This is a genomic window from Enterobacter cloacae complex sp. P15RS (assembly GCF_014895905.1).
Lineage (GTDB): Bacteria > Pseudomonadota > Gammaproteobacteria > Enterobacterales > Enterobacteriaceae > Enterobacter > Enterobacter quasihormaechei.
In genome coordinates this window covers 223,932-279,882 of sequence record NZ_JADBQL010000013.1, presented here as the reverse complement: position 1 = coordinate 279,882, position 55,951 = coordinate 223,932, and the positions used below count along the sequence as shown (strand labels likewise).

The following is a 55,951-nucleotide window of genomic DNA, read 5'->3' as shown; positions in this document are numbered from 1 at the left end:
GCAAGAATTCGCACGGCCCGATCCAGCAAGCGCGCGTAAGCTGGTCGGCGTGATGTCGGTTCACTCATAAAAAAACCTGTCGATTCAGAAATGCAAAAAGGGCCGCATCAGCAGCCCTTCATTTTTATCCGAGAGGATTAAAAGTCTTCGTTGGTTTCTTCAGCATCCGCTCCATCGACCACGAAATCAGGTTTGGAGTCCTGGTTGCTCAGCAGGAGTTCACGCACCTTCTTCTCAATCTCTTTCGCCGCCGCCGGGTTCTCCTTCAGCCAGGAGATCGCATTCGCTTTACCCTGACCAATCTTGTCACCGTTGTAGCTGTACCATGCACCCGCTTTTTCAATCAGCTTCTCTTTCACGCCCAGGTCAACCAGCTCGCCGAGGAAGTTGATACCTTCGCCGTAGAGGATCTGGAACTCAGCCTGTTTGAACGGTGCCGCGATTTTGTTCTTCACAACCTTCACGCGGGTTTCGCTACCGACTACGTTATCCCCCTCTTTCACCGCGCCGATACGGCGGATATCCAGACGGACAGAAGCGTAGAATTTCAGTGCGTTACCACCGGTGGTGGTTTCCGGGTTACCGAACATCACACCAATTTTCATACGGATCTGGTTGATGAAGATCAGCAGCGTGTTGGACTGCTTCAGGTTACCCGCCAGCTTACGCATCGCCTGGCTCATCATACGTGCCGCGAGGCCCATGTGAGAGTCACCGATTTCACCTTCAATTTCCGCTTTTGGCGTCAGCGCCGCAACGGAGTCGACGATGATCACGTCAACCGCACCTGAGCGCGCCAGCGCATCACAAATTTCCAGTGCCTGCTCGCCGGTATCCGGCTGGGAGCACAGCAGGTTGTCGATATCAACGCCCAGCTTACGGGCATAGACTGGGTCCAGCGCGTGCTCGGCATCGATAAACGCACAGGTTTTACCTTCGCGCTGTGCCGCCGCAACAACCTGCAACGTCAGGGTGGTTTTACCCGAGGATTCCGGACCGTAGATTTCTACGATACGGCCCATCGGCAAACCGCCAGCGCCCAGTGCGATATCAAGAGAAAGCGAACCGGTGGAGATAGTTTCCACGTCCATGGAACGGTCTTCACCCAGGCGCATGATGGAGCCTTTACCGAATTGCTTTTCGATCTGGCCCAGTGCTGCCGCCAACGCTTTCTGTTTGTTTTCGTCGATAGCCATTATTACTCCTGTCATGCCGGGAGAAGCAACTGCGCTTCACCATGGACTTCTGTTCTGTTGAGGCAATTATACTGTATAGTCATACAGTATCAAGTATTTTGTAGAAATTGTTGCCAGAGCGTTTTTAACGCGTATTCCGTTGCCTGACGACGCACGCTTTCGCGATCGCCGCTGAAGCATTCCCGGCGGGTGATCCCTTCACCTTTTGAGGTGGCAAAGCCAAACCAGACGGTGCCGACAGGCTTCACGTCGCTGCCGCCGTCCGGCCCCGCGATGCCGCTGATTGAGATAGCGTAATCTGCGCGCGCCTCTTTCAGCGCGCCAATCGCCATCTCGATCACCACCGGCTCGCTGACCGCGCCATGCTGTTCGAGCGTGGCTTCACGCACGCCAATCATCTGCGCTTTAGCCTCGTTACTGTAGGTCACAAAGCCGCGTTCAAACCAGGCGGAACTGCCGGCAATATCGGTAATCACTTTTGCCACCCAGCCGCCGGTGCAGGATTCTGCGGTCGTGATAGTCGCGCCGCGCTGCTTCAGCGCCAGCCCTACCACTTCGCTAAGCTGCATCAATTCATGGTCAGTCATTCTCGCTCCAGGCCTTAGAAAAACATGCAGCACAAGATAGCACTTTCTCGAAAGATATGGGGATGCGCGTCGGGTTTTACGAGGGGGCTTCAGAAAATAGCCGGTGCGGGCGCACCGGCTGTGGAGAAGGCAATTACTGGCTGAACGGTGACGCCGCCGGCACGCGCGCCTGGGACACCGCCAGGCCCAGCTGCCACACCGCCATCGCATAGTGCGTGCTGTGGTTGTAGCGGGTAATGGTGTAGAAGTTCGGCAGTCCGAACCAGTACTGGTAGCCCGTTCCGACATCCAGGCGCAGCAGGCTCACCTGGTCAACGTTACCCAGCGGCTGCGACGGCGTTAAGCCTGCCGCTGCCAGCTGTGCAACGCTGTATTTGGTCTTAAATCCGTTTTCCAGGCCGAACGCCTCGCCGTTCGCCTGCACCGCCACCTGGCCGCCCGGCGTCCAGCCGTGCGCTTTAAAGTAGTTGGCCACGCTGCCGATGGCGTCTTCGGGATCCCACAGGTTGATGTGACCGTCCCCGTTGAAATCTACCGCGTACTGCTTATAGGAAGACGGCATAAACTGGCCGTAGCCCATGGCTCCGGCAAACGACCCTTTCAGATCCAACGGATCGTCCTGTTCGTCTCGCGCCATCAGCAGGAAGGTTTCCAGCTCGGAGGAGAAATACTGCGCGCGGCGCGGGTAGTTGAAGGAAAGCGTCGCCAGCGCGTCGAGGATGCGGGTTTTGCCCATAATGCGGCCCCAGCGGGTCTCTACCCCAATAATCCCAACGATAATTTCCGGCGGCACGCCGTAGACCTGCCAGGCGCGGTTCAGGGCGCCTTCATACTGATTCCAGAACGCCACGCCGTTCTGCACGTTGTCCGGGGTAATAAACTGTTTGCGGTAGCGCAGCCACGCGCCGTTTGGCCCGGTCGGCACCTGGGCCGACGGTGCCTGCCTGTCCATCAGGCGCAGCACGTAGTCCAGACGCTTCGCCTGAGACAAAATGGCATGCAGCTGCTGGCGGTCAAAACCGTGCTTGCTCACCATTTTATCGATGAACTGTTCGGCCGCAGGGTTATTCGCGAAGTCGCCGCCCATCTGCATCATATTATGCTGTGGTTCCAGCAGGAACCCGCCGGAAGGCGCGCCAGCCGTTGGCTGAACGGCTTCAGTTTTGGGTTTGCTACTACAGGCGGACAGAAGAATAAGCGCAGGTAACAGCGCTGCATAACGACGCTTGAACATGTGGCATCCATTTAACGAATTCGGTAAGAACCCAGTATGGTAAAGCATCCCCGACTCCTCAAGGAAGCGGTTATATGACCGTAAGCAAAATCTTTATCATTGACCACGGTCTGCGCAGGGAGAATGCATTATGATAAGCGCCCCTTCTGTCAGAGGGGGGGATGGGAACGATCGTAACCGGAGAGAAAAATGAGTGATTTTCTGTTAAACGCAGGCCGTCAGACCCTGCTGCTGGAACTCCAGGAAGCCAGCCGCCTGCCGGAGCGTCTGGGTGAGGATTTTGTTCGTGCAGCCAACGCTATTATCCACTGCGAAGGCAAGGTCATCGTGGCGGGTATCGGTAAATCCGGCCATATCGGCAAGAAGATTGCCGCGACGCTTGCCAGCACCGGCACTCCGGCGTTTTTCGTTCACCCTGCCGAAGCGCTGCACGGCGATCTGGGGATGATCGAAAGCCGCGACGTGATGCTGTTTATCTCCTACTCCGGTTCAGCCAAAGAGCTGGATCTCATCATCCCTCGCCTGCAAGAAAAATCGGTAGCCCTGTTAGCGATGACCGGAAAACCCCGCTCGCCGCTGGCGCTGGCCGCGAAAGCAACGCTGGATATTTCCGTTGAGCGCGAAGCCTGCCCGATGCACCTGGCCCCCACCTCCAGCACCGTCAACACGCTGATGATGGGCGACGCGCTAGCCATGGCGGTGATGCAGGCGCGCGGTTTTAGTGAAGAAGATTTTGCCCGCTCTCACCCTGCGGGCGCGCTCGGCGCACGTCTGCTCAACAAGGTTCACCACCTGATGCGCACGGAAGATGCCATTCCGCAGGTCAAGCTCGACACCAGCGTGATGGACGCCATGCTGGAGCTGAGCCGCACCGGGCTGGGGCTGGTTGCGGTGTGCGACAACGACCGCCAGGTGAAGGGCGTCTTCACCGACGGCGACCTGCGTCGCTGGCTGGTGGGCGGCGGCAAACTGGAGGCGCGGGTATCCGAAGCAATGACCCGGGGCGGGCTGACGCTGAATGCCGAGAGCCGCGCCATTGAAGCCAAAGAGGTGCTGATGAAGCGTAAAATCACCGCCGCACCGGTGGTGGACGAGCACGGCAGGCTTTGCGGCGCAATCAACCTGCAAGACTTCTACCAGGCGGGAATACTTTAACCCTTAAGCCCCAGACGTTTCGCCAGCCTGTGGAGGTTGGCGACGTCCATCTCCAGCGCCCGCGCGCACGCCGCCCAGCTGCGGTTATTCTGCTCCAGCGCGCGGGTAATCATCTGGCGCTGGAACGCGTCCGTCGCCTCGCGCAGGTTTTCGTTCATGCTCTCCGGTAAAACTGGCTTAACGGACGGCGTCGTTTCCTCATGCAGCGCAAAATGGCGCGCATGAATAACCACTTCATCCCCCGAACGCGTTGCCCGCGCCAGCACCACCGCACGGTGGATCGCATGTTCCAGCTCACGCACGTTACCCGGCCAGCCGTAGCTCAGAAGGTGTGTCCTCGCGCCGGGGCTTAGCACCACGCGGGAGAGCCCCATTCTGAGCCGACACTGCTCGCAGAAAAAGCCCGCCAGCAGCACCACGTCATCGCCCCGCTCGCGCAGCGGCGGCACCGTGAGCGGGAACACGCTCAGGCGGTGGAACAGATCGGCGCGGAAATTCCCCGCCAGCACCTCTTCGCGCAGATCGCGGTTCGTCGCCGCCAGCACGCGCACATCCACGCGTAAGCTGCGATCGTCACCCACGCGTTGAATATCGCCATACTGCAATACGCGCAGCAGCTTGGCCTGGAGCGAAAGGGAGAGCTCGCCAATTTCATCCAGGAACAGCGTGCCGTTGTCGGCCATTTCGAACTTGCCGCTGCGGTTGCTGATCGCCCCGGTAAACGCCCCTTTGACGTGACCAAACAGCTCGCTTTCCGCCACGCTTTCCGGCAGCGCCGCGCAGTTGAGGTACACCAGCGGGTTCACCGCGCGCGGCGAGGCTTCGTGGATCGCTTTCGCCACCAGCTCTTTACCGGTGCCGGTTTCCCCGAAGATCAGCACGTTCAAATCAGATGCGGCGACAATCTCAATCTCTTTTTTGAGCTGCTCCATGCCCGGCGAAAGGCCGATCATCTCCGTATGCGCCACCTGCTCAAACGCCGCCGGGCTGCCGGGAAGAATATTCTGGCTCTCCAGCTGCTCTATCAGCAGTGCATTGTTCAGCGCCCCGGCGGCCAGCGCGGCAATCAGCCGTAGCTCTTCGTCGCTGAAGGTGTCGAACTGATCCGGCGACATCCCGTCGAGGGTTAATGCGCCAATCAGATTCTGCCCGGCGAACAGCGGCAGGCCAATACAGGCGTGCACCTTCAAGCTCTCCTGCCCCGGAATCAGGCCGTCGTACGGATCGGGCAGATCGCTGTCTGCCGGGAAACGCACCACGTCGCCCGCGCGGGCAATGGTTTCCAGACGCGGGTGGCCCTCCAGCGTAAAGCGCCGCCCGAGTACGTCCTTCGCCAGGCCGTCGATAGCCAGCGGAATAAACTGCCGCCCTTCGTAACGCAGCAGCGCCGACGCATCGCAATCCAGCACGTGGCGCAACGTGGAGATCAGCCGTTGAAAGCGGTCCTGATGACCAATACCGGTTTGCAGTTCTATGGCGATTTTCGCCAGGACGTCTACGGAAAAGCTCATGTCTGCCTCACTGTCATTTTGACAATACATAATGTCATATTGACAATTTTTAAGATAGTCATATTGACTATCCATTATGGGCCATAAAATAATAAACACTTCAAATTCAATAATATAAAAAGTTGGCACGCAACTTGATATAAGCAAACCATCTTATTTGAAAACGCTGTATTAAGTTGAGGTTGCTATGTCTATTCTGGTTAAAAATAACATCCATTGGGTGGGTCAACGTGACTGGGAAGTACGTGATTTTCACGGCACGGAATACAAAACGCTGCGCGGCAGCAGCTACAACAGCTATCTCATCCGTGAAGGTAAAAACGTCCTGATCGATACCGTCGATCACAAATTCAGCCGTGAGTTCGTGCAGAACCTGCGCGGTGAAATCGACCTGAACGACATCGATTACATCATCATCAACCATGCGGAAGAGGATCACGCCGGGGCCCTGACCGAGCTGATGTCTTATATTCCGGATACTCCGATCTACTGCACCACCAACGCCATTGACTCCATCAACGGTCACCACCATCATCCGGAGTGGAACTTCCACACCGTGAAAACCGGCGATTCGCTGGATATCGGCAACGGCAAGCAGCTGATCTTCGTGGAAACTCCGATGCTGCACTGGCCGGACAGCATGATGACCTACATGACCGGTGACGCGGTGCTGTTCAGTAACGACGCCTTCGGCCAGCACTACTGCGACGAACGTCTGTTTAATGATGAAGTGGATCAGACTGAGCTGTTCGAACAGTGCCAGCGCTACTACGCCAATATCCTGACCCCGTTCAGCCGTCTGGTCACGCCAAAAATTACCGAGATCCTCGGCTTCAACCTGCCGGTGGATATGATTGCGACCTCCCACGGCGTGGTATGGCGTGAAAACCCCACCCAGATCGTCGAGCTGTACCTGAAATGGGCGGCGGATTACCAGGAAGACCGCATCACCATCTTCTACGACACCATGTCCAACAACACCCGCATGATGGCGGACGCGATTGCCCAGGGCATCAACGAAGTTGACCCGAACGTGGCGGTGAAAATCTTCAACGTGGCGCGTAGCGATAAAAACGAAATCCTGACCAACGTCTTCCGCTCCAAGGGCGTGCTGGTGGGTACCTCCACCATGAACAACGTGATGATGCCGAAGATTGCCGGACTGGTGGAAGAGATGACCGGCCTGCGCTTTCGTAACAAACGCGCCAGCGCCTTTGGCTCTCACGGCTGGAGCGGCGGCGCGGTAGACCGTCTCTCCACGCGTTTACAGGATGCCGGCTTTGAGATGTCCATGAGCCTGAAGGCGAAATGGCGCCCGGACCTCGACGCGCTGGAAATCTGTCGCCAGCACGGCCGCGACATTGCACGCCAGTGGGCGCTTGCGCCGCTGCCGGAAACCGCCCCCGCCGCGGCGGTTGCGCCGGAAGCCGTAGCAGAAGCCGCCCCTGCCGCTGCCGACCTCGGCCCTTGCATGCAGTGCAGCGTCTGCCAGTGGATTTACGATCCTGAACTGGGCGAGCCGTTGCAGGATGTCGCGCCGGGTACGCCGTGGAGCGAGGTGCCGGACAACTTCCTCTGCCCTGAATGTTCCCTCGGCAAAGACGTCTTTGATGAACTGGCAACGGAGGCAAAATGAGCCACGGCATCGTCATTATCGGCTCGGGCTTTGCCGCCCGCCAGCTGGTGAAAAATATCCGCAAACAGGATGCTAACGTGCCGTTGACGGTGATTGCCGCCGACAGCATGGACGAGTATAACAAGCCTGATTTAAGCCACGTCATTAGCCAGAATCAGCGCGCCGAAGATCTCACCCGCCAGACGGCGGGGGAGTTCGCAGAGCAGTTTAACCTGCGTCTGTTTCCGTACACCTGGGTTACGGATATTGACGCCGACGCCCATGTGGTGAAAGCGAAAGAGCATACCTGGCAGTACGACAAGCTGGTGCTGGCGACGGGCGCCTCTGCGTTTGTGCCGCCGGTTGAAGGCCGCGAGCTGATGGTCACGCTTAACAGCCAGCAGGAGTATCAGGCCAGCGAAACCCGGCTACGCGATGCCGCCAGAGTGATGATTGTCGGCGGCGGGCTGATTGGCACCGAGCTGGCGATGGACTTCTGTCGGGCGGGTAAATCCGTCACCCTGGTTGACCACGCGGCCAGCATTCTGTCGGCGCTGATGCCGGCAGAAGTAAGCAGTCGCTTACAGCATCGTCTGACCGACATGGGCGTGCATCTGCTGCTGAAATCGCAGTTGCAGAGCCTGAGCAAAACCGAAACCGGCGTTCTTGCAACGCTCGACCGCAACCGCAGCGTGGAAGTGGATGTGGTTATCGCGGCGACGGGTTTGCGCCCGGAAACCGCGCTGGCGCACCGCGCAGGGGCCGAAATAAACCGCGGCGTGAAGGTAGACAGCTACCTGCAAACCACCCAGCCGGACATTTATGCCCTGGGCGACTGCGCGGAAATTAACGGAAAGGTGCTGCCGTTCCTGCAACCAATTCAGTTAAGCGCCATGTTCCTGGCGAAAAACCTGCTCGGCGGCAGCGCACCGGTGAAGTTACCCGCCATGCTGGTGAAAGTAAAAACGCCGGAATTACCGCTGCATCTCGCCGGTGAAACGCAGCGTCAGGATCTGAACTGGCAAATAGCCATAGAGCCTCAGGGCATGGTGGCGCGCGGTACGGATGCTGAGGGTCAGACGCGCGCCTTTGTCGTCAGCGAAGACAGAATGAAAGAGGCCTTCGCGCTGCTGAAATCGCTTCCTGCTTAACTCTCGTAATGCCGGGTGGCGCTCCGCTTACCCGGCCTACTCAACACCAAAACGGCAAACCTTGTAGGCCCGCGCAAGCGCAGCGCCGCCGGGCAAAAACAGGGCTAAGTGGTTCAGGACCGCACCACCAGCCCGTCATAGCCGCGCCAGCGGTAGTTCACCATAGAAATCAGCCAGCAGGCGACAAACAGCCCGACCACCACAAACCCGGCGTCACCCAGGTTGTCGTTCACCGCGCCAATCAGATCCCACACGCCGCCGCTGAGGGCGAACTTGTCCATCAGCAGACCCAGCGCTTCCAGCCCGCCGATGAACAGCGCCACCACCACCGAGGTGCCGGTGATGGTCATGTTGTAGTACAGCTTGCGCTGCGGCTTGTTGAACGCCCAGCCGTATGCGCCCACCATCAGCAGGTTATCGAGCGTATCCACCAGCGCCATGCCGCTGGCGAAGAGCGCTGGGAAGATCATGATCGACCACACCGACATCCCGCTGGAGGCGCTGGCGGCGGAGATCCCCAGCACGCCAATTTCGGTGGCCGTGTCGAAGCCCAGGCCAAACAGGAAACCCACCAGATACATCTGCCAGCTTTTATTGACGAGGCGGAAGGTTTTGCCGAACAGCCAGTTCATGACGCCACCCTGCGCAGGCAGCGTAATGTCACCCTGCACGGGCCTGCCGTTTTTCAGCGACTGGAAACTGCGCCAGACGCCGCGCAGGATCACCATATTCACCAGCGCCATCGCCAGCAGGAAGGTGGCGGAGACGGCGGTGCCAATCAGGCTGCCGGTCTCGTGGAACCACGCCATATTTTTTTGAAACGCCGTGGCGGTCGCCGCAATGGCGATGGACGCCAGCACCACGATGGTGGAGTGTCCGAGGGAAAACCATGCGCCCACGCCGGACGGGCGTTTGCCCTGCTGCATCATCTTACGCGTGACGGTATCAATCGCCGCGATATGGTCGGCATCCACCGCGTGGCGCAGCCCGTAACACCAGGCCAGCAGGCTGGCCGCCATCAGCGCCGTACTGCCGCTAAAGGTTTGCCACGCCAGCCCCCAGGCCAGCAGATTAGCCATCACCAGAGCCAGCAGCAGGCACGCTGCACGAGGTTCATTGCGTAAAAGTCGTAACATTTTAAATCCTTTGTGAACATGACCGGGCGGCAGCAACCACCGCCTGCCCGAAGGAGATCGCTCCGTCACCTGCGGGCAGGCGCGAAGGAAACAGAAGCGTGAAATCAGAAAGATAATGACGAAGCCGCGCGCGCAGCAGGCGGTTGTGAAGGACACCTCCGCTGAAGCACACCGTAGAGAGCGACAGTCGGCGCGCATGCGTTGCCGCCAGTTCACTCAGCCCCTTCGCCAGCGCATCGTGAAATGCCCAGGCGCGCTCGCCGGGTTCCGCCCGCCAGGCCAGCCACTGCTGCCAGAACAGCGTGAGGTTATCCGCCTGTAGCGTCACCGGATGCTCGACTCCCGCGCACCGTTCGGCCAGCGCCTCCAGCCGGCACGCGGCTTCGCCCTCATAGCGCTGCGTTTCAATGCCCAGCGCACAGGCCACGGCGTCGAACAGACGACCACAGGAAGAGGCCAGCGGCGCATTGACACCGCGTGACACCGCCGTTGCCAGCAGCGGCCAGTTTTGACGCTGCACCGCCTCTGTTTCCGGGTACTGCTGCCAGTCGGGTACGAACGCCAGACAGTGGGCGAGCAAATTGCGCCACGGCTGTTTCGCTGCCAGATCGCCCCCGGGCAGCGCCACGGCAGGCAGACCGCCCAGCCGTTCGCAGTGGAGATAGTTCACCCGCAGACACTCGCCGCCCCACAGCGCGCCATTCTCGCCCATGCCGATCCCGTCCAGCGTCAGGGCAATAGCATCCCCGCCGTCCAGCGGCCAGCCGTTCTCCGCCAGACACGCTGCCGCATGCGCGTGATGATGCAGCACGGTTGCAACGGGCAGCCCCTGCGCCTGCGCCCACCGTTGGGCGTGATATCCGGGATGGGCATCGCACACCACGCGTTCCGGCTGAAAAGCGTAAATCTGCTGCATCAGCGCCAGCGCCGCGCGCCACTGGGCGTCAACGCCCTCGTCGCGAAGGTTGCCAAAATGCTGGCTCAGCACCGCCTGGCCGCCGCGCACCAGGCAGAAGGTATTTTTCATGTCCGCGCCGGTGCACAGCATGGGAGGGATATCGCGAAATCCGGCGGGTAATGTGATGGCATCCGGCACAAAACCCCGCGCGCGACGCAGCATTGCGCCCTCCTGATCCATCACCGAATCATCCATCCGTTGCAGAATGTCGCGGTTGTGCAGCAGGAAACCGTCAGCCACGTCGCGGAGCGCTTCCAGCGCCTGCGGGTTGGTGATGGCGGGCGGCCGACCGCTCAGGTTACCGGAGGTCATCACCAGCGGGCGCCGGCACGCCATCACTAACAAATGCTGGATCGGGTTCGCGGGCAGCATCACGCCGACCGTATTCAGCCCCGGGGCAATCTCCTCAGGAAACGCGGGAAGAGAGGCTTTTGGCGCCAGCACAATCGGCGCAGCGGAAGAGCGTAACCGCGTCTGAATGGCCTGCGGCAGATCATCCGCATGGGGGATCATCACCGCCAGCGGCTTCGTCGGGCGCTGCTTGCGTGCCCGCAACGTCTGTACCGCCCGGGGGTTAAGCGCGTCGCAAACCAGATGAAATCCCCCCAGCCCTTTAACCGCCACGATCCCGCCGTTTTTCAGCCTCTCCACCGCCGCGTTTAAGGCCGATTCGCGAGTGGCAATAGTGTCTCCGGCTCGCCACTCCAGCTGCGGTCCACAGTCCGGGCAGGCCACCGGCTGGGCGTGAAAACGGCGATCGGCAGGATTGCGGTATTCCGTTTCGCACGGCGGACAGAGGGGAAATGGGGCCATCGACGTGGCCGGTCGGTCATACGGCATGGCGCGGATGATGGTGAAACGCGGGCCGCAGTGGGTGCAGTTAATAAACGGGTAGCGATAGCGACGTTCGCGGGGATCGCGCATTTCCGCCAGGCAAGCGGGGCAGGTGGCGGCATCCGGGACGATTTGCGTGTCCATCGCCCCGCTCTCGCTGTGGCGGATGACAAACGCGTCCGGCAGCGTCGTCCAGCTGAACGGCTGCGTTTCAACGTGATCGATACGCGCCAGCGGTGGGCAATCCTGGCGCAGTCTCGCGGTAAAGTCACCCCCACTGCCCGCGAGACGCACCAGGACCCCCTCTCCGTCGTTGCACACGTCGCCTGTCAGCTTGAGCCGATGCGCCAGCTGCCAGACGAAGGGCCGAAACCCTACGCCCTGTACTTTGCCACGCACCCGAAGCTGTACGCCGTTCACGCGCATTGCAGCTTAAAACAGCAGCGATGACGAGGTGTCGAACGCCGCGCGGCGGCGTTTTTCGGCACTCATCTGTTCGAGCTTGTCGCGATCGACGCAGACCAGCGCATGCGTCGGACAGGCTTCCATACACGCCGGACCGGCGTCCCGGTGGTAGCAGAGGTCACATTTATTGGCTTCGGCTTTCTCCGCGCGCACGCTCAGCCCGATACCGCTGTTGCGCACCACCGGGCGAACCACCACCTCCATCGCGCCATACGGACACGCCACCACGCAGGTTTTGCACCCAATGCAGCGCTCCTGCATCACGTGCACAAAACCTTTCTCGCGCTTAATCGCGCCGTTCGGACAGACGTTGGCGCACGGCGCATCTTCGCACTGGCGACAGATAGCGGCGGTGGAAATATTCACGCCTTTAATGACGTGAATGCGCGGCAGGAAGGTGTCGGGAGTCAGAGCGGCGCAATCCTGCTCTGCCTGATGGGACACCACGCACGCGACCTCACAGGTACGGCAACCAATGCATTTACTGGCATCGGCCATAATAAAACGGTTCATCTGCTTCTCCGGCATAACTGTTATGCGCGAAGCTATTCATAAACCGTGCCAGTTTTTAATTTATTGATTTAAAAGAAGATAAATAACTTTGGTCGCTGTCATCGTCATTAGTGACGATGACAGATGTCGACGTCAGCGATGCGGGCCGTCAGTAACGGAGTCGCGCAGGACAAGCTCGCCGGAGAAGGTTTGCTGGTATTTAAACTCACCGCCGTCGAGCATGAAAATCAGGCGGCTGATGGTCTCCTGGATCATCGCCGTCACCGGAATGCGCACGCTGGAGAGAGACGGCACGATGTAGGGCGCAATCGCCACGTCGTCAAAGCCGATGACGGACACCGCGTCCGGCATGGCGACGCCGCTCTCGTGCAGTTGCTTGATGGCACCGATCGCCATATCGTCATTGCTCGCCACCAGCGCGGTAAACGCTTCGCCACGGCTGAGCAGCTGTGTGACCGCCGCCGCGCCGCTGGCCGGGCTCCACTTCCCTTCGGCGATCAGCGCGTCGCGCAGGGCAATGCCGTGCTGCGCCAGGGCGTCCCGGTAGCCGGAGAGACGCTCCACGCCGGTCGGTGAATCCAGCGAGCCGGTGATAAACGCAATGTCCCGGTGGCCTTTCGCGATCAGCTGCGAAACCGCGTCCTGACACGACGCTTTATGATCGGACCAGACGCTGTGGCTGCTGTTTTTCCGCAAACGGCGGTTGAGCACCACGATCGGCTGCTCGCATTTGTCGATAATCTCGTCCAGCTCTTCCACGCTCAGAAAACGCGGGTAGATGATCACCGCATCACAGCGCATATCCAGCAGGTACTGGATCGCCTCGCGCTCTTCTTCGGCGCTGTGTTTACCATCCGCCAGGATCAGCTGACGGCCCTTCTCTTCCGTCATCCGCGCGGCGTTAAACAGCAGCTCGCTAAAGTAGACGCCGTGGTAAAGGGTGTTCGTCACCACCAGCCCAAGCGTCTGGGTGCGTTTGGTCGCCAGGTTACGCGCCAGCAAATTGGGGCGATACCCGCTCTCTTCAATGGCCTGAAAAACCCGGTCTTTGGTCTCCTGGCTAACGTAGCCGTTTCCCGACAGCACACGGGAAACCGTCGCTTTCGACACGCCCGCCCGCTTCGCCACTTCCAGCATCGTGGTCATAGTGTTATTCCCTTCAAAACCGATGAGCCGCAGTGTACTTCACCGCAGAAAAATTGTCGCAGCAGCGTTGTCACGCTTTTTACGGTCACGAGTGATCGTCATCACGAAACGAAAAAATGCATAAAAAGCGATCTTGTGCGATCAAAAGAAACTCATGATGATTATGTGAAACCGGTTTCCTACATTTCACACAACGATAACAGGAACATTTCCGATGGCCAAAAACTACGCCGCGCTGGCAAACGACGTTGTCAGCGCGCTGGGCGGCAAAGACAACATCGTCGCCGTCACCCACTGCATGACGCGCCTGCGCTTCGTTCTGAAAGACGAAAGCCTTACCGACGCCGCGCGCCTGAAAAGCATCAGCGGCGTGCTCGGCGTGGTGCGCAACGACAACCAGTGCCAGGTGATTATTGGCAATACCGTGTCCCAGGCGTACCGTGAAGTGGTGAACCTGCTGCCAGCCAACCTGCAACCTGCCGTACCGGAAGGTCCACAGAAACTCACGCTGCGCCGGATTGGCGCGGGGATCCTCGACGCGCTGATCGGCACCATGTCGCCGCTGATCCCGGCGATCATCGGTGGCTCAATGGTCAAGCTGCTGGCGATGATCCTCGAAATGACCGGCGTGCTGGAAAAAGGCGCGCCGACGCTCACCATTTTGACGGTCATCGGCGACGGAGCCTTCTTCTTCCTGCCGCTGATGGTGGCGGCTTCCGCAGCGGTGAAGTTCAAAACCAACATGTCGCTGGCGATTGCCATTGCGGGCGTGCTGGTTCACCCGAGCTTTATCGAGCTAATGGCGAAAGCCGCGCAGGGCGAGCACGTTGAGTTCGCGCTGATCCCGGTGACGGCGGTGAAATACACCTACACGGTGATCCCGGCTCTGGTCATGACCTGGTGCCTGTCGTATATCGAACGCTGGGTGGACAGAATTACCCCGGCGGTAACGAAAAACTTCCTGAAGCCGATGCTGATCGTGCTGATTGCCGCCCCGCTCGCCATCGTGCTGATTGGCCCGCTGGGGATCTGGATCGGTAGCGCCATTTCCGCGCTGGTCTACACCATCCACGGCTATCTGGGCTGGCTGTCCGTTGCCATCATGGGCGCGCTGTGGCCGCTGCTGGTGATGACCGGGATGCACCGCGTCTTTACGCCAACCATCATCCAGACCATTGCCGAAACGGGCAAAGAAGGGATGGTGATGCCGTCGGAAATCGGCGCTAACCTGTCGCTCGGCGGCTCGTCGCTGGCGGTGGCGTGGAAAACGAAAAACCCGGAGCTGCGCCAGACGGCGCTGGCGGCAGCGGCCTCCGCCATCATGGCGGGGATCTCTGAACCGGCCCTGTACGGCGTGGCGGTACGTCTGAAGCGCCCGCTGATTGCGAGCCTGATCAGCGGCTTTATCTGCGGCGCGGTCGCGGGCATGGCAGGCCTTGCCAGCCACTCAATGGCGGCGCCGGGGCTGTTCACCAGCGTGCAGTTCTTCGATCCGACCAACCCGATGACCATCGTCTGGGTGTTTGGCGTGATGGGGCTGGCGGTCGTGCTGTCGTTTGTCCTGACCCTGCTGTTAGGGTTCGAGGATATTCCGGTTGAAGACGAAGCCGAAAAAGCACGCGCCCTGCAAACCGCACCGGTCCAGAACAAAGCAGCAGAAGCATAAACTGAAAGCGAGGTAAGAATGTCTGTTTTTCCACAAGGATTTTTATGGGGCGGCGCGCTTGCCGCCAACCAGAGTGAAGGTGCTTACCGTGAAGGCGGCAAAGGACTGACGACGGTCGATATGATCCCCCATGGCGCACACCGTCTGGCGGTAAAGGTCGGTAAGGAAAAACGGTTTTCGTTGCGTGACGACGAATTTTACCCGAGCCACGAGGCGATTGATTTTTACCATCGCTACAAAGAAGACATCGCCCTGATGGCGGAGATGGGCTTTACGGTGTTCCGCACCTCGATTGCCTGGAGCCGCCTCTATCCGAACGGCGACGAGCCGCTGCCAAATAAAGAGGGCATCGCCTTCTACCGCGCGGTGTTTGAGGAGTGCAAAAAGTACAACATCGAGCCGCTGGTGACCCTGTGCCATTTCGACGTGCCGATGCACCTGGTGACGGAGTACGGCTCGTGGCGCAACCGCAAAATGGTGGATTTCTTCGCCCGCTACGCCCGCACCTGCTTCGAGGCGTTTAACGGGCTGGTAAAATACTGGCTGACCTTCAACGAAATCAACATCATGCTGCACAGCCCGTTCTCCGGCGCGGGGCTGGTGTTTGAGGAAGGTGAAAACGAGGATCAGGTGAAATACCAGGCCGCGCACCACGAGCTGGTGGCGAGCGCGCTGGCGACCAAAATCGCCCACGAGGTCAACCCGGAAAACCAGGTCGGCTGCATGCTGGCGGGCGGCAATTTTTACCCGTACTCCTGCAAGCCGGAAGACGTGTGGACGGCGCTGGAGAAAGATCGCGAGAACCTGTTCTTCATCGACGTGCAGGCGCGCGGCAGCTATCCGGCCTACTCTGCCCGCGTGTTCCGCGAAAAAGGCGTCGTGATTGTGAAAGATCCCGGCGACGACGAACTGCTGAAAAACACCGTCGATTTTGTCTCGTTCAGCTATTACGCCTCGCGCTGCGCGTCGGCGGACATGAACGCGGGCAACACCAGCGCGGCGAACATCGTGAAGTCTCTGCGTAACCCGCACGTTCAGGTAAGCGAGTGGGGCTGGGGTATTGATCCTCTCGGCCTGCGCATCACCATGAACATGATGTACGACCGCTACCAGAAGCCGCTGTTCCTGGTGGAAAACGGCCTCGGCGCGAAGGACGTTATTGATGAAAATGGCGAGATCCACGACGACTACCGCATCAGCTACCTGCGCGAGCATATCCGCGCGATGGGCGATGCAATTGCGGACGGCGTGCCGCTGATGGGCTACACCACCTGGGGCTGCATTGACCTGGTGTCTGCCTCAACGGGGGAGATGAGCAAGCGCTACGGGTTTGTGTACGTTGATCGCGACGACGTCGGCAACGGGACGCTGGAGAGAAAGCGTAAGAAATCGTTCTGGTGGTATAAGAAGGTGATTGCGAGTAACGGGGCGGATCTGGCGTAGCCTGTTGCCCGGTGGCGCTGCGCTTACCGGGCCTACGGTTTTGTAGGCCGGGTAAGGCGTAGCCGTCACCCGGCACTGCTCAGAGCGGAGAAAACCCGCCGTCCCCAACCCATCCCGCCAGCCGCGAATACACCTCCTCCACCGCCGCCTTCACCGGCGGCGTCATCGGGTAATAAAACCCGACAATGTCCGGCTGGATACCCAAAAACAGCACCTCGCCCACGTCGTCCCTGATCTGATCGACAAGGTAGTTCAGCGGCATATTGTGGGTAGTCATCATAAACATCTCGGCGATATCGTCCGGGTCAATCAGGCGGATTTCGCCCGGGTTCAGCCCCATATCGGTGGCATCGACAATCAACAGCCTTTCCGGGCGCAGCTCGCGAATGGCCACCACGTCGTTTTCCGGCGCGCTGCCGCCGTCGATTACCACCCAGTCGCCCTGCGGTTTTGCGCCACACATCTCCGCCAGCAGCGGGCCCGCGCCGTCGTCGCCCATCATGCTGTTGCCGACACAGAGTAAAACGTCAGTCACGTAATCTCCTCACCATCAGGTAGATGGCGCTCTCCTGATGAATATCGTGCAGCATGCCGAGCAGCGTTTTGCTCCACGCCTGCTGCGCCGGGGTTTGCCTGCCGAGCGCCGCGTCAAAGGCGTTGGCGAGCATCGTGATATGGTTGGCGTCAATAACGATCTCGCCGTACTTCGGTACGCCCTCCATCTTGCGCCGCGCCGGGCTGCCCTCCTCCAGCGTGGCGATCCACGCCAGATATTCCGGCCACGGGCAGCTGAGCGCCGCCTCAAGGCAGTCGATCACCCCGAGGTGGTGCCCAATCGCCAGGCTGTAATAGACCACCTGCTGCGCCGCATCCGGCGTGGCATCGTTCTCATCAATAAATTTACGGCTCAGCTGGCTGAACACCACCGTTTCACTCATCGGATACGCGCCTCATCCACAATGCTGTTCAGGTTCGCCACGATCTCATTGAGACGCGGATCGTTTTCCGCCTCCAGCCAGCGCGCCACCTGATGGTCGCCCTGGCTCAGCAGGCGCAGGTAATCGTCGGCAATCTGACGCCCGTAACGGTAGCCTGCCAGCCTGCGCGCCGTGCGGTCCACCTTCACGCGCAGCGGCTGCACCATGTCCGGATGCAGAATGGCCGCGGGCTGGTTGTCGATCTCGCCAGGGGCGCGGGCGTGGATCTTCTGCTCCAGCAGGCCGAGCGCCATCGCAAAGCCGTACAGCGTGGCGGCGGGCGTCGGCGGGCAGCCCGGAATATAGACATCCACCGGCACGATTTTGTCGGTGCCGCCCCAGACGCAGTAAAGATCGTGGAAGATGCCGCCGCTGTTGCCGCAGGCGCCGTAGGAGATGCAGATTTTCGGGTCCGGCGCAGACTGCCAGGCGCGCAGCGCGGGCGATCGCATGGCGCGGGTCACCGCCCCGGTAAACAGCAGAATGTCCGCATGACGCGGGGACGGCACCACTTTGATGCCGAAGCGCTCGGCGTCAAACAGCGGCGACAGGGTGGCGAAGATCTCGATCTCACAGCCGTTGCAGCCGCCGCAGTCCACGCGGTAAACGTAGGCCGAGCGTTTGATTTTTTTCAGCAGCGACGCCTTCATGCTGGCGATGGACTCCTCCACCGTCAGCGGCACCGGAATGCCGTTATCATCGCGCGGGCCGAGTAAGTTTTCCATCAGCTGGCCTCTCTCATATGGCGGGTTAAATCGATGCGGTCAGACGGCAGCAGGCACTTCTGACGCTTACACTCCGGGCAGGTTTCGAAACTTTCACGGTGCTGCTCCGCGCGGGCGTCGCCGTTGTGCTTCAGCAGCGCGATAGCGTAGTCGATCTCTTTTTGCACGGCGAACGGACGCTTGCAGACGCGGCAGGTGCACAGCGCAAAACGCGACTGCTGGAGAAAATCCTCTTTTTTCCACACCGCCAGCTCGTACTCCTGGGAAAGTCGAATGGCGACCGTCGGGCAAACCTCCTCGCAGCGGCCGCAGAAGATGCAGCGCCCGAGGTTAAACTGCCAGGCCAGCTCGCCGGTTTTGAGGTCCGTTTCCACCGTTAAGGCGTTCGACGGGCAGGCGTTGACGCAGGCTGCGCAGCCGATGCACTGCTGCGGGTTATGCTCCGGCTTGCCGCGAAAGTTTTTATCCACCGGGATCGGCTCCAGCGGATAGCTGCTGGTCTGCGCGCCGGTTTTGATCGCTTTTTTGATAAAGGTAAACATGGCGAGTCCTTATTTCAGCGGCGAGTTCTTGCGCTCAATGCTGTAACGCTCAAGCTCTTTGTACGGCACCACCTGGCTTTTCTTCTTGCGCACATCCACCACCGTCATGCGGTCGGTGCAGGAGTAGCACGGATCGAGGCTGCCGATAATCAGCGGCGCGTCAGAGACCGTGTTGCCGCGCAGCATATAGCGCAGGGTAGGCCAGTTGGCGTAGGTCGCCGCACGACAGCGCCAGCGGTAGAGCTTCTGGTTGTCGCCGGTCATGCTCCAGTGGATATCATCCCCGCGCGGCGCTTCGGCAAAGCCGAGGGCAAAGCGGTTTGGAATATAGGTGAAACCTTCCACCATCAGCGGACCGCCCGGCAGGTTGTCCAGGCCGAAGTCGATCATGTTCAGGGCGGTGTAGACCTCGTTGATCCGCACCTTGAGGCGAGAAATCACGTCGCAGCCCTGTTCGCTGTGCACGGTCATCGGCAGCAGGCCGTAGCCGACGAACGGGTGATCGGCGCGGGTGTCGCGGGCGTGGCCGCTGGCGCGCACCATCGGGCCGACGTTGCTGAAGTCGCGGGCAATTTCAGGATCAAGACGACCAATCCCGACGGTGCGCTGCTCGATGTTTGGTGTGCTGAGCAGCATGTCCACCAGCTCCTGCACGTCGCGACGCATCTGCTGCGCCAGCTGGCGGGTCTTGATCATGTCGTCTTTCAGCAGGTCGCGTCGGATCCCGCCGATCAGGTTCAGGCCGTAGGTTTTACGCGCCCCGGTGAGAATTTCCGCCATTTTCATCGACGCTTCGCGCACGCGGAAAAACTGCATAAACCCGGAGTCAAAGCCGACGAAGTGGCAGGCCAGGCCGAGGTTCAGCAGGTGCGAGTGCAGGCGCTCCACCTCCAGCAAAATAGCGCGGATCATCTGCGCGCGCTCCGGCACCACGATCCCCATGCCGTTTTCCACCGAGGTGGTGTAGGCGGTGCTGTGGGCGAAGCCGCAGATGCCGCACACGCGGTCTGAGAGGAACGTGACCTCGTTGTAGCCCATGCGGGTTTCCGCCAGCTTCTCCATGCCGCGGTGAACGTAAAACAGGCGGTAGTCGGCGTCGATGATGTTTTCGCCATCAACGAACAGGCGGAAGTGGCCCGGTTCGTCAGAGGTGACGTGCAACGGGCCGATCGGCACCACGTTGTTCTTCTTGCTGCCCAGCTCGTTGATGAACTCGTAGGTTTCGCTGTCGGTGGTCGGGGCCGGACGCTGGCGGTAGTCCATGCTGTCCTTGCGCAGCGGATAGAGTTCATCCGGCCAGTCGTCCGGCAGCACCAGACGACGCTCGTCCGGCAGGCCGACCGGCACCAGGCCGTACATGTCGCGCACTTCACGTTCGCCCCAGACGGCGGCAGGTACGCGCGGCGTCACGGACGGGTATTCCGGCTTATTCGGGTCGACCTCGACGCGCACGGTGAGCCAGCACTTCTCGCCCTGCTCCATCGACATCACGTAATACACCGCATAGTTGCCGCAGAGCTGGCGCTCGTCGTTGCCGAACAGCACCGACAGCCACCCGCCCTGCCGGTAGTAAAGAAACTCCACTACCTCCGGCAGATAGTTCACCTTTACGGTAATGGTTACCTGGTCTTTGGTTTGCCAGGATTCCTCCAGCACCACGCCGGGGAAGGCCTGATGCAACGCGGCGAGATACTGCTGACCTTTCTTTTCTTCAGACATAAATACTCTCTTTAATCACGCCACCAGCAAGGAGACGAACGCTAAAAATGCAAAACCAAAACCGGCCCAGGTGATGCGCGAGGTTGCTGCAAAACGCAGGCGCGCCATGCTGTTCTCAAACAGGGCGATGACCAGCACGCCGATAATCAGCTTGAGCGCGGCCACCACCACGGCCAGCAGCAGGCCGCCCGCAGAGAAGTGCGTCATCTGCCCCCACGGGAAGAAAACGCCCACGAACATCTGCAACACGACGAGCTGCTTCAGGCTGATGCCCCACTTCAGCACCGCAAAGCTGTAGCCGCTGTACTCGGTAAGCGGCCCTTCCTGTAGCTCCTGCTCCGCTTCCGCGAGATCGAATGGCAGCTTGCCCATCTCAATAAACGTGGCAAACGCGCAGGCGCAGAGTGCCAGCACCAGCGGGATGGAGCGGGCCACCGGCCAGTGGTAAACGGTGTCGGTGATTAAGCTGATATGGGTCGAACCTGCAACCTGCGCGGCCACCCACAGCCCCAGCAGCAGGATTGGCTCCACCAGTACCCCGAGCATCGCCTCGCGGCTGGCGCCGATCCCGGTAAACGGGCTGCCGGTGTCCAGGCCCGCAATCGCAAAGAAGAAGCGCGCGATAGCGAAGAGGTAGATAAGCGTGATCAGATCGCCGAGCACCGGCAGCGGCGAGCCTACCGTGATCACCGGCAGCGCAGTGGCGATGGTCAGCATCACGCCGACCATCACGAACGGCGTCAGGCGGAACACCCAGCCTGCGGCATCCGGCGCGACGCTCTGGCGGGAGAGCAGCTTGAAGAGATCGCGGTACTCCTGGAGCACGCCAGGCCCGCGACGGTTATGCATTCGGGCGCGCGCCACGCGCGTGATGCCCGACAGCAGCGGCGCGGCGGCGAACAGCACCAGCGCCTGAAGAATTGCCAGTAACAGACTCATGTCAGGCTCCTCGTGAAATCACAATCACCACCAGCACCGCCAGCTCGATCAGCGCCAGTCGGCGGAACAGCACGGGCACGGCAGCGCTCTGCCAGCCCGGCACCCAGCCCTGCGGGTTAAGCCACTGGCGCAGCTTCAGCACGGCGGCGAAGTTCTCCTTCACCGGCATGGCAAAACCGTGGGCGGTGATAACCATCGACGGCTCGTGTTCGTAACCGCAGGCCCACGCCGCGCCGCGCGAGCGGGAGGCGAGACGGTCACGTCTGAAGAACAGCATCAGCACGAACGGCAGCAGCGGTGCGGCAATCAGCAGCAGCGCCATCATCGGCTGGGAAACAACGGTATGCGCCGTCGCCAGCGGCAGCGGAACGGCGTGGCCCAGCAGCGGCAGCAGCCACGGCGCGGCAACCCCGCCCACGATGCAGCACAGCGCCAGCGCGACCACGCTGGTGGTCATCAGTACCGGGGCGCAACAGGCGTTTTCCGCTTCGCGGGTGCGCGGCGCGCCGAGGAAGGTGACGCCGTAGACCTTCGCCATGCACATCACCGCCAGCGCGCCGGTGATCGCCAGGCCCACCGCCAGCAGCGGGCCAAGTAAACGCCCGATAAACGCGTCGCTCTGACCGAGCGCGAAGAAGGACTGGTAAATTACCCACTCTCCGGCAAAGCCGTTCAGCGGCGGCAGCGCGGCCATCGCCATCAGCCCCACCAGCATTGCCAGCGAAATGACGGGCATCTTTTTACCGATGCCGCCGAGCTTTTCGATATTGCGGTGCCCGGTGCGGAACCAGACGCTGCCCGCGCCGAGGAACAGGGTGCTTTTGAACAGGCTATGGTTGACGAGGTGATACAGACCGCCGATAAACCCGGCGGCAATCAGCGCCGGCTGGTTGAGCGCCAGCCCGGTGACGCCCGCGCCCATGCCGAGCAGGATAATCCCGATGTTCTCCAGAGTGTGGTACGCCAGCAGACGCTGGATGTTGTGCTCCATCAGGGCGTACAGCCCGCCGACAAAGGCGGTGATCATCCCCGCAATCAGCAGCGCCACGCCCCACCACAGCGGCGGCTGACCGCCCGTCAGGGTTATCATAAGAACGCCGAACAGACCGACCTTCATTACCACCGTCGAAAACAGCGCAGCGGCGGGCGCAGAGGCGTTCGCATGCGCCTGCGGAACCCAGCCGTGCAGCGGGATAATCCCGGCCAGCAGGCCAAAGCCGACGACGCCCAATAGCCAGACGTCGTTGCCCAGCGTCTGGCCGTTAAGCGCGGCAAAGTCCAGGGTGCCGAAACGCAGCCACACCAGCCAGCAGGCCAGCGCCAGCAGCAGCGTGCCGAGGCGTCCGAGTGCAAACCACAGCTTGCCGGAGGCGCTGCATCCGGTCAGGAACACGCCGCACAGCGCCATGATTTCGGCCATCACCACCAGCGCGCCAAGGTTGCTGGCGATAACCGTGCAGACCGCGGCGGCCATCAGCAGGTTAACCAGCAGGCCGTTCGCTTTGGTCTGCTGATGGCGGTGCCAGTCGATATTAAACAGGCTGATAAACAGCCCGCACAGGCCAAAGGTCACCAGCCAGATGGCGTTCAGCGGCGTGAGTTCAACTGCGTGGTGAATCAGCGGAAGGGTTGTGTCGACGGGTTGGCCGTCGATCAGGACAACGCCGCCCGCCGCCAGCGTCATCAGGCTGCCGATCGCCCCGCCGATGCCGGCGATCCAGCCGCTCAGCGTTTTATGGAAGGAGACGATCGGCGCCAGGACAGCGGCGGCGGCAAACCAGGCCACGCCGCTGGTCATCATTACTATCGCGTTCATTTCGCCCCCTCGTTTAGCGCCCGCAGCAGCGAAAGATCGCCGACGTCGGTATTAATGGTCAGCTCGCGCTTACGCTTGCTGGTGCGGGCAATATCGCGAATGTTAACCAGGACCAGCGCCCGTGTCGGGCAGGTCCGCACGCAGGCCGGGCCCTGCTCATCAAAGCTACACAGGTCGCACTTCACCGCGACGGCGCGCACGCCCGGCACCCAGTCCAGCAGCGTGCTCACGCGTGCCGGAGCCGGTGGCGCAGGCGGCGCTTTCGGGGTGTTGGCATTCGCCGGAATATGCAGCGGACGGCTGCCGGAAAATTCAATGGCACCGAACGGACAGGCGATGGCGCACAGCTTGCAGCTCACGCACAGGCTTTCGTTCAGCTGCACTGCGCCATCGACGCGGGTGATGGCGTTGACGGGACAGACGCCCGCGCACGGGGCATCTTCACAGTGGTGACAGAGCTGCGGGGCAGACTCTTTCTCATTACGCATGACGCGCAGGCGCGGCATGGACTGGAGCCCGTGCAGGCGGTGCGTTTCCGAGCACGCCGCCTCACAGGTCCGACAGCCAATACAGACCGTCGAGTCAGCAATTACAAAACGGTTCACCGGGCAATCCTCTGGTGATGGTCATTTTTGACGAAAAAAACTGTCTTATCGACACTTCTCGACACGCGTTTTTCAGGCCACGTTCGCTGAGGATTTTCCGTCGATCAGCTGTTTCAGGTTAATTGGCCGATCATGCTCAACGGCGGCGTAGAGGCCGTTGTAAACCGGCGCGATTTTCTCCAGATAGTGCTCCAGCACCTGCTGGCGATCGCGGTTGCTGACGTGACCGTCCACCATGCCGTCGGCCATCAGCTGCGCCCGGGCGATGCAGTGCCTGTCGCCCTCTTTCGTCTCGACGTAGTACTCAATCGTGTGGCTGTTGAAGGTCTCCGCCAGGGTGACGTAAATCGTAAAGTGACCGAACAGCACAAAGCGCATGTCCCCCTGCGCTGCACAGCTCATGGCGTGATGCAGGTGGGCCTTCGACAGCGTAATCCCCTGGATCAATGAATTGCAGTACAGGTGCCATTGCTCCTGGAGCTGCTGATGACGTTGCGCGATGTAATCCGCTTTTTCGCTAATTTCCCAAATAGTCATAAAAGGTATCCGGTTAATGGAGTTAGCGGCTGTTAAGCAGATTTCGTGCCAGTTTTTAATTGATTGATTTAAATGAATTTTACTGGAAAGCATACTGTCACCGCCGCGGTGTCGACGTGTCATTTCGACAGCGTTGACATCGTCACGCCGTAGCCAAAACCAAGCTGGCACCGTTATTGCATTGAAGGGGCAATTCATTAAGGAGGCGTCATGCACGAAATCACCCTCTGCCAGCGAGCCCTGGAACTTATCGAACAGCAGGCTGTGCAGAACCACGCAAAACGCGTGACCGGCGTCTGGCTGAAGGTCGGCGCCTTTTCCTGCGTCGAGACCAGCGCCCTCACCTTCTGTTTTGAACTGGTGTGCCGCGGCACGCTGGCGGAAGGCTGCGCGCTGCATATCGAGGAGCAGCAGGCAGAGTGCTGGTGCGAGCAGTGTCAGCAGTACGTCACGCTGCTTTCATCGAAGGTGCAGCGTTGTCCACAGTGCCAGAGCAGCGGGCTGCGCATCGTGGCGGATGACGGCATGCAGATCCAGCGCCTCGAAATCGAGAAGGAGTAAGTTATGTGTAGTACCTGCGGTTGCGCCGAAGGCAACCTGTATATAGAAGGGGATGAACACCGTCCTCACTCCGCGTTTCGCTCCGCGCCCTTTTCCCCTGCCCCGCGTCCCGCGGCGACACTGACCGGCATCACCTTTGCGCCGCAGCGTTCCGACGCGGGCGACCTGCATTACGGCCACGGCGAAGCGGGTACCCACGCGCCGGGCATGAGCCAGCGCCAGATGCTGGAGGTGGAGATCGACGTGCTGGATAAAAATAACCAGCTCGCCGCCCGCAACCGCGCCCGCTTTGCGGCCCGTCAACAGGTGGTGCTCAACCTGGTCTCCAGCCCCGGCTCTGGTAAAACCACCCTGCTGACCGAAACCCTCAAACGGCTGAACCAACGCATCTCCTGCGCGGTGATCGAAGGCGATCAGCAAACCGTTAACGACGCGGCGCGCATCCGCGAAACCGGCACGCCCGCCATTCAGGTTAACACCGGCAAGGGCTGTCACCTGGATGCGCAGATGATTGCCGACGCCGCCCCGCGCCTGCCGCTGGAAGCGCACGGCATTCTGTTTATCGAAAACGTCGGCAACCTGGTGTGTCCGGCAAGCTTCGACCTTGGCGAACGGCATAAAGTGGCGGTGCTCTCCGTTACGGAAGGAGAGGACAAGCCGCTGAAGTATCCGCATATGTTTGCCGCCGCCTCCCTCATGCTGCTGAACAAAGTCGACCTGCTGCCGTACCTCAACTTCGACGTGGATAAGTGCGTGGCTTACGCCCGGGAAGTGAACCCGGACATTGAGATCCTGCTGGTTTCCGCCACGCGCGGTGACGGGATGGACGCCTGGCTGAACTGGCTGGAGAGCGAACGATGTGCATAGGCGTTCCCGGACAAATTCATTCCATTGACGGCAATCAGGCCAGGGTGGAGGTCTGCGGCATCCTTCGTGATGTCGACCTGACGCTGGTGGGCAGCCACGACGAAACCGGCGCATCGCGTCTCGGTCAGTGGGTGCTGGTCCACGTGGGGTTTGCCATGAGCGTGATTAATGAGGAGGAAGCCCGCGACACGCTGGACGCGCTACAGAATATGTTCGACGTTGAGCCGGACGTGGGCGCCCTGCTGTATGGGGAGGAACGATAACACATGCGTTACGTTGATGAATATCGCGCGCCTGAGCGGGTGTTGCAGCTTATCGATCGCCTGAAATCCCGCGCGTCGCTGCTGGAGTACACGGCAGACCGGCCGCTGCGGATCATGGAGGTCTGCGGCGGCCACACCCACGCCATCTTCAAATTTGGTCTCGACCAGCTGCTGCCGGAGAACATCGAGTTTATCCACGGCCCCGGCTGTCCGGTGTGCGTGCTGCCGATGGGGCGCATCGACAGCTGTCTCGACATTGCCAGCCGGCCCGGCGTGATTTTTTGCACCTTTGGCGACGCGATGCGCGTGCCGGGGAAAAATGGCTCGCTGCTCCAGGCAAAGGCGCGGGGCGCGGACGTGCGGATTGTCTACTCCCCGATGGATGCCCTGACGCTGGCAGAGGCTAACCCTGACCGCAAGGTCGTCTTTTTCGGGCTGGGTTTTGAAACCACCATGCCCGCCACCGCCATCACCCTCCAGCAGGCGAAAGTCCGCAACGTCACTAACTTTTTCTTTTTCTGCCAGCACATCACGCTGATCCCCACGCTGCGCAGCCTGCTTGACGCGCCGGATAACGGCATCGACGCGTTTCTGGCGCCGGGCCACGTCAGCATGATCATCGGCACAGACGCCTACGGTTTTATTGCTGAACAGTACAATCGTCCGTTAGTGGTAGCTGGATTCGAGCCACTTGATCTACTGCAAGGCGTGACCATGCTGGTTGAGCAGAAAATAGCGGCCCTGAGTGCGGTGGAAAATCAGTATCGCCGCGTGGTGCCCGATGCCGGAAATAGACGGGCACAGCAGGCGATAGCCGACGTGTTTAGCGTGGAAGGCGACGGCGAATGGCGCGGGCTGGGGCTGATTGCGGAATCCGGCGTGCACCTGACGCCTGCGTATCGCGCCTTCGACGCCGAAGCGCATTTCCGCCCGCAGCCGCAGCAGGCGTGCGACGATCCCCGCGCCCGCTGTGGCGACGTGCTCACCGGCAAATGTAAACCTCATCACTGCCCGTTATTTGGCAACGCCTGTAACCCGCAAACCGCGTTTGGCGCGCTGATGGTCTCCTCCGAAGGGGCATGCGCCGCGTGGTATCACTATCGCAACCAGGAGTGTGAAGCATGAACACGGTGGAAATGGCGCACGGAAGCGGTGGACAGGCGATGCAGCAGCTGATTAACCGGCTGTTCATGGAAGCCTTTAATAACCCCTGGCTCGCCGAGCAGGAGGATCAGGCGCGCATCGCGCTCTCAACCCTCACCGCACACGGCGACCGGCTGGCGTTCTCCACCGACAGCTACGTGATTGACCCGCTGTTCTTCCCGGGCGGCGATATCGGCAAGCTCGCCGTCTGCGGCACGGCAAACGATGTGGCCGTCAGCGGCGCCATTCCGCGCTACCTCTCGTGCGGGTTTATCCTCGAAGAAGGATTACCGATGGAGACGCTCGCGGCAGTGGTCAACAGCATGGCGCACACCGCCCGCGAGGCGGGGATCGCTATCGTGACCGGGGATACCAAGGTGGTACAGCGCGGCGCGGCGGATAAGCTCTTCATCAACACTGCCGGCATGGGCGCTATCCCTGCCGACATTCACTGGGGCGCGCAGCGGCTTTCCGTGGGCGACGTGCTGATCGTCAGCGGAACGCTGGGCTGCCACGGGGCAACCATCCTGAACCTGCGCGAAGGCCTGGGGCTGGACGGCGATCTGCGCAGTGACTGCGCGGTCCTCACGCCGCTGATCCAGACGCTGCGAACGGTGCCCGGCGTAAAAGCGCTGCGCGACGCCACCCGAGGCGGTGTCAATGCCGTGGTGCATGAGTTTGCCGCCAGCAGTGGCTGTGGTGTTGAGCTTAACGAGCGCAGCCTGCCCGTCAGGCCTGCCGTTCGCGGCCTGTGCGAACTGCTGGGACTCGACCCGCTTAACTTTGCCAACGAGGGCAAGCTGGTGATTGGCGTGGAACGCCAGTCTGCCGGGGCGGTGCTGGAGCAGCTACGTGCCCATCCTTCAGGGAAAGAGGCCGCCATTATAGGTGAAGTGGTTGAGCGCAAAGGGGTGCGCCTGACCGGGTTATACGGCGTGAAGCGCACGCTGGATCTGCCGCACGCTGAACCGTTACCCCGAATTTGCTAGACCGCGCCAAAAGCGGTCAGCGCTGACGTTTTTTTTGCCAGTTTCTATTGGAAAGCAATAATGCCGTATACACCGATGAGCGATCTTGGACAGCAGGGCCTGTTTGACATCACGCGCATACTTTTACAACAGCCCGACCTTGGCGCATTGAGCGATGCCCTGACCCGGCTGGTCAGGCAGTCAGCGCTGGCGGACAGCGCCGCCATTGTGCTCTGGCATAGCGCAACCCACCGCGCGAGCTATTTCTCAACGCGTGATAACGGCAAAATCTTCGAATATGAAGATGAAACGTTTCTGGCCCACGGCCCGGTGCGGCGTATTCTCTCCCGCCCGGAAGCCCTGCACTGCAATTTTGACCAGTTTCGCCAGGCCTGGCCGAAGCTGGCAGAGAGCAACCTTTATCATCCGTTCGGCCACTACAGCATGCTGCCGCTGGCGGTGGAGGGGCAAATTTTTGGCGGCTGCGAGTTTATCCGCACTACCGACCAGCCCTGGACCGAGGCGGAGTACGAGCGGTTGCATACCTTCACGCAGATTGTGTCCGTCGTGGCAGAGCAGATCCAAAGCCGCGTCACCAATAACGTGGATTACGACCTGCTGAGCCGCGAGCGCGATAACTTCCGTATTCTGGTCGCCATCACCAATGCCGTACTCTCGCGTCTCGATATGGACGAGCTGGTGAGCGAAGTCGCCAAAGAGATCCATCACTATTTCAGGATCGATGCCATCAGCATCGCGCTGCGCGGGAACCGGAAAGGCAAGCTGAACATCTACTCCACCCACTATCTTGATGAAGCTAACCCGGCGCACGAGCAGAGCGAGGTGGACGAAGCGGGAACCTTGTCTGAACGGGTATTTAAAAGCAAAGAGATCCTGCTGCTGAACCTCAGCGAGCAGGATCCGGTAGCGCCCTACGAGCGGATGCTGTTTAACACCTGGGGCAACAAGATCCAGACCCTGTGCCTGCTGCCGCTGATGTCCGGCAACACCATGCTCGGCGTGCTCAAACTGGCGCAGTGCGATGAAGCCGTATTCACCACCGCCAACCTGAAGCTGCTGCGCCAGATCGCCGAGCGCATCTCCATCGCGCTGGATAACGCCCTCGCCTATCAGGAGATCCACCGCCTGAAAGAGCGGCTGGTGGACGAAAACCTGGCGCTGACCGAGCAGCTCAACAACGTGGACAGCGAGTTTGGCGAAATCATCGGGCGCAGCGATGCCATGTACAGCGTGCTTAAGCAGGTGGAGATGGTGGCCCAGAGCGACAGCACGGTGCTGATCCTCGGTGAAACCGGCACCGGGAAAGAGCTGATTGCCCGGGCGATCCACAACCTGAGTAACCGCAACAGCCGCCGGATGGTGAAGATGAACTGCGCGGCGATGCCAGCTGGCTTGCTGGAAAGCGATCTGTTCGGCCACGAGCGCGGCGCCTTTACCGGCGCCAGCAGCCAGCGGCTGGGCCGTTTTGAGCTGGCGGATAAAAGCTCTTTGTTCCTCGACGAAGTGGGCGATATGCCGCTGGAGCTTCAGCCTAAGCTGCTGCGCGTTTTGCAGGAGCAGGAGTTTGAGCGTCTCGGTAGCAATAAGCTGATCCAGACCGACGTGCGTCTGATTGCCGCCACCAACCGCGATCTGAAAAAGATGGTCGCCGACCGCGAGTTTCGCAGCGATCTTTACTATCGCCTGAACGTCTTCCCGATTTGCCTGCCGCCGCTGCGCGAGCGCCCGGAAGATATCCCCCTGCTGGTGAAGGCCTTTACCGCGAAGATTGCCCGCCGGATGGGACGGAATATCGACAGTATTCCTGCTGAAACGCTACGTACCCTTTCGGCGATGGAGTGGCCGGGGAACGTGCGCGAGCTGGAAAACGTCATTGAGCGCGCGGTACTGCTGACGCGCGGGAACGTCCTTCAGCTCTCTTTGCCTGAGGTCACCCATCAGGAAGCCCCCACGCTTTCGGCAGAAGTCGCGCAGGAAGGCGAAGATGAATATCAGCTGATTTTGCGCGTACTGAAAGAGACCAACGGCGTGGTGGCCGGACCGAAAGGCGCGGCGCAACGGCTGGGGCTGAAGCGCACCACCCTGCTCTCGCGCATGAAGCGTCTGGGAATTGATAAAGAGAGCCTGATTTAACCCGTCATTCCGGCGCCTTTCATGGCGCCGCTTTTCATTACTCTGCGTAATTGTTCCACGTTGACACAATATATTTTCCTCTGTATAAAATTCCGCCTTAATAATGCGTTTCATTTGCATCAACATAATTTTAATGAAGGGTAGCGTTTAATGAAAAAGGTTCTCTGTGCGTTAGGCCTGGCGGTTGCATCAATGAGTACAGCTCTGGCTACCACGTACCCGCTCACGATAGAAAACTGCGGGTATAAAGAGACATTCACCAAAGCGCCCGAGCGCGTCGTTGCCCTGGGTCAGAATACCGTTGAGATTTTGTTGCTGCTGGGTCTGGAAGATAAGGTGAAAGCCAGCGCGTTCTGGCCGACCAAAGTCTTGCCGCAGCTGGCGGAGCAGAATGCAAAAATCAACACCCTGACGGTAGAAATCCCGACCCTTGAATCCATCCTTTCGCAAAACCCCGACTTCGTACCTGCTCAGCTGCCGCTGCTGCTCGGACCGGAAAGCAAGGTTGCCAAACGAGAAGATCTGGCGACCGTGGGGGTAAACAGCTACCTGTCGCCGGGCATGTGCGCCACCAAAAAAGCAGCGGGCGACATGTACGGCAGCCGTCAGAAGCTGTGGGACATGACCTACCTTTATAAAGAGATCGAAGATTTCGCTAAAATTTTCAACGTCGAAGCGCGCGGCCAGGCCGTTATCGCCGATTTCAAAAAACGTGAAGCAGACCTGCGCCAGGAATTTGGCAAAAACAAAAAAGACCTCTCCTTTGTTTTCTGGTTCTCAAGCTCCTCGCCTTCGGCTGACGCCTATGTAGGCGGTAAAAACAGTGCTTCCGGCTTTATTGCCAACGTGCTGGGCGGGCATAACGCCATTACTTCTGAAACCGAATGGCCGACCGTGGGCTGGGAAAGCATTATTGCCGCCAATCCGGACGTGATTGTGGTTTCAAGCCTGGATCGTAACCGCTGGGCACTGGATAACGCCGAAGAAAAAATCAAATTCCTGAAAAGCGATCCTGCCGTCAGCCAGCTCGACGCGGTGAAGAAAGGTCATATCGTGATAATGGATGGTCAGGCCATGAACCCGACGATCCGCACGCTTTACGGTGCTGAACAGGTCGGCGAACAGCTCAGAAAACTGGGACTAAACTGATGACCACCGCCGTACTTCAGATGCGTCAGGGCGTATTCCTGACCGCATCGTGCCTGCTCGCGTTCGTGCTGCTGTTTCTGGCGATCGCCTTTGGCGTGAGCCTCGGCGAGCTGTCTATCCCGCTGAACAACGTGTTCTACGCCATCAGCAATAAGCTGGGGCTGACCGACGTTCCGCTCAACCGCATCTATGAGAGCGTGATCTGGGACTTTCGCCTCAGCCGGGCGCTGGTGGCAGCGTGCTGCGGCGCCGGGTTAGCCATTTGCGGCGCCGTGCTGCAAAGCCTGTTAAAGAATGCGCTGGCGGAACCTTACGTGCTCGGCGTGTCGGCGGGGGCGTCAACGGGCGCAGTCTCGGTCGTCGTGTTGGGTCTCGGCACCGGCGCGGTGTCCCTTTCTGCGGGTGCGTTTGCCGGGGCGTTCGCCGCCTTTGCGTTTGTCGCCTTTCTGACGAACGGCGCGCGCGGCGGCAATGAACGTACCATTCTGGCGGGCGTGGCGGCCTCTCAGCTGTTTAACGCCATTACCGCCTATACCATCAGCACCTCTGCCAGCGCACAGCAGGCGCGCGACGTGATGTTCTGGCTGCTGGGCAGCTTTAGCGGCGTACGCTGGCCTGAGTTTCAGCTGGCGCTGGTGGTCGTGCTGGCGGGGCTTGCCGTCTGTCTTTACTACTCCCGCGCGCTGGACGCCTTTACCTTTGGTGATGATGCCGCCGCCTCGCTGGGCATTGCCGTGCCCTGGGTGCGCCTGGCCTTGTTCACCACCACGGCCCTGATCACCGCGACCATCGTCAGTATGGCGGGCTCGATTGGTTTTGTGGGGCTGGTCGTGCCGCACGTTATGCGTTTCCTGTTCGGGCCGCTGCACCGCACGCTGCTGATAGCCAGCGCGCTGGCGGGGGCGATCCTGATGGTGCTGGCCGACATCGCCTCGCGGATGCTGATTGCCCCGCAAAGCCTGCCGGTTGGCGTCGTTACCGCGCTGGTGGGCGTACCGTTCTTCGCCGTGATTATCTACCGCTCAAGGAATAAATGATGAGCATCTGCGCCGACAATATCACCTGGAAGGTAGGTAAAAAGGTTATCGTGAATAATGTTTCGCTGAAGGTTTCCCAGGGCGAAACGGTGGGTCTGCTTGGCCCTAACGGCTGCGGTAAATCCTCGCTGTTGCGCATTCTGGCGGGCCTGCGTCGCCCGGATGCCGGATGCGTGACGCTCGACGGACAGGACATTGCCCGCATCGCCAAAAAGCAGCTGGCGCGCCGCGTGGCGTTTGTTGAACAGCACGGAATGACCGACGCCAATATGCGCGTGCGTGACGTGGTCAAACTGGGGCGTATTCCGCACCACTCCCCCTTCTCGAACTGGAGCGCGCAGGATGACGAAACCGTCACCGCCGCCCTGCAACGCGTGGATATGCTGGATCGCAGCGAACAGGGCTGGCTGAGCTTGTCCGGCGGCGAGCGTCAGCGGGTACATATCGCCCGCGCCCTGGCGCAAACGCCTACCGAGATCCTGCTGGATGAACCGACCAATCACCTGGACATTCATCACCAGATGCAGCTCATGCAGCTCATCAGCGAGCTGCCGGTGACCAGCATCGTCGCCATTCACGATCTTAATCACGCGTCCATGTTTTGTGATTCGCTGATCGTGATGCAGCAAGGGCAGATTGTAGCGACCGGAACCCCGAAGGCCATTTTATCCGAGGAACTCCTCTGGGACGTATTCAGAGTGAAAACCAGAATCGAGATCTCGCCGTACCACGGCAAAAAGCACATTCATTTTATCGTGTAGGGACAAGTTAACAAGATGCCTCTTCGCCCTGCCACCACCCTCTGGCCGCCCGTTCTGCTGGGCAGCCAGTTTGTGTTTAATATCGGCTTTTACGCGGTCGTTCCCTTCCTGGCGATCTTCTTACGTGACGATATGCTGCTCTCCGGCGGGCTGATCGGACTGGTGCTGGGGCTGCGCACCTTCTCCCAGCAAGGAATGTTTATTGTCGGCGGCGCGCTTTCAGACCGGTTTGGCGCGAAGAGCGTGATCCTCAGCGGCTGCATTGTCCGCGTGGCGGGTTATCTGCTGCTGGCCTTTGGGCAATCGCTGTGGCCCATCATTCTGGGGGCCTGTCTGACGGGCATTGGCGGCGCGCTGTTCTCACCGTCAATAGAAGCCCTGCTGGCAAAAGCGGGAACGCAAAGTGAGGCAACGGGTAAACGCAGCCGTGCGGAGTGGTTTGCGCTGTTTGCGGTGTGCGGTGAACTCGGCGCCGTACTCGGCCCGGTGATGGGTGCCCTGCTGACGGGGCTGGGTTTTCGCCAGGTTGCGCTCGCTGGCGCAGGGATATTTATCGTTGCGCTGGTGGTGCTCTTTTTCTGCCTGCCTGCGGCGCCCCACAGCACGAAGCCGCTGAAAATTCTGCCCTGGTGGACGACGTTCCGTCAGCCGCGTTTCGTCGCCTTTATCATTGCATACAGCTCATGGCTGTTAAGCTATAACCAGCTTTATCTGGCGCTGCCGGTGGAGATCCAGCGCGCCGGTGGCAGCGAGAAAGATCTGGGACCGCTGTTTATGCTGGCCTCAGTGCTGATTATTGTTCTGCAATTGCCCCTCGCCCGCTTCGCCCGAAAAGTGGGCGCGGTGAGGATTTTACCGGTGGGCTTTTTGCTGCTCTCCGCCTCGTTTGCCAGCGTGGCGCTCTTTGCGGCGACTGAGCCACCGGAAGGCTGGCTGCGCCTGCTGCCCTCCGCAAGCCTCGTCACGCTGTTAACGCTCGGACAGATGTTGCTGGTGCCGTCGGCAAAAGATTTGATCCCATATTTTGCCGAGGAGTCGACGCTTGGGGCGCACTATGGTGCGCTCTCCACCGCCGGCGGCGTTGCGGTGCTGGCGGGGAATTTAGGGTTAGGCAGCCTGCTGGACAAGGCGCTGGTGCCCTCAACGCAAGCCATTTACCCCTGGCTGCTGCTGGCGGTATTTCCGCTGTGCAGCGCCGTCGCCCTGAGCGTGATTTGTCGCCCAATGCAGCGCTGAGTCGATTATTTTTTAGGCCGATACTTTTCCGGTAATTCCGGCACCGGCCGACGATCGTCGATCAGATGACGGATAGTCAGAATCGGATGACGCCATAACATCCGTGGCCCTGCCCAGCGCATCACCTGCTTCATCTCTTCCCGTCTGGCGGGCTGATAGCAGTGTACCGGGCACTGTTTGCAGGCGGGCTTTTCCTCACCGAACACGCATTTATCCAGCCGCTTATCGGCATACGCCTTCAGCGCCTGATAATGTCCTTCTTCCCTTGAGGCCTCAGGACACTGGCGTTCATACAGCGCGATCATTCTGGCGATCGTCTTTTTTTCGCGTGAAATACGTTTACCGGACATGACGTCGTCCTCACCAATAAAGTGCATTTATAATACCTTTTTATCTGCGCATTTTCAGTCATTGCATTCCAATTTCTGAAGCGTCCTTCCAGAATTACCCGTCCCCCCGCTGCTTTTTACTGGTATTTTATACAGGCATGAAGTACTACCTTTGCCCTGTTCACCGGAGAGCCTATGCAGCAGATCGCGATCGCCAAACCCTATCGTCACTTAAAAGTGGGTTACTTCAGAAAACGTCATGAAGATCGTAAAACGAAAATCCCAAAACGCTACAGCGTACACGCCGCGCTGAGCCTGAAGGGCGACTGGCTTGAAAAGGCGGGGTTTACCACCAACTCTCAGGTTCGGGTGGGCGTCGAGCACGGGAAAATCGTCATTGAATTGATGGCGGAAGAAGCCTCGTAAAGTCGTGACTTTTTTCTGCGCCGCACCTTTTTTTCATGCGACAATAGAAGGAACAATCGGCCATTGAGCCGCTCAAAGCGTAATATTTTCAAAGAAATGGATATCATAACTCCATGAGCACAATCGACAATTTCGACGCACATACGCCGATGATGCAGCAGTATCTGAAGCTGAAAGCACAGCATCCAGAAATTCTGCTGTTTTACCGTATGGGCGATTTTTACGAGCTTTTTTATGACGATGCGAAACGTGCGTCTCAGCTGCTCGACATTTCCCTGACGAAACGTGGCGCGTCGGCAGGTGAGCCGATCCCGATGGCGGGCATCCCGCATCACGCGGTTGAAAACTATCTGGCGAAACTGGTGAACCAGGGCGAGTCTGTCGCCATCTGCGAACAAATTGGCGACCCGGCAACGTCGAAAGGCCCCGTTGAGCGCAAGGTCGTGCGCATCGTCACGCCGGGAACCATCAGCGATGAAGCCCTGCTTCAGGAGCGTCAGGATAACCTGCTGGCGGCCATCTGGCAGGACGGTAAAGGGTTTGGCTACGCCACGCTGGACATCAGCTCCGGTCGTTTTCGCCTGAGTGAACCGGCTGACCGTGAAACCATAGCGGCCGAGCTACAGCGCACCAATCCGGCAGAACTGCTCTACGCAGAGGATTTCGCCGAGATGGCGCTGATCGAAGGCCGCCGCGGCCTGCGTCGTCGTCCACTGTGGGAGTTCGAAATTGATACCGCGCGCCAGCAGCTGAACCTGCAATTTGGCACGCGCGATTTGATTGGCTTTGGCGTGGAAAATGCACCGCGCGGGCTGTGTGCAGCAGGCTGCCTGTTGCAGTACGTGAAGGATACGCAACGTACCGCCCTGCCCCATATCCGTTCCATTACCATGGAGCGTCAGCAGGACAGCATCATCATGGATGCCGCCACGCGCCGCAACCTGGAGATCACACAGAACCTCGCTGGTGGCATTGAAAACACGCTGGCGTCGGTGCTCGACAGCACGGTTACCCCAATGGGCAGCCGTATGCTTAAACGCTGGCTGCATATGCCGATTCGCAATACCGAAACGCTCATCGGCCGCCAGCAAACCATTGCCGCATTGCAGGATCGTTACACCGAGTTGCAGCCGGTGCTGCGTCAGGTGGGTGATCTTGAGCGAATCCTTGCACGTCTGGCATTGCGCACCGCGCGTCCACGCGATCTTGCCCGTATGCGTCACGCTTTCCAGCAGTTGCCGGAACTGCGCGCTCAGCTGGAAGAAGTCGACAGCGCGCCGGTGCAAAAGCTCCGCGAAACAATGGGCGAATTTAACGAGCTTCGCGAGCTGCTGGAACGCGCCATCATTGATGCGCCACCTGTTCTGGTGCGCGATGGCGGCGTCATTGCCCCGGGTTACAACGAAGAGCTGGACGAATGGCGCGCGCTGGCCGATGGCGCGACGGATTATCTGGATAAGCTGGAAATCCGCGAGCGTGAACGTCTGGGGCTCGATACCCTTAAAGTCGGCTACAACGCCGTACACGGTTACTATATCCAGATCAGTCGTGGCCAGAGCCACCTGGCACCGATTCACTACGTTCGCCGCCAGACGCTGAAAAACGCCGAGCGCTATATTATCCCCGAGTTGAAAGAGTACGAGGACAAAGTTCTCACGTCGAAAGGTAAAGCGCTGGCGCTGGAAAAACAGCTTTATGACGAGCTGTTCGATATCCTGATGCCGCACCTGGCTGACCTGCAACAGAGCGCCGCCGCGCTGGCCGAGCTGGATGTGCTGGTAAACCTGGCCGAGCGCGCCGAGACGCTGAATTACACCTGTCCAGCCTTCACTGACAAACCCGGCATTCGCATTACCGAAGGCCGACACCCGGTGGTTGAGCAGGTGCTGAACGAGCCATTTATTGCCAACCCGTTGAACCTGTCACCGCAGCGAAGAATGCTGATCATTACCGGCCCTAACATGGGCGGTAAAAGTACCTATATGCGCCAGACAGCCCTTATCGCGCTGCTCGCCTATATTGGCAGCTACGTTCCTGCGCAGAAGGTTGAGATTGGTCCTGTCGACCGAATCTTCACACGCGTGGGTGCGGCGGACGATCTGGCGAGCGGTCGCTCTACCTTTATGGTCGAGATGACCGAAACCGCCAACATTCTGCATAACGCAACAGAGAACAGTCTGGTGTTAATGGATGAAGTGGGACGCGGTACGTCCACCTATGACGGTCTGTCTCTGGCCTGGGCGTGTGCGGAAAGTCTGGCAAATAAAATCAAGGCGCTGACGCTGTTCGCGACTCACTATTTCGAACTGACACAGCTGCCAGAGAAAATGGAAGGCGTGGCTAACGTCCATCTTGATGCGCTTGAGCACGGCGATACCATCGCCTTTATGCACACGGTGCAGGACGGCGCGGCAAGCAAGAGTTATGGCCTGGCCGTCGCCGCGCTGGCGGGCGTGCCGAAAGAGGTGATTAAGCGCGCGCGTCAGAAATTGCGTGAGCTGGAAAGTTTGTCACCGAATGCGGCAGCCACGCAGATAGATGGCACGCAGATGTCGCTGCTGGCGGCCCCGGAAGAGACGTCTCCGGCCGTGGAAGCGCTGGAAAACCTCGACCCGGACTCGCTGACGCCGCGTCAGGCGCTGGAGTGGATTTATCGGCTGAAGAGTCTGGTTTAGTGTTCTGCGGTCTTTTGCCCGGTGGCGCTACGCTTACCGGGCCTACGGGTTTTGTAGGTCGGGTAAGGCGAAGCCGCCACCCGGCAAAAAAGACCGCACAATATTATCGCCCGGTAAGCCTGGCGCCACCGGGCTTTTCCTTTACAGCAGAGGCGGGATCGTCGGCACCTGCGGTGCCTCGTCAATATCCTTCTGCGTCATACGAAATGCTTCAGGATAGTGTTCACGGCTGGTCCGGCGCAGCGGTTCGGTATTGCGCCAGGTATACAGACAGTGCTGACACTGGTATACCGTCCAGACACCTTTCACCGGTGATGTTGCCATTACTTCAATATGTTCATCGGCACAACGTGGACAAATCATTTTTTCCTCCTTATTGACGTGCCGCCAGCATCGCGGTCAGTTTTTCGACCCAGGCTTTGGTTTCGGGGAGATCCTGTACCGGCTGGCTGTAGTGGCCACGGTTGTCCGGGGCGACAGGCGTGGTGGCATCAATGATCAGCTTGTCAGTGATCCCCGCCGGGCTGGAGCCGGGGTCAAGCTCCAGCACAGACATATTCGGTAGCTGTACCAGATCGCCCGCCGGATTGACCTTCGATGACAGCGCCCACATCACCTGCGGCAGGTTAAACGGATCGACGTCCTCATCCACCATAATCACCATCTTCACGTAGCCCAGACCGTGCGGCGTGGTCATGGCGCGGAGCCCGACCGCACGAGCAAAACCGCCGTACCGTTTTTTGGTGGAGATAATCGCCAGCAGGCCGTGTGTGTACATGGCGTTAACCGCCTGCACTTCCGGGAATTCTGCCTTCAGCTGCTGATAAAGCGGCACGCAGGTGGCGGGCCCCATCAGATAATCAATTTCGGTCCACGGCATCCCCAGGTAGAGAGATTCGAAAATGGGTTTAGTACGGTAAGACACTTTATCGATGCGCACGACCGTCATGTTGCGTCCACCGGAGTAGTGCCCGGTAAACTCGCCGAATGGCCCTTCAATCTCGCGTTTCCGGCCTTCAATCACCCCTTCCAGGATCACTTCTGACCCCCACGGCACATCGAAACCGGTCAGCGGGGCCGTCGCAATCGGATATGGGCTTTCGCGTAGCGCGCCGGCCATCTCATATTCGGACTGATCGTATTTCAGCGGCGTGGCGCCCATCAGGGTGATGATCGGATCGTTACCCAACGTAATCGCAATGGGCAGATCTTCGCCGCGCTCTTCGGCCTTATGCAGATGCAGCGCGATATCATGCATCGGTACCGGTTGCAGGCCGAGCTTACGCTTGCCCTTCACTTCCATCCGATAAATACCGACGTTCTGCTTGCCGAAGTGATCGGGGTCGAGCGGATCGCGCGAGACAACGCACGCCTTATCAAGATAAAAACCCCCATCGCCGTCGTTCAGGCGGAACAGCGGCAGAATGTCGAACAGGTTGATGTCTTCTCCGTCAACCGTATTCTCCTCCCAGGCCGGGTTTGCACGACGCTCTGGCGCGACGGGGAATGTGTCCCAGCGACGAATAAACTCGTCGATCTGTTTTTTCACCGGGGTATTCGCCGGCAGCCCCATCGAAATGGCGTGGTTTTGCCACGAGCCGATGGTGTTCATCACCACGCGGGCATCGGTGAAGCCGCGGATATTATCGAACCACAGCGCAGGCGCGCCATCGCCAATGCGCCCGGTAGCGTTGGCGGCCGCCGCCAGATCCGGCTCCGCGTTAACCTCTTCGTCAATTTTCAGCAGCTGCCCTTGCTCATCGAGCGCCTGCAAGAAGCTTCTCAAATCATCAAATGCCATCGTTATTCTCCTGTGAAAAATGTTTCGCTGCCTGCAAACCCTTCCAGCGTCGGGCTTTTTTATGCTCCAGACCAAACTGGTCGAGCACCCGGGTCACGATATGCTGGGTGATGTCATCGGCGGTTTGCGGGTGGTTGTAGTACGCAGGCATAGGCGGCACCATCGCCACGCCCATGCGTGAAAGGGCAAGCATGTTCTCAAGATGAATGGTGCTGAGCGGCGTTTCACGAGGAACGAGCACCAGCTTGCGCCCCTCTTTCAGCACCACGTCTGCCGCACGCCCCACCAGCCCTTCGGCGTAGCCCGCGCGGATACCCGCCAGCGTTTTCATGCTGCACGGGATGACGATCATGCCGTCGGTGCGAAACGAGCCGGAGGAGATGGTGGCAGCCTGATCGGCAGGGCTATGAACGACATCCGCCAGTGCGGCAACGTCATGCGCGGTGAAGGGGGTTTCCAGCTCAATCGTGGTTTTTGCCCACTTCGACATCACCAGATGCGTTTCCACTTCCGGCATTTCCCGCAGCGCCTGCAACAACGCCACGCCTAATGGCGCACCCGTCGCGCCCGTCATTCCTACAATCAGTCTCATTCAGCACCTCAATAAATTCGTTCGTATACGAACATATTAAGTAAACTACTCCTGGATCCTGCGCCTGACAAGATCGTTCGTACACGACCACACTTATCGCTAAAAACTCTCGCGTTAAAATTCAGGCCGAGAGCGGCTATCATAGAAGGAGTATTTTTCCGTCGGAGTGTTCATGGAGTTAAGACAAGAAGCTTTTCACCTGCTACGCCAGCTTTTTCAACAGCATACCGCCCAGTGGCAGCATGCTTTACCCGAGCTGACCAAGCCACAATATGCGGTGATGCGGTCGATAGCTGAAAATCCTGGCATTGAGCAGGTTGCACTGACTGACGTCGCGGTGAGCACCAAAGCGACGCTGGCGGAAATGCTGAGCCGTATGGAATCACGCGGTCTGGTCAGGCGCGAGCACGATCCTGCGGACAAGCGCCGTCGCTTTGTCTTCCTGACGGCTGAAGGTGAGGCCCTGCTGGGAAGCAGTAAACCGATTGGAAATAAGGTGGATGAGGCGTTTTTGGGGCGCCTTAACGACGCGGAACGAGAGCAATTTGTAGCGCTCATCATAAAGATGATGCACGATTAACCAGCCCTGACGCGCATGAAATCAATAAACGTGCGCACTTTTGCCGGCACATGCTGGGCATCGGGATAGACGGCATAAATGCCCTGCTGAGCAAACGTATACGCCGGTAACAGCGAGACCAGATCCCCCGCCTCCAGTGCGTTTCGCACCAGCCACGCCGGCAACAGTGCCACCCCACATCCGGCGAGGGCAAAAGCCATCAGCGCCTGGGCACTGTCTGCATACAGGCGCGGTGCTTTTTTGATCTCAAAGGACACCGGATGTCTATCAACGCCTTTCACCTGCCAGCGCAGCGGCGAAGTTAAACGCTCGTGAATAATCCAGTCAGCATCTGCCAGCTGCTCCAGCGATTCAACCGGATGGTTTGCCAGCCAGCCTGGCGTTGCCACGGGCAGGATGGTGAAGGTGGTAATCAATGCGGCGTGATACCGCGAATCAGCAAGCGTACCCAGCCGAATAGCGACATCGAAGCGCTCCGCGATAAGATCGGCATGCACCGAGGACGAGACATGCCGCACGCGAAGGTCCGGATGCTGCTGGCTAAATTCAGCCAGCAAAGGCACCACAACGTGCGAGCCATACTCGGGCGTGGTAGTGATCCGCAGTTCTCCCGTCAGCCCGGCATGGTTGGCGCGAACGTCATCCTGCAATCGCTCGGCATCCCTTAACAGCATCACGCTTCTCTGATGAAAAAGCCTTCCTGCCTCGGTCAGCGTCAGGCGACGGGTGGATCGCAGCAGCAGAGTTACACCCAGCTCCTCTTCAAGCTGACGAATATGGAAACTGACCACCGCTTTTGTCAGCCCCATCGACTCCGCCGCGGCGGTGAAACTGCCGGTGTCCGCTACGGCGATAAACATCGCCGTTCGCTGTAGATTAAGCATCGCTTTCCTGGCTTACTGTCAAAATAATGTTGACAGTATATCGTGCTTTGTCGCGTTTATCCGTAACGCCGGGGCCGATACGATACGCCACCTCACCGGAGGAACTTCCATGACGTATCGCAGCAAAATCGCCGTCGTCTTTCTGCTCGGCTTTTTCCTTGATTTGATAAACATGTTTATTGCCAGCGTCGCCTTTCCGGCGATGGCTCACGCGTTTAATACCACGCCATCTGCGCTTGCCTGGGTCAGTAACGGATACATTGCCGGGCTGACGTTAGTCATCCCTTTCAGCAGCATCCTGACGCGCCGCGTCGGGCCGAAGCGCGTTATCCTGCTCTCGCTGGCCCTCTTTAGCGCGGCTTCCGTTGCGGCGGGCCTCTCCTCTTCGCTGGAAAGTCTGATTGCATGGCGAGTAGCGCAGGGGGCCGGAGGCGGTTTGCTGATCCCGGTTGGCCAGGCGCTGACCTGGCAACAGTTTAAGCCTCACGAGCGGGCCAGACTCTCCTCGGCGGTGATGCTGGTCGCACTGCTTGCCCCCGCCTGCTCACCGGCTGTGGGCGGCATGCTGGTTCAGACGTTAAGCTGGCGCTGGATATTTTTTGCCACCCTGCCCGTCGCCATCGTTACCTTTGTTTTGGCCTGCGCGTGGCTTAAAACAGAAGTGTCACCGATAAAAACCACCAGGAGAGTAAATCTGTCTTTGCTGGCGGATCCGCTTTTGCGCTTATCCATGCTCATCTATGTGTGCGTACCCGGCATCTTTATTGGCGTAAACGTAACGGGCATGTATTACCTCCAGAACGAGGCCAATATGACACCCGCCGCAACGGGGATGCTTATGCTGCCGTGGTCTGTGGCCTCATTTTTGGCTATCACCGCGACAGGACGCTATTTCAACCGTATCGGCCCCCGGCCGCTGGTGGTCATCGGTTGCCTTTTGCAGGCGGCGGGCATTCTGCTTTTAATTAACGTCACCTCGGCAATGCTGTTACCTGCCGTTGCGTTTGCGCTGATGGGAGCCGGGGGAAGCCTGTGTAGCAGCACGGCTCAGAGCAGCGCGTTTTTGACGGTGCGGCGGGAAGATATGCCAGATGCCAGCGCGCTGTGGAATCTGAATCGTCAGCTGAGCTTTTTTATGGGCGCCCTGCTGCTGGCCCAGGTGCTGAGCACCATGCAGGCGAATATCGCGCCGCTGGCCGCCTGGCACGGGATGTTTATTTTTGCCGCAGCCATCACCCTGCTGCCCATACTGTACGTCTGTCGTCTTAACAACGCGCAGCTTCTTGCGCATCTGCAACAGGAGCAACCATGACGCATTTCGAACAAGAGATCTTCGACATCCACGTCGCACTTGAAAACTGGTTAGGTGAAGGCAAAGGCGATCCCGATGCCCTGCTCGCCCGTTTCCACCCGGACTTTCTGATGGTCACGCCAGGTGGCACACCTTTAGACCATCACGCCCTTGCTCAATTTTTAAACGCGCAGCGTGGAGCCCGGCCTGGGCTCAGGATCGGCATTGATGCGTTAAGGACGCTACAGACGTGGGACAACGGCGCGGTGCTTCATTACCGGGAGACGCAAACCCGACCAGGCCAGCCCGTTAACGTGCGCTGGTCAACCGCGGTGCTCAATCAGGAAGGCGATACCATCAGCTGGCGTTTGCTGCACGAAACGACGCAATCGTAAGGCATAAAAAAGGCCCGTCTCACGACGGGCCTTTTTCTGACGAATGGTTGCTTACTCGCGGAACAGCGCTTCGATATTCAGACCTTGCCCTTGCAGGATTTCGCGCAAGCGGCGCAGACCTTCAACCTGAATCTGACGAACACGTTCACGGGTCAGGCCAATCTCACGGCCGACGTCTTCCAGTGTCGCAGCTTCATACCCCAGTAAACCGAAACGACGTGCCAGCACTTCACGCTGTTTGGCGTTCAGTTCGAACAACCATTTAACGATGCTCTGTTTCATGTCATCGTCCTGCGTGGTGTCTTCCGGGCCGTTGTCTTTTTCATCGGCCAGGATGTCCAGCAGCGCTTTTTCGGAGTCGCCACCCAGCGGGGTGTCAACCGAGGTAATGCGCTCGTTGAGACGCAGCATACGGCTTACGTCATCAACCGGTTTGTCGAGTTGCTCTGCAATCTCTTCCGCACTTGGCTCGTGGTCCAGCTTATGGGACAACTCGCGCGCGGTACGCAGATAAACATTCAACTCTTTGACGATGTGAATCGGCAGTCGAATCGTACGGGTCTGGTTCATAATAGCCCGTTCGATGGTCTGACGAATCCACCAGGTCGCGTAGGTTGAGAAACGGAACCCGCGTTCCGGGTCAAACTTCTCAACTGCGCGGATGAGACCTAAGTTGCCCTCTTCAATCAGATCCAGCAGAGCCAGACCACGATTGCCGTAACGGCGGGCAATTTTCACGACCAGTCGCAGGTTACTTTCGATCATGCGACGACGCGAGGCAACATCACCACGCAAAGCACGACGTGCGAAATAGACTTCTTCTTCGGCCGTTAGCAGTGGGGAGTAACCAATCTCCCCAAGGTAAAGCTGAGTCGCGTCCAGCACACGCTGTGTGGCACCCTGCGATAACAGCTCTTCTTCAGCCAAATCGTTATCACTGGGTTCCTCTTCTACTAAGGCTTTTTCGTCAAAAGCCTCTGATCCGTTCTCATCAAATTCCGCGTCTTCATTTAAATCATGAACTTTCAGCGTATTCTGACTCATAAAGGTGGCTCCTACCCGTGATCCCTGGACGAGACACCCTGGCTGGCATGCCCCGTCAATTTATCGCTGCGGTAAATATTGCAGCGGGTTTACGGATTTCCCCTTGTAACGAATTTCAAAATGCAAGCGTGTAGAACTGGTTCCGGTGCTACCCATGGTAGCGATTTTTTGCCCCGCCTTAACTTCTTGTTGTTCCCGGACCAGCATCGTGTCGTTATGGGCGTAGGCACTCAGGTAATCATCATTATGTTTGATGATAATAAGATTACCGTAACCGCGCAGTGCGTTACCGGCATAGACAACGCGTCCGTCTGCGGTCGCGATGATTGCCTGTCCTTTACTGCCTGCGATATCGATCCCTTTGTTCCCCCCCTCAGAGGTTGCAAAGTTCTCGATAATCTTGCCGTCAGTTGGCCAGCGCCAGGTATTGATTGACGAGCTGGCATTCTGACTGCTTGCAGTCGGTACAGTAGAGCTAACCACAGGTGCCGTAGTCGGTGCTGTGACAACAGTCGCAGTACCTTTATTATTCGGCAACATTTTGTTAGCACTCTGATCACCTGAATCCTCAGAATACGTAATTACAGGTTGGGAAGCAACCGTCGTGGTGGTTTTTTGTGCAGGGGTAACGCTGTTATTTTGCGCGGTGACGTCGGCAGCCGAAACGGTGTTGCCTGGCGTAAGCGGTGTCCCCGTCGCGTTGCCAACCTGAAGCGTTTGCCCAACTTCCAGAGCATACGGGGCCTGGACGTTGTTTCGCTGTGCCAGATCGCGGAAATCGTTCCCGGTGATCCAGGCAATATAGAACAGCGTGTCGCCGCGCTTCACGGTATAGGTGCTGCCGCCGGTATAGCTACCTTTCGGAATGTTCCCATACTTGCGGTTATACACTATGCGGCCATTTTCGGTCTGAACAGGCTGATCGACTGGCTGAATCTGCGTAGGCTGCGTAACTGGACGCTGAACCGGCTGGATCTGCGGAGTTTGCTGCGCCGTTGAGGTGCCCATTTTAGGCGGAGGCGTGATCAACATTCCGCTGGACGTGTTACCCGAGCCGCTGGTTCCATTCACGGAACTGACGGGCGCAGGCGCGTTATTCGAATTTGAACAGCCTGCCAGCCAGAGCGAAACCAGTGATAATGCCGCAACACGGCTGATGGTGAATTTTGGGCTTCCCGCGCTCATTTATCCCCCAGGAATGTGTTAACTACCAGTGACTTAAAAATAACCGTGATGGCACGAACCTATCGCGCCACACCATACGCTGAATTTGCCTTAATAACCCTGGAAAAATCCGAGTCTCAGGCCAGCTCACCCTTAACCAGGGGCACAAAGCGCACGGCTTCCACGGTATCGATAATATACTCGCCGCCGCGTCGACGAACGCGCTTCAAAAGCTGCTGCTCATCTCCGACGGGCAAAACAAGAATGCCGCCCTCGTCCAGCTGCGAGAGAAGTGCAGCGGGAATCTCAGGTGGCGCTGCCGTGACAATGATGGCGTCAAACGGGGCGCGAGCCTGCCAACCCTGCCATCCATCACCGTGGCGTGTCGATACATTATGTAAATCAAGCTGTTTCAGGCGACGGCGCGCCTGCCACTGTAACCCTTTAATCCGTTCCACCGAACAGACATGGTGCACAAGGTGGGCCAGGATCGCGGTTTGATACCCTGAACCGGTGCCAATTTCCAGCACCCGGGATTCTGGCGTTAACTCCAGAAGCTCCGTCATCCGCGCCACCATGTAGGGCTGCGAAATCGTCTGGCCTTGCCCAATGGGCAGCGCCACGTTTTCCCACGCTTTGTGTTCAAACGCCTCATCTACAAACTTCTCACGGGGAACCTGAGCGAGCGCATCCAGCACCTGCTCGCTGGCGATCCCCTGAGCGCGTAATTGTTCCAGAAGAGTTTGTACACGTTTACTTACCATTGCGCGTTCACTCCGACCCGATCTAACCAGTCCGACACCACATCATGCGCGCTATAAGCGGTTAAATCCACGTGCAACGGCGTAACGGAAACGTATCCCTCATCCACCGCAGCGAAGTCGGTGTCTGGCCCGGCATCGCATTTATCTCCCGGCGGGCCGATCCAGTACAGGGTATTGCCGCGCGGATCCTGCTGGGGAATAACCTGATCGGCAGGATGGCGACTACCGCAGCGCGTCACGCGGATCCCTTTAATCTCGTCCAGCGGGAGATCCGGCACGTTAATATTGAGGATACGTCCGGTACGCAGCGGCTCGCGGCCAAGCGCACGGAGAAGGGAGCAGGTCACCGCGGCGGCAGTGTCGTAGTGGGTGTGACCGTTTAACGAGACCGCCAGCGCCGGGAACCCCAGGTGACGCCCTTCCATCGCCGCGGCCACGGTGCCGGAGTAAATCACATCATCGCCAAGATTCGGCCCGGCATTGATGCCGGAGACCACAACGTCCGGTCGTGGGCGCATCAGCGCGTTCACGCCCAGAAACACGCAGTCGGTCGGCGTCCCCATCTGAACGGCAATATCGCCATTCTCAAAGGTAAAGGTGCGTAGTGAAGACTCCAGCGTCAATGAGTTAGACGCGCCGCTGCGGTTACGATCGGGAGCCACGACCTGCACATCGGCAAATTCACGGAGGTGTTTCGCCAGCGTCTGAATACCTGGCGCATGGATCCCGTCATCGTTACTCAGCAATATTCGCATAATCACCCGACGTGTTGATAAGTTCCCTGACAACACTGGTGGCAAAGTTACCTGCCGGCAGCCAGAAGCGTAACTCGACGGTTACGTCATCCCACCAGTTCCAGCTCAGCTGTTGCGGGTAGAGGAGCATCGCACGGCGTGCCGCCTCGACCTTTTCCCGCACCAGCAATGATTGTAATTCCGGCGCATCCGCCACCGCTGACTCCTCAAAAACCCGCGCCTCGCCCTGGGTTCCCCAGTCGCCTGAGCCCGGCAAGGCGGCGGTGATCATCAGCGCTTTAGCGTCCACGCGCGACTGGACATCGGCCATCTCTTCGGCCGTTGCCACAAACCAGCTTCCGCGTCCCGCTAATTGTAGCGCATCGCCGACAACAACTTGATTCGCGTCCGGTTTTTTCAGCCGTTGGCTCACAATCTGATTAAACAACGCGCTGCGGGCTGCCGACAACCAAAAACTGCGTTTATTACGATCGCGCACCGGTGCATCGCTTTGCGCCCAGCGCAGCGCGCCCAGCAGGTTGCTGCCGCCGATCCCAAAGCGCTGCGCGCCGAAATAGTTCGGCACGCCGCGTTCGTTAATGGCCTTCAGGCGTTTTTCAACGTCTTCGCGGTCGGTCACTTCGCGCAGTACCAGGGTAAAGGCATTGCCTTTCAGTGCGCCCAGACGCAGCTTGCGCTTGTGACGGGCGTACTCCAGCACCTTACAGCCTTCAAGCTCAAATTTGCTTAAATCAGGCATCGCATTGCCGGGCACGCGGGCGCAAAGCCACTGCTCGGTCACGGCGTGCTTGTCTTTCTGCCCGGCGAAGCTCACCTCGCGGGCGTGAATGTTGAGGAATTTTGCCAGCGCGTCCGCCACGAAGCGGGTGTTGCAGCCGTTTTTCAGGATGCGCACCAGAATGTGCTCGCCTTCGCCGTCCGGCTCAAAGCCGAGATCTTCCACCACCACGAAATCTTCAGGGTTGGCCTTCAGCAGCCCATTGCCCTGCGGTTTACCGTGCAGATACGTCAGATTATCGAAATCCGTCATTTGGCCGCCTTCACCAGCAGCGCCACGGCCTCACAGGCAATGCCTTCGCCACGGCCGGTAAAGCCCAGCTTCTCCGTGGTGGTGGCTTTGACGTTTACGTCGTCCATATGGCAGCCCAGATCTTCAGCAATAAACACGCGCATCTGCGGGATATGCGGCAGCATCTTCGGCGCCTGAGCAATGATCGTCACGTCAACGTTGCCGAGGGAGTAGCCTCTGGCCTGAATGCGGCGCCACGCTTCGCGCAGCAGCTCGCGGCTGTCCGCGCCCTTAAAAGCAGGATCGGTGTCCGGGAACAGTTTGCCGATGTCGCCCAGCGCGGCGGCACCCAGCAGCGCGTCGGTCAGCGCGTGCAGCGCCACGTCGCCGTCAGAGTGCGCCAGCAGGCCTTTTTCGTAAGGAATACGCACGCCGCCAATGATAATTGGGCCAACGCCGCCAAAGGCGTGTACATCAAAACCGTGTCCAATACGCATTATGCCTTCTCCTGAGAGGTCGTACGGGTAAGATAAAATTCCGCGAGCTGTAAGTCTTCCGGGCGCGTCACTTTTATATTATCAGCGCGCCCTTCAACAAGCGTGGGGTGAAAACCGCAATACTCCAGCGCCGAGGCTTCGTCCGTAATGGTCGCACCTTCTTTAAGCGCACGCGTTAAGCAGTCGTGGAGTAATTCGCGGGGGAAAAATTGTGGCGTCAGCGCGTGCCATAAATCAACGCGCTCAACGGTGTGCGCAATCGCCGGTTTACCCGGTTCGCCACGCTTCATGGTGTCACGCACCGGCGCGGCCAGAATACCGCCCACTTTACTGGTTTCACTCAGGGCCAGCAGACGCGACAGATCGTCGTGATGCAGGCAGGGACGCGCGGCATCGTGCACCAGCACCCACTGCGCGTGTCCGGCAGCCTGAATGCCCGCCAGAACGGAGTCGGCCCGCTCGGCGCCGCCGTCAACAACGGTAATCTGAGGATGATTTGCCAGCGGAAGCTGCGCAAAACGCGCATCGCCGGGGCTGATGGCAATCACAACGCGCGTCACCCGAGGATGCGCCAGCAGCGCCGCCACGGCGTGCTCGAGGATCGTTTTATCACCAATTGAGAGGTACTGCTTGGGACACTCTGTCTGCATGCGCCGGCCAAAACCTGCGGCCGGCACCACGGCACAGACGTCCGAAAAAGTTGCTGCCATGTCGTAATCCTGGGCCTGATTATCGATTGTTTTGTGCGGAGCCCTGATTGCGTTTAGACGCATCCGGAACCAGACGATAAAACGTTTCGCCCGGCTTAGTCATACTGAGTTCATTGCGTGCGCGCTCCTCAATCGCCTCCTGGCCGCCATTGAGGTCATCAATTTCAGCAAAAAGTTGATCGTTACGCGCTTTAAGTTTGGCGTTTGTCGCCTGCTGTGCCGCGACGTCATCGCTCACCCGGCTGTAGTCGTGCAGTCCGTTTTTGCCGAACCACAGCGAATATTGCAGCCAGACCAGCAAAGCCAGCAACAGCAGCGTTAGTTTACCCATCCTGCCCCCTGAAAAAACGGCATCATCATCCCATAACTTTCCGCTGGACTCTACTGCGGGGTTTTAATTATGCCGTAAGTTAGCCCATCAGCCATAAAAACAGCAGACCAAAGATGACCACAACGGTGGCAATAGTGATGAGGGTACTATACAGGAGCTTGCCGTTGAAAAGGGAGTGCAGCGCAACGCCGACAACCACCGCAACGGGCATCAGCGCGAGGAAGAAAGGCCAGGTATAGAGGAAAAAGAAGAGTGTGTTTCCACCGTAGATCAAAAACGGGATACCCAGCGCCAGTAACCACGACACGAAGCCGACAATCGCCCCAGGAAAGGACCAGGTCGTCTCGTCGTCGGTCGTTAACGGTTCCGACCCGGTGGTAATAATGTAGTTTTCACTGTTGCGCATAGCTAATCCTGTGACCGTGACTCATCGCTCGGGAAGACAGCTCCCGAACGATACCGTCTCAGGAGCTGATAATATCGTCCCGTCTGAGCAGGTCTAATAATTGGCTTACTAAATTTGTTACCAATTGTTGGCCTTCCAGATGAATCTCAGGGGATTCAGGCGCTTCGTAAACCGCGTCAATCCCGGTGAAGTTTCGCAGCTCTCCCGCGCGGGCTTTTTTGTACAATCCTTTTGGATCGCGCGCTTCGCAGATCTCAAGCGGCGTATCCACAAACACCTCAATGAAGCGATTCTGCCCCACGCGCTCACGCACCATCTGACGTTCAGCGCGGTGCGGCGAGATAAACGCCGTGAGCACCACCAGCCCGGCATCCGCCATCAGGCTGGCGACTTCCCCTACCCGACGAATGTTCTCTTTGCGGTCGTCATCGCTGAACCCCAAATCACTGCACAGGCCGTGACGCACGTTGTCGCCATCCAGCAGATAGGTGCTTACTCCCTGCTGATGCAGCGCCTCTTCCAGCGCGCCTGCCACCGTGGATTTACCGGAGCCAGACAGCCCGGTAAACCACAGCACAACCCCACGGTGACCGTGGAGCTGTTCGCGCTGGGCGACGGTGACCGGATGAGGATGCCAGACGACGTTCTCATCATGGGCAGCCATTACTTGCCTCCCAGCAAATCGCGTGCGCCCCAGTGCGGGAAGTGCTTACGCACCAGCGCGTTCAGCTCCAGTTCAAACGCGCTGAACTCAGAGGCCACGGCAGCCTGCGCGTTTGGCTCGCGCACCATCCCGGCACCGACGGTGACGTTCGTCAGGCGGTCGATAAAGATCAGCCCGCCCGTCACCGGATTCTGCTGATACGGATCCAGCACCAGCGGCTCGTCGAAGGTCAGGTCCACCAGGCCGATGCCGTTCAGCGGCAGCTCGCTTACGTCGCGCTGGGTCAGGTTGTTGATGTCCACCTGGAACTGAATGCCGTCCACGCGTGCACGGGTTTTCTTCCCGGCAATTTTCATATCGTAGCTCTGGCCTGCGGTCAGCGGCTGTTCCGCCATCCACACCACGTCCACGGACGCGCCCTGCACCGCCGCCAGCGTTTCCTGCGCGTCAACCAGCAGATCGCCACGGCTGATATCAATCTCGTCTTTCAGTACCAGCGTCACCGCTTCACCAGCCCCGGCTTCGTCCAGATCGCCATCAAAGGTAACGATACGGGCAATGGACGATTCCACGCCGGACGGCAGCACCTTCACGCGCTGTCCTACCTTCACGGAGCCAGAGGCGATAGTGCCGGAGAAGCCGCGGAAATCGAGGTTCGGGCGGTTAACGTACTGCACCGGGAAGCGCATCGGCTGGGTCTCAACCACGCGCTGAATTTCAACGGTTTCCAGCACTTCCAGCAGCGTTGGGCCGCTGTACCACGGCATCTTCGCGCTCTGAGAGGCGACGTTATCCCCTTCCAGCGCCGAGAGTGGCACGAAGCGAATATCCAGGTTGCCCGGCAGCTGTTCAGCAAAGGTCAGGTAGCTCTGGCGGATCTCGTCGAATCGCGCTTCGCTATAGTCCACCAGGTCCATTTTATTGACCGCCACCACCAGGTGTTTGATCCCCAGCAGCGTAGAGATAAAGCTGTGACGACGGGTCTGATCCAGCACGCCTTTGCGGGCGTCGATCAGCAGGATCGCCAGGTCGCAGGTGGAGGCGCCGGTTGCCATGTTGCGGGTGTACTGCTCATGCCCCGGGGTGTCGGCGATAATAAACTTGCGCTTCTCGGTGGAGAAGTAGCGATAGGCCACATCAATGGTGATGCCCTGCTCACGCTCCGCCTGCAAGCCGTCCACCAGCAGTGCCAGATCGAGTTTTTCGCCCTGGGTACCGTGACGTTTACTGTCATTGTGCAGAGAAGAGAGCTGATCTTCGTAAATCTGGCGCGTGTCGTGCAGCAGACGGCCAATCAGGGTACTTTTCCCGTCATCAACGCTGCCGCAGGTCAGGAAACGCAGCAGGCTTTTGTACTGTTGGGCGTGCAGATAAGCTTCCACGCCGCCTTCATCGGCAATTTGTTGGGCAATAGTCGTGTTCATGGCGGCTCCTTAGAAATAACCCTGACGTTTCTTCAGCTCCATGGAGCCTGCCTGGTCGCGGTCAATCACGCGGCCCTGTCGCTCACTGGTGGTCGACACCAGCATCTCCTCGATGATCTCCGGCAGCGTCTGCGCGTTGGATTCCACCGCGCCGGTCAACGGCCAGCAGCCGAGAGTACGGAAACGGACCATCTGCTTCTTGATCACTTCGCCCGGCTGTAAATCAATACGATCGTCGTCGATCATCATCAGCATGCCGTCGCGCTCCAGCACCGGGCGCTCGGCGGCCAGATACAGCGGAACGATTTCAATATTTTCCAGATAGATGTACTGCCAGATATCCAGCTCGGTCCAGTTGGAGAGCGGGAAGACGCGAATGCTTTCGCCCTTGTTGATCTGGCCGTTGTAGTTGTGCCACAGCTCCGGGCGCTGGTTTTTCGGGTCCCAGCGGTGGAAGCGGTCGCGGAAGGAGTAGATTCGCTCCTTGGCGCGGGATTTCTCCTCGTCGCGGCGCGCGCCGCCGAAGGCCGCGTCGAAACCGTATTTATTCAGCGCCTGCTTCAGCCCTTCGGTTTTCATGATGTCGGTATGCTTGGCGCTGCCGTGCACGAACGGGTTAATGCCCATCGCCACCCCTTCCGGGTTTTTGTGCACCAGCAGCTCGCAGCCGTAGGCTTTGGCGGTACGGTCGCGGAACTCGTACATCTCGCGGAATTTCCAGCCGGTATCCACGTGCAGCAGCGGGAACGGCAGCGTGCCCGGATAAAACGCTTTACGCGCCAGGTGCAGCATGACGCTGGAATCTTTACCGATGGAATACATCATCACCGGGTTAGAAAACTCTGCGGCCACTTCGCGGATAATATGGATACTTTCCGCTTCAAGCTGCCGCAGGTGAGTCAGTCGTTTTTGGTCCATAACCGTTCCTTAAGCCAAATTGATAACAGAAGACCCGAAGCCTTCTGTGTCGGTTGTGTGCTGGAACCAGGCGAGCGTGCTGTGCAGCTGCACCACTTCTCCCACCACGATCAGGGCGGGCATCGGGGCATCTTTCGCCAGGGTTGCAAGGTCTTGTAATGTGCCGATAGCGACGTGCTGATCGACGCGTGTTCCGCGGGAAATCACGGCTACCGGCGTCATCGCATCGCGACCGTGCTGAATAAGCTGTTCGCTGATGTCTGCCGCCTTCATCGTGCCCATATAAATCGCCAGCGTTTGTCGACTCTGGGCCAGATGCGACCAGTCAAACGGCGTGCTGTCGGCTTTATAGTGCCCGGTCACGAAGGTTACGCTCTGGGCGTAATCGCGATGGGTCAGCGGAATACCGGCATAGGCGGTGACGGCAGATGCCGCCGTAATGCCGGGGACCACCTGAAACGGAACGCCCGCTTCGGCTGCCGCCTGCAATTCTTCGCCACCACGTCCGAAGATAAACGGGTCACCCCCTTTCAGGCGCACCACGGTCTTGCCCGCTTTCGCGGCGGCAATCAGCATCTGGTTAGTGTCGTGCTGCGGCACGGAGTGCTCGCCGGCGCGTTTGCCGACGCAAATTTGCTCCGCGTCCCGGCGGATCAGCTCGCGGATGCCGTCGGTGACCAGATGGTCGTAGAACACTACGTCCGCATCCTGAAGCACCTGGAGGCCACGCAGCGTCAGCAGCCCGGCATCGCCCGGCCCGGCGCCCACCAGAATGATCTCCCCGCCCGTACTGCCGGGGTTATCCAGCTCGTCCTCGAGGACTTGCTGCGCCGCCGTCTCGTTGCCGACATGCATCAGGCTGGCAAAGCGTCCGCGAAAAACGCGCTCCCAGAAGCGGCGGCGTTCCGCCACGCTGGTGAGACGCGTTTTCAGGTGGCTGCGCCAGTAGCTGGCTTTCTCCGCCATGCGTCCGAGGCTGGTTGGCAGCAGCGCTTCGATTTTTTCCCGCAGCACGCGCGCCAGCACCGGTGCGGTACCGCCGGAGGAGATCGCCACCAGCAGCGGCGAGCGATCAACAATCGACGGGAAGATAAATGAACACAGCGGCTGGTCGTCTACCACGTTAACCAGACGGTGACGGGCCTGGGCAGCGTCGGAGATGCGCCAATTGAGCGCCCGATCTTCGGTTGCCGCAATGACCAGCACCACGCTGTCTATCTGTGACGCTTCAAAATCCGCCTCTTCTACGACCTGCACCTGCGCCCCTGCGCGCTGCAAAAACGCGATTTTGCGATCGGCAATTTCACCCGTTCCGACAACCAGTACCGGTCGGTCTTTCAGGGTGGCAAAAAGGGGGAGATAGTCCACAGGCAACAACTCGCTAACAACAAGGAATAAGGGGACTATAGGGGGCGGCTTAGATCGAATGAAATTACGAATTGGAATGAGTAGTTACTCAATGGAATAACGCCGTGGAAAAGCAAATATCAAAAAGTGCTTAACACGCGAAATTTCGGGCATTTAAGAGCAATTCAAATTGTGTCTACCCGATCACAGTTTCATACTATGCGGGTTAAAATTTTGCTCTGTTTTTAAGGACTCACTATGTTTTCCGCAATGCGCCACCGATTCGTTGCCCTGGCGCTCGGCGTTTGCTTTATCCTTCCGGCTCAGGCAAAAAATCAATCTTACGGTGAAATAGCCAGTATGCAGGCACGGCATATTGCGACTGTCTTTCCGGGCCGCATGACCGGCACCCCAGCCGAGATGCTCTCGGCAGACTATATTCGTCAGCAGTTTGCGGATATGGGCTACGAAAGCAACATTCGCGCTTTTCACAGCCGCTACATCTTTACCTCACGGAATAAAACGCAAAACTGGCATAACGTGACCGGCAGCACGGTGATTGCGGCGCACGAGGGGAAAGCGGCTGAGCAGATTATCATCATGGCGCATCTTGATACCTACGCCCCGATGAGCGACGCCGATATTGACAATAACCTCGGCGGGTTGACGCTTCAGGGGCTGGATGACAATGCGGCAGGGCTGGGCGTCATGCTTGAGCTGGCCGAACGCCTGAAGAATATTCCAACGGAATACAGCATTCGCTTTGTGGCGACCAGCGGCGAAGAAGAAGGAAAACTCGGCGCTGAGAATCTCCTCAAACGTATGAGCCCTGCGGAGAAGAAAAATACGCTGTTAGTGATTAACCTCGATAATCTGATCGTGGGAGATAAGCTCTATTTTAATAGCGGACAGAGCACGCCGAGCAGCGTGCGTAAACTCACCCGCGACCGCGCGCTGGCGCTTGCCCGTTCGCATGGCGTCTATGCCGCGACAAACCCGGGCGGTAATCCGGATTATCCAAAAGGCACGGGCTGCTGTAATGACGGTGAAGTGTTTGATAAGGCCGGCATCCCGGTGCTGTACGTAGAGGCGACGAACTGGACGCTGGGCAAAAAGGACGGCTATCAGCAGCGCGCCAAATCAAAGGCGTTCCCGAACGGGACCAGCTGGCATGACGTGCGGCTGGATAATCAGCAGCACATTGATAAAACGCTGCCGCAGCGGATTGAGCACCGCAGCCGGGATGTCGTGAAAGTGATGCTGCCGCTGGTGAAGGAGCTGGCGAAAGCGGGCAAAGCCTGATGTCGTTAAGCCCGGTGGCGCTGCGCTTACCGGG

General features: G+C 59.0%; 57 protein-coding genes (1 of these 57 running past the window's edge). 21 read left to right on the top strand and 36 right to left on the bottom strand.

Annotation, left to right across the window (positions count from 1 at the left end):
* The 4 genes from recX to mltB form a co-directional block, all read right to left on the bottom strand.
* Positions 1-68: the 5' end (the start) of a recombination regulator RecX gene (recX, locus tag IM267_RS09125; protein WP_193033233.1), read on the bottom strand. Its footprint begins 433 nt before the window's first position; only the first 68 of its 501 coding nucleotides appear in the window; it begins with the start codon at positions 66-68; its stop codon lies beyond the left edge, outside the window.
* A 69-nt stretch (positions 69-137) separates the two neighbouring features.
* On the bottom strand, positions 138-1,196 hold the full coding sequence (recA, locus tag IM267_RS09120) for a recombinase RecA (RefSeq protein WP_022649140.1): 1,059 nt from the start codon (positions 1,194-1,196) through the stop codon (positions 138-140).
* 89 nt (positions 1,197-1,285) lie between these two features.
* A complete protein-coding gene (gene pncC / locus IM267_RS09115; protein ID WP_063869426.1) occupies positions 1,286-1,783 on the bottom strand; it encodes a nicotinamide-nucleotide amidase in 498 nt (165 codons plus the stop codon).
* A 133-nt stretch (positions 1,784-1,916) separates the two neighbouring features.
* The gene (mltB, locus tag IM267_RS09110) at positions 1,917-3,017 is read right to left on the bottom strand and encodes a lytic murein transglycosylase B (RefSeq protein WP_193033232.1); all 1,101 of its coding nucleotides are present in this window, start codon (positions 3,015-3,017) and stop codon (positions 1,917-1,919) included.
* 189 nt (positions 3,018-3,206) lie between these two features.
* On the opposite strand from mltB, the gene gutQ reads away from it, so the two are divergent.
* A complete protein-coding gene (gene gutQ, locus IM267_RS09105; RefSeq protein WP_193033231.1) occupies positions 3,207-4,172 on the top strand; it encodes an arabinose-5-phosphate isomerase GutQ in 966 nt (321 codons plus the stop codon).
* Here gutQ and norR read toward each other — a convergent pair.
* Positions 4,169-5,683, bottom strand: a complete 1,515-nt coding sequence (gene norR, locus IM267_RS09100) for a nitric oxide reductase transcriptional regulator NorR (RefSeq protein ID WP_193033230.1) — start codon at positions 5,681-5,683, stop codon at positions 4,169-4,171. The two genes, gutQ and norR, sit on opposite strands and share 4 nt — an antisense overlap.
* Before the next feature lie 187 nt (positions 5,684-5,870).
* On the opposite strand from norR, the gene norV reads away from it, so the two are divergent.
* Together norV and norW are read left to right on the top strand one after the other, a co-directional pair.
* Complete coding sequence (norV, locus tag IM267_RS09095) at positions 5,871-7,319, top strand: anaerobic nitric oxide reductase flavorubredoxin (protein ID WP_193033229.1); 1,449 nt, start codon at positions 5,871-5,873, stop codon at positions 7,317-7,319.
* Positions 7,316-8,449 carry an NADH:flavorubredoxin reductase NorW gene (norW, locus tag IM267_RS09090; RefSeq protein WP_193033228.1) on the top strand — a complete coding sequence of 378 codons (1,134 nt, stop codon included), beginning with the start codon at positions 7,316-7,318 and terminating at the stop codon, positions 8,447-8,449. Before norV ends, norW begins: the two co-directional genes overlap by 4 nt.
* A gap of 113 nt (positions 8,450-8,562) precedes the next feature.
* Here norW and IM267_RS09085 read toward each other — a convergent pair whose 3' ends face one another.
* From IM267_RS09085 to IM267_RS09070, 4 genes are all read right to left on the bottom strand, one after another.
* On the bottom strand, positions 8,563-9,585 hold the full coding sequence (locus tag IM267_RS09085) for a HoxN/HupN/NixA family nickel/cobalt transporter (RefSeq protein WP_112792758.1): 1,023 nt from the start codon (positions 9,583-9,585) through the stop codon (positions 8,563-8,565).
* A 1-nt stretch (position 9,586) separates the two neighbouring features.
* A complete protein-coding gene (gene hypF, locus IM267_RS09080) occupies positions 9,587-11,803 on the bottom strand; it encodes a carbamoyltransferase HypF (protein ID WP_193033227.1) in 2,217 nt (738 codons plus the stop codon).
* A gap of 6 nt (positions 11,804-11,809) precedes the next feature.
* A complete protein-coding gene (gene hydN / locus IM267_RS09075) occupies positions 11,810-12,355 on the bottom strand; it encodes an electron transport protein HydN (RefSeq protein ID WP_063869411.1) in 546 nt (181 codons plus the stop codon).
* Positions 12,356-12,487: 132 nt separating this feature from the next.
* Positions 12,488-13,501 (bottom strand): LacI family DNA-binding transcriptional regulator, encoded by a 1,014-nt coding sequence (locus IM267_RS09070; protein ID WP_193033226.1) that lies wholly within the window; start codon positions 13,499-13,501, stop codon positions 12,488-12,490.
* Between the two features lie 214 nt (positions 13,502-13,715).
* Between IM267_RS09070 and ascF the strand changes: the two genes are divergently transcribed.
* Complete coding sequence (ascF, locus tag IM267_RS09065; protein ID WP_193033225.1) at positions 13,716-15,167, top strand: PTS cellobiose/arbutin/salicin transporter subunit IIBC; 1,452 nt, start codon at positions 13,716-13,718, stop codon at positions 15,165-15,167.
* Between the two features lie 18 nt (positions 15,168-15,185).
* The gene (locus tag IM267_RS09060) at positions 15,186-16,610 is read left to right on the top strand and encodes a 6-phospho-beta-glucosidase (protein WP_193033224.1); all 1,425 of its coding nucleotides are present in this window, start codon (positions 15,186-15,188) and stop codon (positions 16,608-16,610) included.
* A 79-nt stretch (positions 16,611-16,689) separates the two neighbouring features.
* On the opposite strand, the gene hycI is transcribed toward IM267_RS09060, so the two are convergent.
* The 9 genes from hycI to hycA all read right to left on the bottom strand — a co-directional run bounded on the left by hycI (position 16,690) and on the right by hycA (position 24,470).
* Entirely contained in the window at positions 16,690-17,145 is a 456-nt protein-coding gene (hycI, locus tag IM267_RS09055; RefSeq protein ID WP_063869406.1) for a hydrogenase maturation peptidase HycI, read from the bottom strand.
* Positions 17,138-17,548: a formate hydrogenlyase maturation HycH family protein gene (locus IM267_RS09050; protein WP_063869405.1), complete on the bottom strand. Its 411-nt coding sequence runs from the start codon at positions 17,546-17,548 to the stop codon at positions 17,138-17,140. The genes hycI and IM267_RS09050 overlap by 8 nt, the downstream gene beginning before the upstream one ends.
* A complete protein-coding gene (locus IM267_RS09045) occupies positions 17,545-18,312 on the bottom strand; it encodes an NADH-quinone oxidoreductase subunit B family protein (protein WP_028014210.1) in 768 nt (255 codons plus the stop codon). Before IM267_RS09045 ends, IM267_RS09050 begins: the two co-directional genes overlap by 4 nt.
* The gene (locus IM267_RS09040) at positions 18,312-18,854 is read right to left on the bottom strand and encodes a formate hydrogenlyase complex iron-sulfur subunit (protein ID WP_063451859.1); all 543 of its coding nucleotides are present in this window, start codon (positions 18,852-18,854) and stop codon (positions 18,312-18,314) included. Before IM267_RS09040 ends, IM267_RS09045 begins: the two co-directional genes overlap by 1 nt.
* 9 nt (positions 18,855-18,863) lie before the next feature.
* Entirely contained in the window at positions 18,864-20,573 is a 1,710-nt protein-coding gene (hycE, locus tag IM267_RS09035) for a formate hydrogenlyase subunit HycE (RefSeq protein WP_112792752.1), read from the bottom strand.
* Between the two features lie 15 nt (positions 20,574-20,588).
* The gene (locus IM267_RS09030) at positions 20,589-21,512 is read right to left on the bottom strand and encodes a respiratory chain complex I subunit 1 family protein (RefSeq protein WP_193033223.1); all 924 of its coding nucleotides are present in this window, start codon (positions 21,510-21,512) and stop codon (positions 20,589-20,591) included.
* Position 21,513: 1 nt separating this feature from the next.
* Positions 21,514-23,328, bottom strand: coding sequence for a formate hydrogenlyase subunit 3 (gene hycC, locus IM267_RS09025; RefSeq protein ID WP_193033222.1), 1,815 nt, complete (start codon positions 23,326-23,328; stop codon positions 21,514-21,516).
* Complete coding sequence (locus IM267_RS09020) at positions 23,325-23,933, bottom strand: 4Fe-4S dicluster domain-containing protein (protein ID WP_063451863.1); 609 nt, start codon at positions 23,931-23,933, stop codon at positions 23,325-23,327. The genes hycC and IM267_RS09020 overlap by 4 nt, the downstream gene beginning before the upstream one ends.
* Before the next feature lie 72 nt (positions 23,934-24,005).
* Complete coding sequence (gene hycA / locus IM267_RS09015) at positions 24,006-24,470, bottom strand: formate hydrogenlyase regulator HycA (protein ID WP_063451864.1); 465 nt, start codon at positions 24,468-24,470, stop codon at positions 24,006-24,008.
* Between the two features lie 210 nt (positions 24,471-24,680).
* On the opposite strand from hycA, the gene hypA reads away from it, so the two are divergent.
* From hypA to IM267_RS08965, 10 genes are all read left to right on the top strand, one after another.
* Positions 24,681-25,031, top strand: coding sequence for a hydrogenase maturation nickel metallochaperone HypA (gene hypA, locus IM267_RS09010; RefSeq protein ID WP_022649168.1), 351 nt, complete (start codon positions 24,681-24,683; stop codon positions 25,029-25,031).
* Positions 25,032-25,034: 3 nt separating this feature from the next.
* Positions 25,035-25,898, top strand: coding sequence for a hydrogenase nickel incorporation protein HypB (gene hypB / locus IM267_RS09005; RefSeq protein WP_112792747.1), 864 nt, complete (start codon positions 25,035-25,037; stop codon positions 25,896-25,898).
* A complete protein-coding gene (locus tag IM267_RS09000) occupies positions 25,889-26,161 on the top strand; it encodes a HypC/HybG/HupF family hydrogenase formation chaperone (RefSeq protein ID WP_063869393.1) in 273 nt (90 codons plus the stop codon). The genes hypB and IM267_RS09000 overlap by 10 nt, the downstream gene beginning before the upstream one ends.
* Before the next feature lie 3 nt (positions 26,162-26,164).
* Positions 26,165-27,286, top strand: coding sequence for a hydrogenase formation protein HypD (hypD, locus tag IM267_RS08995; RefSeq protein WP_193033221.1), 1,122 nt, complete (start codon positions 26,165-26,167; stop codon positions 27,284-27,286).
* Positions 27,283-28,293 carry a hydrogenase expression/formation protein HypE gene (gene hypE / locus IM267_RS08990; protein WP_063869390.1) on the top strand — a complete coding sequence of 337 codons (1,011 nt, stop codon included), beginning with the start codon at positions 27,283-27,285 and terminating at the stop codon, positions 28,291-28,293. The genes hypD and hypE overlap by 4 nt, the downstream gene beginning before the upstream one ends.
* A gap of 60 nt (positions 28,294-28,353) precedes the next feature.
* Positions 28,354-30,426 (top strand): formate hydrogenlyase transcriptional activator FlhA, encoded by a 2,073-nt coding sequence (gene flhA / locus IM267_RS08985; RefSeq protein WP_063451870.1) that lies wholly within the window; start codon positions 28,354-28,356, stop codon positions 30,424-30,426.
* A gap of 150 nt (positions 30,427-30,576) precedes the next feature.
* Positions 30,577-31,575, top strand: a complete 999-nt coding sequence (locus IM267_RS08980) for an ABC transporter substrate-binding protein (RefSeq protein ID WP_112792744.1) — start codon at positions 30,577-30,579, stop codon at positions 31,573-31,575.
* A complete protein-coding gene (locus IM267_RS08975) occupies positions 31,575-32,612 on the top strand; it encodes an iron ABC transporter permease (RefSeq protein WP_063869386.1) in 1,038 nt (345 codons plus the stop codon). The genes IM267_RS08980 and IM267_RS08975 overlap by 1 nt, the downstream gene beginning before the upstream one ends.
* Entirely contained in the window at positions 32,612-33,373 is a 762-nt protein-coding gene (locus IM267_RS08970; protein ID WP_193033256.1) for an ABC transporter ATP-binding protein, read from the top strand. Before IM267_RS08975 ends, IM267_RS08970 begins: the two co-directional genes overlap by 1 nt.
* A 15-nt stretch (positions 33,374-33,388) precedes the next feature.
* Positions 33,389-34,609 (top strand): MFS transporter, encoded by a 1,221-nt coding sequence (locus IM267_RS08965; protein ID WP_193033220.1) that lies wholly within the window; start codon positions 33,389-33,391, stop codon positions 34,607-34,609.
* A gap of 5 nt (positions 34,610-34,614) precedes the next feature.
* On the opposite strand, the gene IM267_RS08960 is transcribed toward IM267_RS08965, so the two are convergent.
* Positions 34,615-34,959: a nitrous oxide-stimulated promoter family protein gene (locus IM267_RS08960; protein ID WP_063452023.1), complete on the bottom strand. Its 345-nt coding sequence runs from the start codon at positions 34,957-34,959 to the stop codon at positions 34,615-34,617.
* Positions 34,960-35,133: 174 nt separating this feature from the next.
* Here IM267_RS08960 and IM267_RS08955 point away from each other — a divergent pair, with 174 nt between their 5' ends.
* On the top strand, positions 35,134-35,364 hold the full coding sequence (locus IM267_RS08955; RefSeq protein ID WP_063869382.1) for a SymE family type I addiction module toxin: 231 nt from the start codon (positions 35,134-35,136) through the stop codon (positions 35,362-35,364).
* Positions 35,365-35,477: 113 nt separating this feature from the next.
* Positions 35,478-38,039, top strand: a complete 2,562-nt coding sequence (mutS, locus tag IM267_RS08950; RefSeq protein ID WP_193033219.1) for a DNA mismatch repair protein MutS — start codon at positions 35,478-35,480, stop codon at positions 38,037-38,039.
* A gap of 141 nt (positions 38,040-38,180) precedes the next feature.
* Here the strand turns inward: mutS and IM267_RS08945 are convergent, their stop codons facing one another.
* The 3 genes from IM267_RS08945 to IM267_RS08935 are packed head-to-tail and all read right to left on the bottom strand — an operon-like array spanning position 38,181 to position 40,432.
* On the bottom strand, positions 38,181-38,402 hold the full coding sequence (locus tag IM267_RS08945; RefSeq protein ID WP_033146398.1) for a non-oxidative hydroxyarylic acid decarboxylases subunit D: 222 nt from the start codon (positions 38,400-38,402) through the stop codon (positions 38,181-38,183).
* Between the two features lie 10 nt (positions 38,403-38,412).
* Complete coding sequence (locus tag IM267_RS08940) at positions 38,413-39,840, bottom strand: non-oxidative hydroxyarylic acid decarboxylases subunit C (RefSeq protein WP_193033218.1); 1,428 nt, start codon at positions 39,838-39,840, stop codon at positions 38,413-38,415.
* Positions 39,830-40,432 carry a non-oxidative hydroxyarylic acid decarboxylases subunit B gene (locus IM267_RS08935; protein WP_063451878.1) on the bottom strand — a complete coding sequence of 201 codons (603 nt, stop codon included), beginning with the start codon at positions 40,430-40,432 and terminating at the stop codon, positions 39,830-39,832. The genes IM267_RS08940 and IM267_RS08935 overlap by 11 nt, the downstream gene beginning before the upstream one ends.
* 172 nt (positions 40,433-40,604) lie before the next feature.
* Here IM267_RS08935 and IM267_RS08930 point away from each other — a divergent pair, with 172 nt between their 5' ends.
* On the top strand, positions 40,605-41,012 hold the full coding sequence (locus tag IM267_RS08930) for a MarR family winged helix-turn-helix transcriptional regulator (RefSeq protein ID WP_063451879.1): 408 nt from the start codon (positions 40,605-40,607) through the stop codon (positions 41,010-41,012).
* Here IM267_RS08930 and IM267_RS08925 read toward each other — a convergent pair.
* The gene (locus IM267_RS08925) at positions 41,009-41,896 is read right to left on the bottom strand and encodes a LysR family transcriptional regulator (protein WP_193033217.1); all 888 of its coding nucleotides are present in this window, start codon (positions 41,894-41,896) and stop codon (positions 41,009-41,011) included. The genes IM267_RS08930 and IM267_RS08925 overlap by 4 nt on opposite strands.
* Positions 41,897-42,005: 109 nt before the next feature.
* Between IM267_RS08925 and IM267_RS08920 the strand changes: the two genes are divergently transcribed.
* Complete coding sequence (locus tag IM267_RS08920) at positions 42,006-43,208, top strand: MFS transporter (protein ID WP_107533610.1); 1,203 nt, start codon at positions 42,006-42,008, stop codon at positions 43,206-43,208.
* Positions 43,205-43,582, top strand: a complete 378-nt coding sequence (locus tag IM267_RS08915; protein ID WP_193033216.1) for a DUF4440 domain-containing protein — start codon at positions 43,205-43,207, stop codon at positions 43,580-43,582. Before IM267_RS08920 ends, IM267_RS08915 begins: the two co-directional genes overlap by 4 nt.
* Positions 43,583-43,633: 51 nt before the next feature.
* Here IM267_RS08915 and rpoS read toward each other — a convergent pair whose 3' ends face one another.
* The 13 genes from rpoS to cysG all read right to left on the bottom strand — a co-directional run bounded on the left by rpoS (position 43,634) and on the right by cysG (position 54,636).
* The gene (rpoS, locus tag IM267_RS08910) at positions 43,634-44,626 is read right to left on the bottom strand and encodes an RNA polymerase sigma factor RpoS (RefSeq protein ID WP_022649182.1); all 993 of its coding nucleotides are present in this window, start codon (positions 44,624-44,626) and stop codon (positions 43,634-43,636) included.
* A gap of 60 nt (positions 44,627-44,686) precedes the next feature.
* Positions 44,687-45,811, bottom strand: coding sequence for a murein hydrolase activator NlpD (gene nlpD, locus IM267_RS08905; RefSeq protein ID WP_063869369.1), 1,125 nt, complete (start codon positions 45,809-45,811; stop codon positions 44,687-44,689).
* A 116-nt stretch (positions 45,812-45,927) separates the two neighbouring features.
* A complete protein-coding gene (locus tag IM267_RS08900; protein WP_063451884.1) occupies positions 45,928-46,554 on the bottom strand; it encodes a protein-L-isoaspartate(D-aspartate) O-methyltransferase in 627 nt (208 codons plus the stop codon).
* A complete protein-coding gene (gene surE, locus IM267_RS08895) occupies positions 46,548-47,309 on the bottom strand; it encodes a 5'/3'-nucleotidase SurE (protein ID WP_006811764.1) in 762 nt (253 codons plus the stop codon). The genes IM267_RS08900 and surE overlap by 7 nt, the downstream gene beginning before the upstream one ends.
* Positions 47,290-48,339, bottom strand: coding sequence for a tRNA pseudouridine(13) synthase TruD (gene truD, locus IM267_RS08890; protein WP_193033215.1), 1,050 nt, complete (start codon positions 48,337-48,339; stop codon positions 47,290-47,292). The genes surE and truD overlap by 20 nt, the downstream gene beginning before the upstream one ends.
* On the bottom strand, positions 48,336-48,815 hold the full coding sequence (ispF, locus tag IM267_RS08885) for a 2-C-methyl-D-erythritol 2,4-cyclodiphosphate synthase (RefSeq protein ID WP_193033214.1): 480 nt from the start codon (positions 48,813-48,815) through the stop codon (positions 48,336-48,338). Before ispF ends, truD begins: the two co-directional genes overlap by 4 nt.
* Positions 48,815-49,525, bottom strand: coding sequence for a 2-C-methyl-D-erythritol 4-phosphate cytidylyltransferase (ispD, locus tag IM267_RS08880; RefSeq protein WP_131636304.1), 711 nt, complete (start codon positions 49,523-49,525; stop codon positions 48,815-48,817). Before ispD ends, ispF begins: the two co-directional genes overlap by 1 nt.
* Before the next feature lie 19 nt (positions 49,526-49,544).
* On the bottom strand, positions 49,545-49,856 hold the full coding sequence (gene ftsB, locus IM267_RS08875; protein ID WP_003862095.1) for a cell division protein FtsB: 312 nt from the start codon (positions 49,854-49,856) through the stop codon (positions 49,545-49,547).
* A gap of 79 nt (positions 49,857-49,935) precedes the next feature.
* Complete coding sequence (locus IM267_RS08870; RefSeq protein ID WP_063869363.1) at positions 49,936-50,262, bottom strand: DUF3561 family protein; 327 nt, start codon at positions 50,260-50,262, stop codon at positions 49,936-49,938.
* A 58-nt stretch (positions 50,263-50,320) separates the two neighbouring features.
* The gene (cysC, locus tag IM267_RS08865; RefSeq protein WP_193033213.1) at positions 50,321-50,926 is read right to left on the bottom strand and encodes an adenylyl-sulfate kinase; all 606 of its coding nucleotides are present in this window, start codon (positions 50,924-50,926) and stop codon (positions 50,321-50,323) included.
* Positions 50,926-52,350 carry a sulfate adenylyltransferase subunit CysN gene (gene cysN / locus IM267_RS08860; protein ID WP_193033212.1) on the bottom strand — a complete coding sequence of 475 codons (1,425 nt, stop codon included), beginning with the start codon at positions 52,348-52,350 and terminating at the stop codon, positions 50,926-50,928. The genes cysC and cysN overlap by 1 nt, the downstream gene beginning before the upstream one ends.
* A 9-nt stretch (positions 52,351-52,359) precedes the next feature.
* Positions 52,360-53,268 (bottom strand): sulfate adenylyltransferase subunit CysD, encoded by a 909-nt coding sequence (gene cysD, locus IM267_RS08855; protein WP_008499613.1) that lies wholly within the window; start codon positions 53,266-53,268, stop codon positions 52,360-52,362.
* A gap of 9 nt (positions 53,269-53,277) precedes the next feature.
* Entirely contained in the window at positions 53,278-54,636 is a 1,359-nt protein-coding gene (gene cysG / locus IM267_RS08850; protein ID WP_193033211.1) for a siroheme synthase CysG, read from the bottom strand.
* Positions 54,637-54,873: 237 nt separating this feature from the next.
* Here cysG and IM267_RS08845 point away from each other — a divergent pair, with 237 nt between their 5' ends.
* Positions 54,874-55,917, top strand: a complete 1,044-nt coding sequence (locus tag IM267_RS08845; RefSeq protein WP_107533615.1) for an aminopeptidase — start codon at positions 54,874-54,876, stop codon at positions 55,915-55,917.
* Positions 55,918-55,951 lie beyond the last annotated feature (34 nt).

Coding starts and splice junctions, on each gene's coding strand:
- recA (WP_022649140.1), bottom strand. CDS start 1,196: ATGGCTATCGACGAAAACAAACAGAAAGCGTTGGCGGCAGCACTGGGC.
- pncC (WP_063869426.1), bottom strand. CDS start 1,783: ATGACTGACCATGAATTGATGCAGCTTAGCGAAGTGGTAGGGCTGGCG.
- mltB (WP_193033232.1), bottom strand. CDS start 3,017: ATGTTCAAGCGTCGTTATGCAGCGCTGTTACCTGCGCTTATTCTTCTG.
- gutQ (WP_193033231.1), top strand. CDS start 3,207: ATGAGTGATTTTCTGTTAAACGCAGGCCGTCAGACCCTGCTGCTGGAA.
- norR (WP_193033230.1), bottom strand. CDS start 5,683: ATGAGCTTTTCCGTAGACGTCCTGGCGAAAATCGCCATAGAACTGCAA.
- norV (WP_193033229.1), top strand. CDS start 5,871: ATGTCTATTCTGGTTAAAAATAACATCCATTGGGTGGGTCAACGTGAC.
- norW (WP_193033228.1), top strand. CDS start 7,316: ATGAGCCACGGCATCGTCATTATCGGCTCGGGCTTTGCCGCCCGCCAG.
- IM267_RS09085 (WP_112792758.1), bottom strand. CDS start 9,585: ATGTTACGACTTTTACGCAATGAACCTCGTGCAGCGTGCCTGCTGCTG.
- hypF (WP_193033227.1), bottom strand. CDS start 11,803: ATGCGCGTGAACGGCGTACAGCTTCGGGTGCGTGGCAAAGTACAGGGC.
- hydN (WP_063869411.1), bottom strand. CDS start 12,355: ATGAACCGTTTTATTATGGCCGATGCCAGTAAATGCATTGGTTGCCGT.
- IM267_RS09070 (WP_193033226.1), bottom strand. CDS start 13,501: ATGACCACGATGCTGGAAGTGGCGAAGCGGGCGGGCGTGTCGAAAGCG.
- ascF (WP_193033225.1), top strand. CDS start 13,716: ATGGCCAAAAACTACGCCGCGCTGGCAAACGACGTTGTCAGCGCGCTG.
- IM267_RS09060 (WP_193033224.1), top strand. CDS start 15,186: ATGTCTGTTTTTCCACAAGGATTTTTATGGGGCGGCGCGCTTGCCGCC.
- IM267_RS09050 (WP_063869405.1), bottom strand. CDS start 17,548: ATGAGTGAAACGGTGGTGTTCAGCCAGCTGAGCCGTAAATTTATTGAT.
- IM267_RS09045 (WP_028014210.1), bottom strand. CDS start 18,312: ATGGAAAACTTACTCGGCCCGCGCGATGATAACGGCATTCCGGTGCCG.
- IM267_RS09040 (WP_063451859.1), bottom strand. CDS start 18,854: ATGTTTACCTTTATCAAAAAAGCGATCAAAACCGGCGCGCAGACCAGC.
- hycE (WP_112792752.1), bottom strand. CDS start 20,573: ATGTCTGAAGAAAAGAAAGGTCAGCAGTATCTCGCCGCGTTGCATCAG.
- IM267_RS09030 (WP_193033223.1), bottom strand. CDS start 21,512: ATGAGTCTGTTACTGGCAATTCTTCAGGCGCTGGTGCTGTTCGCCGCC.
- hycC (WP_193033222.1), bottom strand. CDS start 23,328: ATGAACGCGATAGTAATGATGACCAGCGGCGTGGCCTGGTTTGCCGCC.
- hycA (WP_063451864.1), bottom strand. CDS start 24,470: ATGACTATTTGGGAAATTAGCGAAAAAGCGGATTACATCGCGCAACGT.
- hypA (WP_022649168.1), top strand. CDS start 24,681: ATGCACGAAATCACCCTCTGCCAGCGAGCCCTGGAACTTATCGAACAG.
- hypB (WP_112792747.1), top strand. CDS start 25,035: ATGTGTAGTACCTGCGGTTGCGCCGAAGGCAACCTGTATATAGAAGGG.
- IM267_RS09000 (WP_063869393.1), top strand. CDS start 25,889: ATGTGCATAGGCGTTCCCGGACAAATTCATTCCATTGACGGCAATCAG.
- hypD (WP_193033221.1), top strand. CDS start 26,165: ATGCGTTACGTTGATGAATATCGCGCGCCTGAGCGGGTGTTGCAGCTT.
- hypE (WP_063869390.1), top strand. CDS start 27,283: ATGAACACGGTGGAAATGGCGCACGGAAGCGGTGGACAGGCGATGCAG.
- flhA (WP_063451870.1), top strand. CDS start 28,354: ATGCCGTATACACCGATGAGCGATCTTGGACAGCAGGGCCTGTTTGAC.
- IM267_RS08980 (WP_112792744.1), top strand. CDS start 30,577: ATGAAAAAGGTTCTCTGTGCGTTAGGCCTGGCGGTTGCATCAATGAGT.
- IM267_RS08975 (WP_063869386.1), top strand. CDS start 31,575: ATGACCACCGCCGTACTTCAGATGCGTCAGGGCGTATTCCTGACCGCA.
- IM267_RS08970 (WP_193033256.1), top strand. CDS start 32,612: ATGAGCATCTGCGCCGACAATATCACCTGGAAGGTAGGTAAAAAGGTT.
- IM267_RS08965 (WP_193033220.1), top strand. CDS start 33,389: ATGCCTCTTCGCCCTGCCACCACCCTCTGGCCGCCCGTTCTGCTGGGC.
- IM267_RS08960 (WP_063452023.1), bottom strand. CDS start 34,959: ATGTCCGGTAAACGTATTTCACGCGAAAAAAAGACGATCGCCAGAATG.
- IM267_RS08955 (WP_063869382.1), top strand. CDS start 35,134: ATGCAGCAGATCGCGATCGCCAAACCCTATCGTCACTTAAAAGTGGGT.
- mutS (WP_193033219.1), top strand. CDS start 35,478: ATGAGCACAATCGACAATTTCGACGCACATACGCCGATGATGCAGCAG.
- IM267_RS08945 (WP_033146398.1), bottom strand. CDS start 38,402: ATGATTTGTCCACGTTGTGCCGATGAACATATTGAAGTAATGGCAACA.
- IM267_RS08940 (WP_193033218.1), bottom strand. CDS start 39,840: ATGGCATTTGATGATTTGAGAAGCTTCTTGCAGGCGCTCGATGAGCAA.
- IM267_RS08935 (WP_063451878.1), bottom strand. CDS start 40,432: ATGAGACTGATTGTAGGAATGACGGGCGCGACGGGTGCGCCATTAGGC.
- IM267_RS08930 (WP_063451879.1), top strand. CDS start 40,605: ATGGAGTTAAGACAAGAAGCTTTTCACCTGCTACGCCAGCTTTTTCAA.
- IM267_RS08925 (WP_193033217.1), bottom strand. CDS start 41,896: ATGCTTAATCTACAGCGAACGGCGATGTTTATCGCCGTAGCGGACACC.
- IM267_RS08920 (WP_107533610.1), top strand. CDS start 42,006: ATGACGTATCGCAGCAAAATCGCCGTCGTCTTTCTGCTCGGCTTTTTC.
- IM267_RS08915 (WP_193033216.1), top strand. CDS start 43,205: ATGACGCATTTCGAACAAGAGATCTTCGACATCCACGTCGCACTTGAA.
- rpoS (WP_022649182.1), bottom strand. CDS start 44,626: ATGAGTCAGAATACGCTGAAAGTTCATGATTTAAATGAAGACGCGGAA.
- nlpD (WP_063869369.1), bottom strand. CDS start 45,811: ATGAGCGCGGGAAGCCCAAAATTCACCATCAGCCGTGTTGCGGCATTA.
- IM267_RS08900 (WP_063451884.1), bottom strand. CDS start 46,554: ATGGTAAGTAAACGTGTACAAACTCTTCTGGAACAATTACGCGCTCAG.
- surE (WP_006811764.1), bottom strand. CDS start 47,309: ATGCGAATATTGCTGAGTAACGATGACGGGATCCATGCGCCAGGTATT.
- truD (WP_193033215.1), bottom strand. CDS start 48,339: ATGACGGATTTCGATAATCTGACGTATCTGCACGGTAAACCGCAGGGC.
- ispF (WP_193033214.1), bottom strand. CDS start 48,815: ATGCGTATTGGACACGGTTTTGATGTACACGCCTTTGGCGGCGTTGGC.
- ispD (WP_131636304.1), bottom strand. CDS start 49,525: ATGGCAGCAACTTTTTCGGACGTCTGTGCCGTGGTGCCGGCCGCAGGT.
- ftsB (WP_003862095.1), bottom strand. CDS start 49,856: ATGGGTAAACTAACGCTGCTGTTGCTGGCTTTGCTGGTCTGGCTGCAA.
- IM267_RS08870 (WP_063869363.1), bottom strand. CDS start 50,262: ATGCGCAACAGTGAAAACTACATTATTACCACCGGGTCGGAACCGTTA.
- cysC (WP_193033213.1), bottom strand. CDS start 50,926: ATGGCTGCCCATGATGAGAACGTCGTCTGGCATCCTCATCCGGTCACC.
- cysN (WP_193033212.1), bottom strand. CDS start 52,350: ATGAACACGACTATTGCCCAACAAATTGCCGATGAAGGCGGCGTGGAA.
- cysD (WP_008499613.1), bottom strand. CDS start 53,268: ATGGACCAAAAACGACTGACTCACCTGCGGCAGCTTGAAGCGGAAAGT.
- IM267_RS08845 (WP_107533615.1), top strand. CDS start 54,874: ATGTTTTCCGCAATGCGCCACCGATTCGTTGCCCTGGCGCTCGGCGTT.